Here is a 57,671-nt window from a genome sequence, read left to right as displayed (position 1 = left end):
GCCGGGTCGTTCATCCATCGGGCGATGAGCCGCAGATCGCGCCCGACGCGGACCGGGACCAGCTGGAAGGTGCCCGCCGGGGTGCTCGTGGGGCCCCATTCGGCGATGCGGTCGAGCAGGTCGGGGCGACTGCCGAACTCCGGGCCGGTCAGCTGGCTCTCGGGAATTCGGGCGGTCTCGTCTTCCTGGCGCGTCCGCATGTCGAGGGTGTCGTCGGTGCTGGAGTCGGAGTGCGGCACGGGGACGCTCTCCTCTCATGGATCTCGGACGCGCCGTGAGGGGCGTGACCGGCGGGGTGGACGGAGGTCATGCCGTGGAAGCGGCGGACGTGACAAGGGGGTTGGCGATGGTGACGTAGACGGACTGGGTGTCGACCGGCCCCACGAGTTCGTCCAAGCCGCGCAGACGGGTGAACAGATTGGCCTTGCAGCGCAGGGTGGGCGCCTCCAGGAGGCGGGCGGGCAACCGCGAGCGGAGCTTGCCGGGGCCGGACGCGGCGTCGGCGAGGAAGCGGCGGAACGCGGCCAGCAGCACGCGCTCGTCGGCGAGCCGCTGCGACCCGAACGCTCCGATCACGCCGAGGACGTTGTTGACGCCGAGGTAGTAGGCGAAGCGCTCATCGGTGACCTCGTCGGATACGAAGGTGTCGCTGACCCCGCCGATGCCGGGCAGCCGCCGCTGGAGCTCGTCATACCGGGACTCGCGGAAGTAGTAGCCCTGGTTGTCCCGGTAGCGGCCCCCGACCGGCCAGCCGTCCGGGTCCAGCAGCACCAGGGTGTTCTGCTGGTGTGCCTCCAGGGCGATGCCCGCCTCTCCGTCCAGCCAGAGCACGGGGCGTACGACCGTGTGCAGATAGCGCAGGAACCACTCGGCGCTGACGGCCGCCGGGGAGCGACCGGTGCGGGCGGCGAGCCGAGCGACGAGACGGGCCAGGCGTGAGCGCATGGCGGGCTGCCCCGGCCAGGGGCGGAGCGAGAGGAGCCCTGCGACACAGACGGCGTCGTCGCCCGGGCCGAACGGGTTGTGCCGGATGACGACGTCGAGCCCGGCCAAGGGGTCACCGTCCGGCCCGTCCACCGCGAGCCAGGCCGGGTCACGGACGATGTCGAAGCCGGGGAATCCGGGGAAGGCGGCCCGCCACTGCTCGGCGAGCCCGCTGCGCAGCAGCCGGTGCACCTCGACGCCGCGGTGAAGCTCCTTGCGGAGGTTCTCGCGGCGGGAGTTGGTGATCCGCAGCCCGAGGGAGAGTTTGAGCATCGCTGCCGCGCCGGGCCGGTAGACGGTGCGGACCGAGGAGGTGGGGTACCAGCGTCCGCCGGCCGGGCCGAGGTCGTGCAGCAGGCCCGCGTCGAACAGCGCGGCGGCGGCCGGGCGGTGCCGGATCTCGTGGGCCTGCCACGGGTGCAGGGGCAAGGGCACGGATCCGGAGGGCAGTTGCAGACCGCTGCCCGCGAGGGAGAGGGCCAGACGTTCGGCCGGCACGGTTCTGCCGCGTTCGGTCCAGGCCGACTCGCAGGCGAGCACGGACCGGTCGACGGCGAGCCAGTGCAGGGGAAAGGAGCCACGCGCCTCGGGAGAGCACACAGGTGACGCGGCGTCGGAGAGACCTTCACGGCTCTTCGGCGTGGGATGAAGGGGGTGTCCGAGGAGGAGGGACTGTTCCGCGCTGAGGAAGGGGGTCCCGGCGTCGGGGTCGGCGGGCACGGCCCGGCGGTGGGCGAGGAATTGGCCGGTGCGTCGTACGGAGTCCGCGACCCGGCCGATGAGTTCGGAGGCCTCCGCGTCGGTCTCCTCCTGCCGGGCCGCGTACGCCGCCTCCCGGGTGAGCAGCGCCGCGAGGGCCACCGCGCCGACGGCGGGGGCGTCCCAGGGGCCGTGTTCCAGCACCGGTTCACCGAAGCGGTGCCAGCCGGTGGCCGACCAGTAGCGCACGGGCACCTGGAGGGAGGTGCCGCTCGCGGCGAGGGGGATGCGCAGGATGTCCCTGTCCGGGGGCCCTGCGGCGGTCTCCCGTACCCAGCAGCGCAGCAGGTTCTCGACCCCCGCGGCGTCGGCGGCGAGCGGCGGATCGGGATGGTCGAGCGGGTCCTGCCCGGCGGGGGGCGCGGGGTCCTCGGATACGGCGTGGCCACTGTGGTCCTGCCGCGGTACCGGGGCCATCACGGTGACGGACGGCTCGGCAGGGGCTGCCGCCGGTGCGAGTGCCGTCGGCTGGGACGGCGTGGCCGGGGGCGGCGGGGTCGGGGACGCCGTGGCCGGGGAGGGTGCGGGCTGAGCTGGCGCGGCTTGGAGCGGCGTGGGCTGAGCTGGCATGGCCTGCGACGGAGCGGCCTTGGGCGGCGCGGGCTGAGGCGGCGCGGCCTTGGGCAGCGCGGGCGGGAGTCCGGGGGTCTCCCCCATGGACAGGGCCGTGGGGGGCCGGGGCACGAGCGGCTCCGCCGTGGGGGGCTCGGCGGTCGGTGGCCCGGCTGGGGGCACCGCCGACTCGGGCGGCAGGGCTGAGGGCTGGGGCAATACCGCCGTCGCGTCCGGCGCCCGGCGCTGTGGTTCCGTCAGCGCGGTCGCGGGCGGGAATCCCGTCGTCGTCTCCGCGGCCCCCCATGGCGGCGCGGAGGGCGCGGAGGACGGCGCTTCACCTCCGGCTCCGGAGTGCCCGGCGACGGGGGTGCGGGCCGTGCGGTCGCTCATGGCACCGTCCTCCGGGTCCGGCTGGGGATACAGGGGGGCTCGCCCAGGGGAGTGCGGCATGGTGGGTGCGGCGCTCGCGTCACGGCCTTCATGCCGGGAGCGTGGCGCCTGCCTCCTTCGATGGTGCGGTGGTGGTGCGGTCTTACGGCAGCGGGGCACGTCACCGGCGGCCTCCGGTGAAGGGCGGGGCAGGTGGCGGGAGTTCATGGGCGGCGCGGTCGCCGAGGGCGCGGATCGCGGCGTCCAGGGCATCGGCGAGCCGGTCCAGAACGGCTTCGGCCTGCTCGTCGGTGATGGTCAGTGGCGGAAGGAGGCGGATCACGGCGGAATGGCGGCCGCCGAGTTCGACGATCAGGCCGCGGTGCAGGCACTCCCGCTGTACGGCGGCCGCCAGCATCGGGGCGGCGGGGCGGGCGGCAGCGCCGGTGTCCGTACGGTCGGCAGCGCGGCCGTCCCTACCGGCGAAGGCACTGGTCGTCATGGCGGTGTCGGCCGTGGCAACAGGGTGCCCCCTGCCGGGATCCGGCTCCGCCGGATCGACCAGTTCGAGGCCGATCATGAGGCCGCGGCCCCGGACGTCCCCGATGTGGGGCCACCGCGCGGCGAGGGTGCGCAGCCGCGTCAGCATCCGCTCGCCGACGACCGCGGCCCGCTGCGCGAGACCGTTTTCGCGGACGTAGGCGAGAGTGGCCGCGCCTGCCGCCATCGCCAGCTGATTGCCCCGGAAGGTGCCCGCGTGGGCGCCGGGCCGCCAGGCGTCCAGCTCTTCCCGGTAGACCACGACGGCCAGCGGCAGGCTGCCGCCGATGGCCTTCGACAGCACCATCACATCGGGCACCACGCCGCTGTGCCCGACCGCCCAGAAGGAACCGGTGCGCCCCACGCCGGTCTGGACTTCGTCCGCGATGAGCGGGATGCCGCGGGCCGCGGTGATCTCCCGCATCCGGCGCAGCCAGCCGTCCGGCGCGGGGATCACCCCGCCCTCGCCCTGCACCGGTTCCAGGATCATCCCGGCCGGTGCACCCGCCCCGCCCTTCGGGTCGTCCAGCAGCCGCTCGGTCCAGCGTGCCGCGAGTTCCGCGCCAAGCTCACCGCCCACCCCGAACGGGCAGCGGTAGTCGTAGGGATAGGGCAGCCGGGTCACGCTCACCGCGGGGGCGCCGCCCGAGACGGCCAGCGCCCCGGCCGTCATGCCGTGGTAGGCCCCGGAGAAGGCCAGCAGGCCGTCCCGCCCCGTGGCGGTGCGGACCAGCTTGAGTGCGGCTTCGACGGCGTCAGTGCCCGCGGGCCCGCAGAACTGCACCCGGGCGCGCGCGGCCAGTTCGGGCGGCAGCGTGGCGAACAGCTCGTCCGTGAAGGCGTCCTTGACCGGCGTGGCCAGGTCCAGGATCTGGAGCGGGGCTCCCGAGTCCAGCACGGCGCGGATCGCTTCCAGCACCACCGGGTGGTTGTGCCCGAGCGCCAGCGCCCCGGCTCCGGAGAGGCAGTCGAGATAGCGGCGGCCGTCGGCGCCCTCGATCGTCAGCCCGCGGGCGCGCACCGGGACGATGGGCAGCGCCCGGGCGTAGGTGCGGGCGGCCGACTCCCGCAGCGACTGGCGCCGCAGGATGGCCGGAGCGTCCTCGGCTGCCCCTTCGCCGTCCGGTCCGGCGGGCGGCGAAGGGTCCGGCGTCATCGGCGGGAGCTGGGTCATGGCCACGGCTCACGGTCCTCTCGCTGCTGAACACCCTCCGGCAGTCCCCCGTACGTACCAACGACAGGTGGGGCCGGGGATCACGGGCTGACCGAAGATCCTTGCCGCCGGGAACCAGGGACCCGCCTGAAGTCGTCGTAGGCGGCACCGGCATAGTGGGGGATCACCCCACTGTCGGGGGGAGCATGACAAATCCAGACAGGCCGTGAGCAGTCAGGCCGTGAAGCAGTTCAGAACATCAGGGGGAGTTCCGCCCATGCCTTTCAAACGCCGGCCCGCCCTCGCCACGGCGGCTGTCGCCGCCGTGCTGGCGCTCACCGCCACCGCGTGTGGATCGTCGGACGACTCGGCCGACGCCAAGGCGTCCGCGTCGTCGGACCAGCAGGGCGCGGACGACATCAAGCTGCCCGACAATCTCAACGACAAGCTGCAGAACCTCGGCGTCGACCTGGACGAGTGGAAGAACGGCGCCTGGAACAAGTGGGACCGGGACGACTGGCTCCGCGAGGCGGGCGACTTCATCAACCCGATCATCAAGGGGCTGTGGAAGCCGGACCGGATGCGGGAGGCCCAGGAGCCGGACAAGCCGGTCGACGACAGCGACATCGCGGACGACCAGGGCGTGACCGACCCCGATCCGCAGCCGGTGGAGGCCAAGGAGGTCAACAGCCCGTACAGCTCCCGCGTCCCCTACGCGGGCAAGGTCTTCTTCGACGGCCCCGAGGGGTCGATGGTCTGCTCCGCGACCGTGGTCGAGGACCCCGCCCACCCCGGCAAGTCCAACATGGTCTGGACGGCGGGCCACTGCGTCCACGCGGGCAAGGGCGGCGGCTGGTACAAGAACCTGATGTTCGTGCCCTCGTACAACGACTCCGGCAAGTCGGCGGCCGAGCTGGAGAACGCCGCCAGGGAAGAACTCGCCCCCAAGGGCGTCTGGTGGGCCGACTGGGCGCAGACCTCCTCCCAGTGGATCGACAGCGGCGCGGCCACCGGCGGCAAGGGCGCTCCGTACGACTTCGCGGTCATGCATGTGAAGCCTGAGGTCAGCGGCGGCAAGTCGCTGGAGGAGACGGTCGGCGGCGCGCTGCCGGTCGACTTCAACGCACCGGCCGTGAAGTCCATCGACGAGATCACGGCCACCGGCTACCCGGCCGCCCCGCCGTTCGACGGCCAGAAGATGGACCAGTGCGCCGACAAGCCGGGCAGGCTCTCGCTGGATGCCAAGCAGCCGACCATGTACCGCATCGGCTGCACGATGACCGCCGGTTCATCCGGCGGCGGCTGGGTCGCGAACGGTGCGGACGGCAAGCCCGCGCTGGTGTCCAACACCTCGATAGGCCCGTCCGACGCCACCTGGCTGGCGGGCCCCCACTTGGGCCCCGAGGCCAAGGGCATCTACAACGCGGTCAGCAAGAAGTTCGCGGGCCAGTAGCCACCCGCGTTCAGCAGCGGCGAAGGCCCGCCCCCGATCCCGGGGGCGGGCCTTCGCCGTGAGTCCGTGAGCCGTTGGGGTGCTACTGCCGCACGCCTGCCGCGGCCGGTACGAACCGCCGCAGCTCGGCCGCCAGCTCCTCGTGCACCCGTGCGGTGAGCAGCGTGCCCTCCGGGGTGTGCTCCTCGGAGATCACCTCACCGTCGGCGTGCGCACGCGAGACCAGCTTGCCCTCGGTGTACGGCACCAGTGCCTCGATCTCGACCTGCGGCCGGGGCAGCTCGTCATCGATCACCGCGAGCAGCTCGTCGATGCCCTGCCCGGAGCGCGCCGAGACGGCCATCGCGCGCCGCTCCATGCGCAGCAGCCGCTGCAGCACGAGCGGGTCGGCCTTGTCCGCCTTGTTGATGATCACGATCTCGGGCACATCGACCGCGCCCACATCACGGATCACCTCGCGCACCGCGGCCAGCTGCTCCTCCGGCACCGGATGCGAGCCGTCCACCACATGGAGGATCAGATCGGCGTCGCCGACCTCCTCCATGGTGGAACGGAACGCCTCGACCAAGTGGTGCGGCAGATGGCGCACGAAGCCGACCGTGTCCGCCAGCGTGTACAGCCGCCCGCTGGGGGTCTCGGCCCGGCGCACGGTCGGGTCCAGGGTGGCGAACAGCGCGTTCTCCACCAGTACGCCCGCGCCGGTGAGCCGGTTGAGCAGCGAGGACTTGCCCGCGTTGGTGTACCCGGCGATGGCGACCGAGGGGACCTTGTGACGCCTGCGCTCCTGCCGCTTGATGTCGCGGCCGGTCTTCATCTCGGCGATCTCGCGGCGCATCTTCGCCATCTTCTCGCGAATGCGGCGCCGGTCCGTCTCGATCTTGGTCTCACCCGGACCACGGGTGGCCATACCGCCGCCCGACGATCCGGAACCACCGCCACCCATCTGCCGGGACAGCGACTGACCCCAGCCGCGCAGCCTCGGCAGCATGTACTGCATCTGGGCGAGCGAGACCTGCGCCTTACCCTCACGGGACTTGGCGTGCTGGGCGAAGATGTCGAGGATCAGGGCGGTGCGGTCGACCACCTTGACCTTGACGACGTCCTCAAGATGGATCAGCTGGCCGGGGCTCAGCTCACCGTCGCACACGACGGTGTCGGCACCGGACTCGATCACGACATCACGCAGTTCCTCGGCCTTGCCGGAGCCGATGTACGTCGCCGGGTCGGGTTTGTTACGGCGCTGGATGACGCCGTCGAGCACCGCGGCGCCCGCGGTCTCCGCGAGCGCGGCCAGCTCGGCGAGGGAGTTCTCCGCGTCCTGCACCGTGCCGGACGTCCAGACGCCGACCAGCACCACGCGCTCCAGGCGCAGCTGCCGGTACTCGACCTCGGTGACGTCCTCGAGTTCGGTGGAGAGCCCCGCCACACGCCGCAGCGCGGCACGGTCGGAGCGGTCGTACTGGTCGCCGTCACGCTCCTCGTCGATCTCGTGACTCCAGGCGACGTCCTCTTCCATCAGGGCGTCGGCCCGAAGGCTCTCGGCGGGGCGCTGCCGGTCCTGCGGAAGGGAAGAGGAGTGGGTCAAAGGAATCCTTACGTCGAGGGACATCGTCACTGTCGTCAACGCGCGACGGACCCGTGGGATTCCCCACCGCTCCGGCGGCGACGCCGACTCCCCGATGGTCGCACGCGGCGGCGGGGCCGTCACCCGTGTTTCGCGGCATGGCGCGCCGCCGGGCCGTGCGGGGCGGGGCGTGCCGCGGGCTCGGCCCCCGGCTTGGCCCCCTGCTTCGCGCCCAGCTTGGCCCCTGGCTTGGCGCCCGGCTTGTTGCCCGGCTTCGCACCTGGTTTGGCCCCCTGCTTCGCGCCCGGCCCCGCGTCCGGCACCGGGTCGGGCTTCCAGTCGGGGTGCCCGGGCATCTTCGGCGTCTTCTCCCCGTACAGCCACGCACGCAGGAAGCCGCTCAGGTCCCGGCCCGACACCTCCGAGGCGAGGCCGACGAAGTCGGCGGTCGAAGCCACGCCGTCACGGTGGCGGACCACCCACTGCCGCTCCAGCCGCTCGAAGTCCGCCCGGCCGATCCGCTGCCGCAGCGCGTAAAGGATCAGCGCGCTGCCGTCGTAGACGATCGGCCGGAACAGCCCGATCTGCTTGCCGGGCGCGGCGGGCCTGGGGGCGGCCGGTGGCCCTCCTTCGGCGCGCCAGGCGTCGGACTGCTCGTAGGCCAGCCGCATTCGCCGCTGCAGGTCCGACGTGCCGTACTGGTCCGCGTACAGCGCCTCGTACCAGGTGGCGTGGCCCTCGCTGAGCCACAGATCGGACCAGCGGCGCGGGCTGACGCTGTCGCCGAACCACTGGTGCGCCAGTTCGTGCAGCATGATCGACTCCACGTACCACCGCGGGAACTCGTCGCCGATGAAGAGGCCGCGTTCGAAGAGCGAGAGCGTCTGGGTCTCCAGCTCGAAGCCCGTGGTGGCCTGGGAGATCAGCACGCCGTAGGCCTCGAAGGGGTACGGTCCGACCCTCTTCTCCATCCAGGTCAGCTGTCCCGGAGTGCGCGCGAGCCACTTCGCGAGCTTCTCACGGTCCGCGACGGGCACCACGTCGCGCACCGGCAGCCCGTGCGGGCCGGTGCGGTGGAGCACGGCGGAACGGCCGATGGAGACCTGCGCCAGCTCGGTGGCCATGGGGTGGGCGAGGCGGTACGTCCAGGTGGTGCGCGCCCCCTCGCGGACGCGCCCGGCCCGAAGGCCGCCCGCGACGACCGTGAGGTCCTTCGGCGCGGTGATCCGGAAGATGAAGCGCGCCTTGTCGGACGGATGGTCGTTACACGGGAAGACCCGGTGGGCGGCGTCGGCCTGGTTGGCCATGGCCAGCCCGTCCCGGGTGCGGACCCAGCCACCCCCCGCGCCGTCCCCCGGGTCGCTGGTGTGCCGGACGGTGACGCGGAACCCGGCGCCCCGAGCGATCCTGGTGCGCGGGGTGATGACCAGGTCCTCGCGTGCGGTGGTGAACGCGGCGGGCGCGCCGTCGACGCTCACGGAGCGCACGGTGCCCCGGGTGAAGTCCAGGTTGAGGGTGCGTAATCCGGTGGTGGCGCGGGCGTCGATGGTGGTGACGGCGTTCAGCGGCCGGTCGGCGCGGCGGTAGTCCAGGGCGATGTCGTACGCCGTGACGTCATAGCCGGGGTTGCCCAGCCGCGGGTAGAGCGGGTCGCCGATGCCGAGCGCCCGCGGGCCCGTGGCACTCACCGGCCCGGCGGCGGAGGACGGGCCGACCGAGGCGAGGACGGCGGCCAGGGCGACGGCCACGAGGGCGGTCCTGCGGCGCCCCATCCGCGGAAGGGGACCGGGGCGGCGAGGGCCCGGAGAATGCGTCATGCCTTACGGCTATCAGCGCCCGGGCGCGGACGCAGTCCCACCCGGGCCCGATCCACCCGAAGGAGTTCAGGAACGGGCGGTCGCCACTCGGCGGCCCTCCCGGGTCACGTCGTAGACGCCGGGAACGTCGCGCATGGCCCGCATCAGCGTCGGCAGCCGGCCCGCGTCGGACAGCTGGAGCGTGTACGTATGGCGGACCCGCTGCTCACGCGGCGGTTCGACAGCGGCGGCGACCACCTCCGCCCCCTCCGCGGCGATAGCCTCGGTGAGATCCGCGAGCAGATGGGGCCTGCTGAACGCCTCCGCGAAGAGGGTGACCCGGTAGTCGCCCCCGTCCCCGTCGTCCTCCTCCGACCAGCGCACCCCGACCCGCTCCCGCCCGGCGGCGGTCATCCGCGCCACGGCGGGGCACCGCTCGCGGTGAACGGTGACGGCACCGCCGCGCACCGCGAAGCCGGTGACGGCGTCCGGCGGTACGGGGGTGCAGCACCGGGCCAGCCGTACGATCACGCCGGGCAGGTCGACGACGATGCCCGCCTCCGGACGGCCCGCGGGGACCCCGGGCAGCGCGGGGGCGCCCTCGTCCCCCGCCTCTTCCGGATCGGCCTCGTCCGGATCCTCGGGGCCGTGCAGATGCTCGGCGCCGGGCGCCTGGCCCTGCGGCGGCTCGTGCGCCGGATCGGCCGGGTGGGCGGCCAGCCAGCGGTTGATGGCGATGCGCGCGGCCGGGGTACGGGCGTGGTCGAGCCATTCCGGCGAGGGCCCGGACGAGGCCGCGTCCCCCGTCATCAGCAGCTGGAGCGTGTCACCGTCGCACAGCACGGTGCTGAGGGTCGCGATCCGCCCGTTGACCCGGGCCCCGATACAGGAGTGGGCGTCCTCGCCGTACTGGGCGTACGCGGCGTCCACGCAGCTCGCGCCCGCGGGCAGGCCCAGGGTGCCGCCGTCGGAGCGGAAGACCGTGATCTCCCGGTCCTGGGCGAGGTCGTCGCGCAGCGCGGTCCAGAAGATGTCGGGGTCGGGCGTGGCGCTCTGCCATTCGAGCAGCCGGGACAGCCAGCCGGGGCGGGTGGGGTCGGCCCGCTCGCCCTCGGGCGCGGCGGCCGTCTCGGTCGGGGCGTACGGATTGCCGAGCGCGATCACCCCTGCCTCGGCGACCCGGTGCATCTGGTGCGTACGGATGAGGACTTCGGCGACCTCGCCGGTGCGCCCGGCCACGGCCGTGTGCAGCGATTGGTACAGGTTGAACTTGGGGACGGCGATGAAGTCCTTGAACTCCGAGATCACCGGCGTGAAACAGGTGTGCAGCTCGCCGAGGACCGCGTAACAGTCCGCGTCCTCGGCGACGAGGACCAGAAGCCGCCCGAGGTCGGATCCGGTCAGCTCGCCGCGTTTGATCCCGGCGCGGTGGACGGAGACGAAGTGCCGTGGGCGCACCAGGACTTCGGCGGTGATGCCCGCCTCCTGCAGCACGGCCCGTACGTCCCCGGCGGCCTGGGCGAGCGGGTCGGGGCGTTCCGCGTGGGCCTGGAGCAGCTCCCGGGTGCGGGCGTACTCCTCGGGGTGGAGGATCGCGAAGACCAGGTCCTCCAGCTCGGTCTTGAGCGCCTGCACGCCGAGCCGTTCGGCCAGCGGGATCAGGACATCGCGGGTGACCTTGGCGATGCGGGCCTGCTTCTCGGGGCGCATCACGCCGAGGGTGCGCATGTTGTGCAGCCGGTCGGCGAGTTTGATCGACATCACCCGGACGTCGTTGCCGGTGGCCACGAGCATCTTGCGGAACGTCTCGGGCTCGGCCGCCGCCCCGTAGTCGACCTTCTCCAACTTGGTGACGCCGTCGACGAGATAGCGCACCTCCTCGCCGAACTGCTCCCCTACCTGGTCGAGCGTCACCTCGGTGTCCTCGACCGTGTCGTGGAGCAGGGACGCCGTCAACGTGGTGGTCTCGGCGCCCAGTTCGGCGAGGATGAGCGTGACGGCCAGCGGATGGGTGATGTACGGCTCACCGCTCTTGCGCATCTGGCCGCGGTGGGAGGACTCGGCGAGGACGTACGCCTGGCGCAGCACGTCCAGATCGGCGCCCGGGTGGTACGCACGGTGCACCTTCGCGACGTGTTCGATCGCGTCCGGCAGCCGGTCCCGCGATGCCGGTCCCTGCAGCGCGGCCCGGCCGAATCTGCGGATATTGCGCAGGTCGATGCGGGGGAGGCCGCGCCTGCGGCCGAGAGCGGCTTGATCTGGGGCCTCTGCGCTCATGGGCACCTCCGGCGGCGTCGAGCGTCAACCGGCGTGGGCACTCCCCCGGGGCCGGTGCTTGATGCTATCGAGCCCACCACGCACGGCTGACCGGCTCTCGCCCAGAGTGAAACGGATCACCCATGAGAGGGACGAGTTCAGTCGAGGGCCGCGTCCAGCCATACGGGGTCAAGCTCCCCCTCGGCAACGATCACGGCAGGGCCCGTCATCTCCACCGTACCGTCCGGCCGCTCGCTGATCACAAGTCGCCCACCCGGTACGTCCACCGTGTACGTGACGGGCCGCCCGGTGACGCCCGGATCGGCCCCGTCGCGGCGCGCGGCGGCCACCATGACGGCGCAGGCGCCGGTGCCGCAGGAACGCGTCTCGCCGGAGCCGCGCTCGTGCACGCGCATCGCGACGTGCCGCGGGCCGCGGTCGACGACGAACTCGACGTTGGTGCCGTCCGGGTACGCGGCGGCGGGGTGCACGGCGGGGGCCGTGAACAGGTTCCCGGCCTGGTCGAGGTCGTCGACGAAGGCGACCGCGTGCGGGTTACCCATGTTCACGTTGCGGGCGGGCCAGGTCCGGTCGCCGACCGCGACGGTGATGCCGCCGTCGGGCTCTGGCAGCGCGGCCTTGCCCATGCCGACGGTGATCGCGCCGCCGTCCGGGGCGCCACCGGGCTCCCCGGCGGCCTCGGCATCCGCGGCGGCCTTGGCGATGTGGACATGCCGCAGCCCGGCCCGGGTCGCGATCGTCAGGTCGCCCTCCTCGGCGAGCCCCGCCCGCCGCAGGTACCGGGCGAACACACGGACGCCGTTCCCGCACATCTCGGCGATGCTGCCGTCGCCGTTGCGGTAGTCCATGAACCACTCGGCCTCGGCAGCCATGGCCCGCGCCTCGGGGTGCGCCGACGACCGTACGACGCGGATCAGCCCGTCGCCGCCGACTCCGGCGCGGCGGTCGCAGATCCGGGCGACGGCGGCCGCGGACAGCTCCAGGTGACCGTCCAGGTCGGGGACGATGACGAAGTCGTTCTCAGTGCCGTGGCCCTTCAGGAACCGCAGCCGGGGCGCGTTGCTCATTCCTCGATCCTACGGGGCGCCGCACGGGTCGTCGCTCCGTGCCGGGCGGGCCCGGGGACACCGGGGGACGGACCTAGCGCAGGCGGGCCACACGCCAGATGGTGAGGGCCGCGAGCAGCCCCACGATCACCACGTAGAGCACGACGAAGCGCCAGTCCGGGCGGCGGCCGGAGCCCCGGGGCGGCAGGCCGGGCCAGGTGTAGCCCACCCGGCGGGCGGCCATCAGGCCCCAGCCCGCCGCGCAGCAGCTGAGCAGCAGGCCGAGCATGGCCACGACAGCGCCTCCGTCGCCGAACTCGAAGGCGAGCGGGAAGGCGAACATCAGCGAGCCGAGGATGGCGAGGCCGACGATCGGCGCGATCTGCCAGATCCGCATCCGGCGGGGCGGGCGCAGTTCGCGGAAGGACTCCCCGGAGCCCGCCTCACCCGGCTCCCCCGCCTCGTCGAGAACCGGGTCCCCCAGCTCGGGGAGCGCGGGGGCATCGTCGGGGCCGTCCGGGGTCAGCGGCCCGGGATCGCCGTGCGGCGAGTTCCGTGCTGCTTGCTGCGATGCGTTGCGAGGGCCGGCCTCCATCGCCACACGCCCTCCCCACTCCAGACACACGCACGATCGGAGCTTGATGATGGCATGCTCGCGGGGGCCTCGATGACGAGCGGAGCGTCCCGATGCCATGACGTGATCAGGCTGTGACCGCCCGTTCAACCAACGCGAGCGCGCTCGCCAGGAGTTCTTCCCGGTCCGCGGCCGCTCCGCTGAGCCAGTGGACCCGCGGATCGCGGCGGAACCAGGAGTCCTGGCGGCGCGCGAACCGCTTGGTGGCGCGCACGGTCTCGGCGCGTGCCTCGTCCTCCGTGCACTCTCCGGCGAGGGCGGCGAGCACCTGCTGATAGCCGAGCGCCCGGGAGGCCGTACGCCCCTCCCGCAGCCCGGCCGCTTCGAGCCCCCTGACCTCGTCCACCAGCCCGGCCTCCCACATCCGGTCCACGCGCCCGGTGATCCGCTCGTCCAGCTCGGGCCGCTCGACGTCCACGCCGATCTGGAGGGTGTCGTAGACGGCCTCGTGACCGGGGAGGTTGGCGGTGAAGGGACGGCCGGTGATCTCTATGACCTCCAGCGCCCGCACCACCCGCCGGCCGTTGCTGGGCAGGATCGCCCGGCCCGCCTCGGGGTCGGCGGCCGCCAGCCGGGCGTGCAGGACTCCCGAACCCAGCTCCGTCAGCTCGGCTTCGAGCCTGGCCCGCACGGCGGGGTCGGTGCCCGGGAAGTCGAGCGCGTCGATCGCTCCGCGGATGTACAGGCCGGAGCCGCCGACCAGGACCGGCGTACGGCCCTCGGCGAGCAGCCGGTCCATCTCGGCGCGGGCCAGCCGCTGGTACTCGGCGACGCTGGCCGTCTGGGTGACGTCCCAGATGCCGAGCAGACGGTGCGGCACCCCCTTCCGCTCCTCCTCCGTCAGTTTGGCGGTGCCGATATCCATGCCCCGGTAGAGCTGCATGGAGTCGGCGTTGACGACCTCGCCGTCGAGGTGTCGGGCGAGCGCGACGCCCAAGTCGGACTTACCGGCCGCGGTGGGCCCGACGACGGCGATGACTCGCGGCGGATGGCCTGCTGTATTCACCCGCCCAGTCTCGCAAACCCCGGGGGCCTCCTCGAACGAGCGACGTGACGGGGGACGGCCGTGATCGTTGCCTGTTGCGAGGTTCCGAGGACCGGTTCGGGGGGCCGGTGCCCGCGAGCGGCGCAATGGGACGCTCCGAGCGGCAAGGGATTTCGCCCACACGAGTAGGCTATGGAGTAGATATGGGCGTGTTTTCCAGGTTTCGTCGTGCATCGAAGGAGACGAGCCGTTCGTTCGAAGCAGCGCCATCCGAGCAGTCCGCGGCCGACGCCGTGACCGCGGCACCGGCCCCCGGGGCCACCGCCGAGGCAGAGGCGGAGCCGGAGCGGAGCGAGGAGGGGGCCGCGACGGGCGAGGGGGCCGCGACGGGCGAGGGGGCGGCAGCCATCCCGAAGCAGCAGTCCGCGGCCGAGACGGCCGACAGCGAGGCCGGTGAGGGCGCCCGCACATAAGGGATCCGATGAGGGAAGGTGGCCCATGGGCCTGCTGGACAATCTCAAGGCCAAGGCCGGTGTCATGAAGGACCGGGCCGGCAGCTTCGCACAGCGGCACGAGGCCAGGATCGAGCAGGGTCTCGACAAGGCAGCCAAGAAGGTCGACACCAGGACCAAGGGCAAGTACAGCGCAAAGATCGAGACCGGCACGGACAAGGCGAAGGGCGCCCTCAACCGCCTCTCCCACCGGAACGAGGACCGAAGCGGGAGCGAGCGCAAGGACCAGAGCGGCGACAGCGCCTGACCCCCGCCGTTACGCGGCCGCGGAGCGGATGCATCGCGGCCGCGGCGGTCTTGTGCCCGGACCGCACCGCGCAGGTGGCCGGCGATGCCCGCGCTACGCCCAGCGGGCCACGAAATACCCCACGCCGTATGGCGCCTCGTCATACCGCAACTCCCCCTTCAGCCCCGCCCCTTCGGCCGCCCCCGCGAGCACCTGCAGCGGGGCGCGGCCAGCCGCCTTCAGCTCGCAGGCCAGCCGCTCGTCGAGCGCCGCGAGGGCCGCGGTGTCGGCCGCCGCCAGCGCACGCGCCAGCTCGGCGTCGAACGCGGCGGCGCGCTCGTCGAGATAGCCCGGTGCCTTCAGCGTCCGGCACGCGCTGCCGTCGCCCATCACCAGCAGCGCGACCCGCTCCGCCGACGCGGCGAGCTTCCTTCCGACATGGATACACCGCTCGGCCTCGAGAGGTTCCCCCACTCCCAGCCCCTCGACGGGAGAAACGTCCCACCCCGCGCGCTCCAGCAGCCAGGCGCCGACCGCCAGCGACGGCGGCAGCTGCCTGCCGGGCGCCCCGTCCCCGGCCACAGGCGCCCCGTCCCCGGCCACGGACGCCCCTTCCAGGGCCGCCCCGTCCCCGGTCTCGCCACCGTGTTCGGCACCTGTCGGCGCGGCGCCCCCGAGCCGTACCTCCACGTCCACGCCGAAGCCGCGGAACGATCCGGTCGCGCCCTGCGCGTGGGCCCCGCGTCCGGCCTGCTCCGCCGGTCCGGCCACGATCAGCCGCTCGGGCCGGGCCGCCGCGAGCGCCGCCACCGCGTCCAGGCAGGCCGCGCGCAGCGCGTCCAGCTCGGGGGCCGCTCCGGCGGCCACCTCGGGCACCAGCAGTGGCGGACACGGACAGACGGCGGCGGCGATCAGCATGATCGCCAGCCTATCCGGCGGGCTCGGGGCGGGGTGCCGAGTCCCACAGCAGCTCGGCCACCCTGAACCGGTAGCAGTAGTTGCCGGTCGCGGCCTCCAGGACCATCAGGAAGACGTCCCCGTCCCGGTACACCAGCGTCCGGTACGGGTTCACCGGGTGCCGGGGCTCGTACCGCAGCGCGCGCTCGCGCAGAGCCTCCAGCGCCTCCTCACGGCTCCCCCGGACATGGCCCAGCGCCGTGATCGAGTGGTTGCGGGCCCCCGGGCCCATGATCTGGAGGTAGTCCTCGACCAGCAGGCCCCACCATGTCGTCATTCCGTTCCCCCGTCGGTTCCGTGTGCCGCCGCGCCCGTCGCTCGGCGGTCGCGGCCGCAGCCCGTCAGTCGCAGCCGCAGCCCGTCGCGGGCGCCGGGGCAGGGGCGGGCACGCCGATGGTCGGCAGCCCCAGCATCACGCCCGCGGGCTTCTTCTCCCCGGCCGCGTTCCGCCGCTCCCAGGCGTCGCCCGCGCGCGTGCGCCGGACACCCCGGGCCGGGCCCTCGGCCAGCAGGTGGTGCGGCGCGGCGTAGGTGATGTCGACGGTGACGACGTCACCGGGGCGCACCGGCTCCTCGGGCCGGGAGAAGTGCACCAGGCGGTTGTCGGGGGCGCGGCCGGACAGCCGCCGGGTGGCGTCGTCCTTGCGGCCCTCGCCCTCGGCGACGAGCACCTCCAGGGTCCGGCCCACCTGCTTCTTGTTCTCCTCCCAGGAGATCTCCTCCTGGAGGGCGACCAGCCGCTCGTACCGCTCCTGGACGACCGCCTTCGGCAGCTGCCCGTCCATCTCGGCGGCGGGCGTTCCGGGCCGCTTGGAGTACTGGAAGGTGAACGCCTGGGCGAACCGCGCCTCGCGCACCACGTGCAGGGTCTGCTCGAAGTCCTCGTCCGTCTCGCCGGGGAAGCCGACGATGATGTCGGTCGAGATGGCGGCGTCCGGCATCGCGGCGCGCACCTTCTCGATGATGCCGAGGTAGCGCTCCTGCCGGTACGAGCGGCGCATCGCCTTCAGCACGGTGTCCGAGCCGGACTGCAGCGGCATGTGCAGCTGCGGCATCACGTTCTCGGTCTCCGCCATGGCGGCGATGACGTCGTCCGTGAAGTCGCGCGGATGCGGCGAGGTGAACCGGACCCGCTCCAGTCCCTCCACGTTCCCGCAGGCGCGCAGCAGCTTGCTGAACGCCTCACGGTCGCCGATGTCCGAGCCGTACGCGTTCACGTTCTGGCCGAGCAGGGTGATCTCGGTGACGCCCTCGGCGACCAGCGCCTCCACCTCGGCGAGGATGTCGCCCGGGCGGCGGTCCTTCTCCTTGCCGCGCAGCGCCGGGACGATGCAGAACGTGCAGGTGTTGTTGCAGCCGACGGAGATGGAGACCCACGCGGCGTACGCGGACTCGCGCCGGGTCGGAAGGGTGGAGGGGAAGGCTTCCAGCGACTCGGCGATCTCGACCTGGGCCTCTTCCTGGACCCGGGCGCGCTCCAGCAGCACCGGCAGGCTGCCGATGTTGTGGGTGCCGAAGACGACGTCGACCCAGGGGGCCTTCTTGACGATGGTGTCCCGGTCCTTCTGGGCCAGGCATCCGCCCACGGCGATCTGCATGCCCGGGCGCCGCGCCTTGATCGGTGCGAGCCTGCCGAGATTGCCGTACAGCCGGTTGTCGGCGTTCTCCCGCACCGCGCAGGTGTTGAAGACGACGATGTCGGCCTCGCCCTCACCAGTACTTTCGGGCGCGCGGACATAACCGGCGCCTTCCAGCAGGCCGGACAGGCGCTCGGAGTCGTGGACGTTCATCTGGCACCCGTAGGTGCGCACCTCGTAAGTCTTCGCACTCATCTCAATCGACCAGGGTACGTGCTCGTCCCGCTCCCCCGCCCCTCCCTTCCCGGGGCCCCTCCCTTCCTGGGACCGGGCCTGGCAGGATCCTGTCCATGGCCGTCAGTCTTCCGCGCCCGGACCGGCGCCGCGCCCTGCAGTCCGCCGCGGCGGGCGTCGTCGTCCTCGCACTGCTGCTCTGGTGGCTCCTGCCGGTCGGCGGCGGGGAGAAGCCCCGGGGGAAGGTGACCTTCGCGACGGGGGTCTCCACCGGCGTCTACCAGACCTACGGCGAAATGCTGAAGCGGGACCTGTCCCGGGACCTCCCCGATGTGGACGTCACGCTTCAGGAGACCCGGGGGTCGCCCGACAACGTGGAGCGGCTGGCGCGGGGCCGGGCCACCTTCGCCATCGCCGCCACCGACGCCGTCGCCGCCTACCACGGCAAGGACGCCGGGCGGCTGCGCGCCTGCGCGCGGCTGTACGACGACTACATGCAGCTGATCGTGCCGCGCGGCTCGAAGGTGCGCTCGGCGCGGGATCTGCGCGGCCTGCGGGTCGGCGTCGGGGACGACGGCTCGGGCGTGCAGCTGATCACTCGGGGGCTGCTCAAGGCCGCCGGGCTCGGCTTCGACAAGGACATCACGGCCGTGCGCTCCGGTATCGACACGATGCCGGAGCTGCTGCGGAAGGGGAAGCTGGACGCCTTCTTCTGGTCCGGCGGGCTGCCGACCACCGCGGTGCGCACCCTGGCCCAGATGTATCCGATCCGGCTCGTCCAGCTCGGTGACCTGACCGGTCCGCTGCACCGGCAGGGCGGGGTGACGCGCTACTACCGGGCAGCGACCGTGCCCGCCGACGCGTACCAGGAGATACGCCAGCCAGATGACGTCAAGACGATCGCGGTACCGAATCTCCTGGTCACGACGGACCGGGTGGACCCGGAGCTGGCGAAGGGCGTCACCCGCACGGTGATAGAGAACCGGGACCGCATCGGGGCGAAGGTGCACGCCGCGCAGAAGGTGGACCTGCGGACGGCCGTCTTCACCGACCCGCTGCCGCTGCACAAGGGCGCCGCGCGCTACTACCGCTCGGAGAAGCCGTAAGGCCCCGGGTCAGCAACGCGCCTCACTGCGGCTTGCTGCGCGGCACAGTGATGGTGACGCGCAGCCCGCGGGGCTCGTTGGGCGCGTAGTCCATGGTGGCGCCGCCCGCCGTGAGCAGCGCGCGGGAGATGGACAGGCCCAGCCCGGACCCCGAGACGTTCTGGTGCCGGTTGCTGCGCCAGAAGCGGTCGCCGACCCGGGACAGCTCGTCCTCGGTGAGGCCGGGGCCGCCGTCGGCGACGGTCAGGGCGATGGTCTCGCCGTCGGCCCGCGCCGAGACCTCGACGTGCGACCCCTGGGGCGTGAACTTCAGCGCGTTGTCGACGATCGCGTCCAGAGCGCTGGACAGCGCCACCGGATCGGCCCAGCCGGTGATGGCCGACGGGCCTGTATAGGCGAGGCCGACCTCCTCGCGCCCGGCGACCGGAAGCCAGGCGTCCACCCGGTCGGCGGCCAGTTCGGCGATATCGGTGAGCCGCAGGTCGGCCGCGGTGTGCTCGGCCAGCGCCAGGTCGAGGAGGTCGTCCAGGACGCGGGCCAGGCGCTTGCCCTCGGTGCGCACCGAGGCGATCTCCTCATGGCCGTCCGGCAGTTCCAGCGCCAGCAGCTCGATGCGCAGCAGCAGCGCGGAGAGCGGGTTGCGCAGCTGGTGGGAGGCGTCCGCGACGAAGGCCCGCTGCTGTTCCAGGACTTCCTCGACGTTGTCGGCCATCTCGTTGAACGAGCGGGCCAGCCGACGCAGCTCCGGCGGGCCCGAGGCGGCCGCGACCCGCGACTGCATGCGCCCGGTCGCGATGTCGTGCGTGGCGGTGTCCAGGATGCGTACGGGCCGCAGCACCCAGCCGGTGAGCCGGAACGCGGCCCCCACCGCGAGCAGCATCGCGGCGCACTCCCCGCCCGCGATGACCAGCCAGCCGTGCAGGATGCGCGAGCGCATCCTGCCGGTGGGCGAGTCGGTCACGACGACGGCCACCACGTCCCCGTCCCGTACGACGGGGGACGCGACCGTGAGCCTGCCCTGCTGCCAGGGCCACACCTGCGGCGGATCGTGGCTGCGGCGCCCGGCCAGGGCCTCGTCGAAGGCCTCGGCGCCGTTTCCGTTCCGGGGCAGCCGCCAGTCGGCGGGCGCCTTGGCCATCCGCAGTCCGTCGCGGTAGAACACCCCGGCCCGTATGCCGTACAGATCGTGGTAGCGCACGAGTTCCGAACTCAGCGTATTGAGCCGTTCGTTGCCCCCCTCACCCTCCTCGCCCGCCACGCCCCCCGGCCCCGCGGTGACGAACTGGGCGAGCGCGGCGAAGCGGGCGGTGTCGTCGATCCGGTCGACGACCACGCGCTGCTGTTCACGGGCGGCCAGGCTCCCGGCGAGCGGGAAGCCGAGCGCCAGCAGGACGCCCGCCATGAGGACGATCAGCAGCGGGAGGAGGCGAGTGCGCACGCGTAATGCCCTGGCCGCTCAGCCGACCGGGGCGACGAGACGGTAGCCCACGCCGCGGACCGTCTCGATCAGGGCGGGCATGTGCAGCTTGGAGCGGAGCGAGGCGATGTGCACCTCCAGGGTGCGCCCGGTCCCCTCCCAGCTGGTGCGCCACACCTCGCTGATGATCTGCTCACGGCGGAAGACCACGCCGGGGCGCTGGGCGAGCAGCGCGAGCAGGTCGAACTCCTTGCGGGTGAGCGAGATCGTCGCGCCGTCGACCGAGACCTGCCGGGTGGGCAGTTCGATGGTGACCGGGCCGAGCCGCAGCGGCGGCTGCGGGCCTTCCCCGCCCTCTTCAGTACCCGCCCCGGCACCGGAGTCGGAGGGGAGGGTACGCCTGCTGACGGCGTGGATGCGGGCGAGCAGCTCCATGGTGTCGTACGGCTTGACCACGTAGTCATCCGCGCCGAGGTTGAGCCCGTGTATGCGGGACCGTACGTCGGAGCGCGCGGTCACCATGATCACGGGCGTCGCGGTGAGCTTGCGGATCCGTCCGCACACCTCGAAGCCGTCCTGGTCCGGCAGTCCGAGGTCGAGGAGCACAACGCCGAAGGGCGCGCCCGCGCCGGGCAGCAGCGCCTGCAGCGCCTCCTCACCGCTGCGGGCGTGGGTGACGTCGAAGCCATGCCGGGACAGCACCGCGGACAGGGCCGCGGCGACATGGTTGTCATCCTCGACGAGCAGCAGCCTCACCAGCCCCTCCTCCACCTTCCACCTCATGGGTTACGCGACTCAGGTGCGCGCGGCCCGAACGTGACCGAAGACACGGCCCCAAGGAATCCACTCCGATCCACGCGCCGGCGTCAAGACGCATACAGTCACGGGGAGGTTTCCGTTATGCAGCCGGTACGACGCCCTTAGGGCCCCTTACACAGTGTGCCGGGCCGAGGCCAGATCGTTATCCTCAATTTCCGCTCAGATGTAATGACGCTGATCGTGGCTGCTCATTAATGTCCTCCCAACCAAGGAGGACGGGAGCGGAAAGCCGAATGAGCGAAGTATCGGTGGCCAAGGACGCCGCACCAGTGGCGGACGCGTTGGTCGCGCTGTCCGGAGTCAATAAGCACTTTGGCGCGCTGCATGTCCTCCAGGACATCGACCTGACCATATCCCGCGGCGAGGTGGTCGTCGTCATCGGACCGTCGGGGTCCGGAAAGTCCACGCTGTGCCGCACGATCAACCGGCTGGAGACGATCGACGCCGGTTCCATCACGATCGACGGCAAGCCGCTGCCCCAGGAGGGCAGGGAGCTGGCCCGCCTGCGCGCGGACGTCGGCATGGTGTTCCAGTCCTTCAACCTCTTCGCGCACAAGACGGTGCTCGAGAACGTGATGCTGGGCCAGATCAAGGTCCGTAAGGCCGACAAGAAGGCCGCCGAGGACAAGGCCCGCAAGCTGCTCGACCGGGTGGGCGTAGGCGCCCAGGCCGACAAGTACCCCGCCCAGCTCTCCGGCGGCCAGCAGCAGCGCGTGGCGATCGCCCGGGCGCTGGCCATGGACCCGAAGGTGATGCTCTTCGACGAGCCGACCTCGGCGCTCGACCCGGAGATGATCAACGAGGTGCTGGAGGTCATGCAGCAGCTCGCCCGGGACGGCATGACGATGGTCGTCGTCACCCACGAGATGGGCTTCGCGCGCTCCGCCGCGAACCGCGTGGTCTTCATGTCGGACGGCCGGATCGTCGAAGAGGCCGAGCCGGACCAGTTCTTCAACAACCCGCGCAGCGACCGGGCCAAGGACTTCCTCTCGAAGATCCTCCACCACTGAGCCGCCGAGCCACTGAGCCGCCGAGCCAGTGAGTCAGTGAGCCCGCTACGGCGCACCAAGTTTGCGATGACGTCAAGTCCGCGAAGACGTACGGAACCAAGGATGGGGCAGCACCATGAGGATGCGTAACACGGCAGCGGCCGCAGCGGTGGCACTCGCTCTGGCGGCGACCGCGACCGCCTGTGGCGGCGAGAAGGGCACCGCCGGCGACAAGCCGAAGGGCGGCGAGGTCTACGACGGCTCGTACACGGTCGCCAAGGACGTGAAGCTGGACTCGCCGACCCTGGAGGCGGCGCAGAAGCGCGGCAAGATCGTCATCGGTGCCAAGGCCGACCAGCCCTTCCTGGGCTTCGTGGACACCGAGGGCAAGCGCACCGGCTTCGACATCGAGATCGCCAAGATGGTCGCCGCCGACCTCGGCTTCTCCGCGGACAAGATCACCTTCAAGACGGTCGACTCCAACGTCCGCGAGACCTCCATCTCCAAGGGTCAGGTCGACTACTACGTCGGCACCTACACGATCAACGACGAGCGCAAGAAGCAGGTCGGCTTCGCGGGCCCGTACTACAAGGCCGGCGCCGACCTGCTGGTCCGCAAGGACGAGAAGGGCATCACCGGCCCGGACAGCGTCAAGGGCAAGAAGATCTGCTCGATCGTCGGCTCCACTCCGCTCCAGGAGATCAAGAAGCCGAAGTACGGGGCCAAGACCACCGAGCTGAGCAAGTACTCGCTCTGCGTCAAGCAGCTCCTCGACGGCCAGGTCGACGCGGTCACCACCGACGACGCGATCCTCAAGGGCTACGCGGCCCAGCGGCCCAGCAAGCTCAAGCTGGTCGGCAAGCCGTTCACCGAGGAGCCGTACGGCATCGGGATGAACAAGAGCGACAAGGCGCTGCGCGACGCGATCACCGACTCGCTCGAGAAGCACATCAAGAACGGTGACTACAAGAAGGCGTACGAAGGCACGCTCGGCAAGTCCGGCTCCTCCTACGTCGCGCCGAAGACCCCGCTGCCCCGCTACTGAGCGGTCCGGCACCCGGTCCCCGGTCCCCCGTTCACCCGTGAAGCCGGTGCGCTCCGCACGCCGCTGACCCGACCGCTACCGCGGAGAATCGATGAACGTACTCCTCGATCATTTGCCCCAGTTCCGTGAAGGGTTCCTCGGAACCCTCGCCCTCACGGCGGCCAGTGCGGCGCTCGCCCTCGTCCTGGGCATCATCATGGCCGGCTTCCGGGTGTCCCCCATTCCGCCGCTGCGCGCCTTCGGCACGGCGTGGGTCACCCTGTTGCGCAACACCCCGCTGACCCTGCTGTTCCTGATCGCCTTCTTCGTGGTCCCGCAGATCTTCTTCCCGGGAACGAGTCCGTTCGTTCTCGCGATGATAGCGCTGGGCTGCTACACGTCGTCCTTCGTCTGCGAGGCCGTGCGGTCCGGTATCAACACCGTGCCGCTCGGCCAGGCGGAGGCCGCCCGCAGCCTGGGCATGACCTTCACCCAGACACTGCGGATGATCGTCCTTCCGCAGGCCACCCGGACCGTGATTCCTCCCATGAGCAGCATCTTCATCGCTCTGACGAAGAACTCGGCCATCGCGGGGGCCTTCAGCAACACCGAACTGTTCAACGTCTCGAAGCTGCTCAGTGACAAGGGCTTCGCGATCGGGTGGATCTTCCTGTGGATCGCCCTGTGCTACCTCGTCATCACCTTCACCATCAGCGGTGCCTTCCGACTGCTGGAGAGCCGTCTGGAGGTGGCCCGATGAGCGCGAGCGTCCTGTACGACGCGCCCGGCCCCAAGGCCCGTATCCGCAACCGCGTCTACTCGGTCATCGGCAGCCTCGCCGTCCTCGGACTGATCGTCTTCACCATTCTGCGGCTGAACGCCAAGGGCCAGTTCGCACCGGAGATGTGGGACATCTTCAACAACGCTGGTGTGCGGACCAGCATCCGCGACGGCGTGCTCACCACCCTCCAGGTGTTCGCCGTGGCGGCCGTGCTCTCACTGGTCCTGGGCGTCCTGCTCGCGGTCGCCCGGCTCTCGGACCACAAGCCGGTGCGCTGGCTCGCCACCGGGTTCATCGAGCTGTTCCGGGCCATCCCGCTGCTGATCACCATCTACGTGCTGTGGGTGCTCTTCCTCACCTACCGGACCGACCTCGGCCTCACCGGCGACAGCACCGGCTTCTGGGCGCTGGTCGTCGGGCTGACGGTCTACAACGGCTCGGTGCAGGCCGAGGTGTTGCGAGCGGGCATCAACTCGGTGCCCCGCGGGCAGCGTGAGGCCGCCTACGCCCTCGGTATGAGCAAGACCCAGGTCATGACGACGGTCCTGGTCCCGCAGGCCGTCCGGGCGATGCTGCCGACCATCATCAGCCAGCTCGTGGTGACCCTGAAGGACACCTCGCTCGGCTACGTCATCACCTACCAGGAGCTGCTGTTCCAGCTCCAGCAGCTCGCCGCGAACATCGTCGTCAACGACGACAACCCGTACGTCCCGGTGATCATCGTCGGGGGCACCATCTACATCGCGATGTGTCTGGCCCTCTCCGCCCTGGCCACCTGGATCGAACGGCGCGGCCGTCGCGCCAAGACCGGCATCCCGGTCGCGGACGCCGCCCAGCCGCTCGCTGCCGTCGACGCGCTCGACTCCGTGGACCAGCCCGCGCCGGAGCAGCCTGTGGGCAAGACCGACTGAGGCAAGCGGGTCCTGACGGGCGGTGGCGCGCGCGCCACCGCCCGTCGCCGCTTGACGCGGGCACTCGCAGTCGGTTGCATGCTTTCTGTGATCGCTCACCGGGTTTCAACTGCCAGTTTCCGTACGTCACGTACGCCCCACAGGGCCATGGGAACCGCGCCGTGGACCCGGTGATCGTCGCCGGGGCGGGCCCGGTCGGGCTCACCCTGGCCCTCGCACTCGCCCGTCTGGACGTCCCCGTCGTGCTGCTCGACGAGACGGCCGGGGGCGACGAGCCGCGCCTGGCCCGTACCGTCGTGCTGCGCCCGGACACCGCCGCCCTGCTGGAGCGGCTCGGCTGCCGGGCCACCGCCGGTGCGCGGCCGTGGACGGGGTGGCGCACGATGCGCCGGCGCCAGCTCGTCCGGCACGTGCCCCTGGAGCCCGGCCCGCTCTTCGGCGCCCCTCACCCGGCGGCGCACGCCCCCCAGAACAGCGACCGGCAGGACGGCGGCGCGCTGGACGGCCATGGTGGTGAGCCCGAGGCGCCGGTGTCCTCGCCGCTGCATCTGCCGCAGCACGAGCTGACCCGCGCACTGCGGGCGGCGCTGGCCGCCCTCGGTGACGAGGACCTCGTACGGATCGTCCCCGGCACCCGGATCGAGACCGTGGAGCAGGACGCGCGCGGGGTGAGCGTTCGGACCCGGGGCGCCCAGGCCACCTGGTGGCGCGGCAGCCATCTGGTCGGCTGCGACGGCCCCCGGTCCACCGTCCGCAAGCAGCTGGGCGTGCGCTTCCCCGGCCGTACGGCGGTGGAACGGCACGCCGTCGCCGCCCTGCGCGCCGAGCTGCCCTGGCCCGGCGAGGCCGTCCTGCACCGCTCGCCGCCGTGGCGCAGCATCGACGCCGAGGTGACCGCCCGGCCGCTGCCGCACGGCGTCTGGCGGATCGACTGGCTGCTCCCGCCGGGCCGTGACCTCGTCACCCCGGACGCCCTGATGGTCCGGGTGCGCGACACCCTCGCGGGGTGGTGCGAGGAGACCGCGATCCCCTACGAGCTTCTGGACACCGGCGTGCACACCGTGCACCACCGGCTCGCCCGGCGCTGGCGCGTGGGCCGCGCCTTCCTCGCCGGGGACGCCGCCCATCTGCACGGCGCCCTGGGCACCCAGGGGCTCGAAGAAGGGCTGCGGGACGTCGGCAACCTGGCCTGGAAGCTGTCCCTGGCCTGGCACCACGGCGCCTCCGACGCCCTGCTCGACAGCTACCAGGCGGAGCGGCGGACGGCCGTCGCCGCGCGGCTGCGCACCGCCGACCAGGCGCTGCCACTGGTCCGCGCGGCCGGGGGGTGGCGCGCGGTACGGCGCACGGTGCTGCCCGGCGGCACGCGCGGCCATGACGCGCTGCTCACCGACGGTCACCTCGGCCATGGCCCGCTGGGCGCGCCCCCCGTCTACAGCAGCTCCCCGCTGACCCCCGCGGCGCCCCCGGAGGGCTCCGTCACGGTGGGCACGCCGACCGGGGCGCCGGTGGCCGACGTCCGCGTGACCGCCCCGGACGGCGCGGTGGTGCGGCTGCGGGAGCGGCTGGGCCGGGAGCTGCTGGTGGTGCTGGTCGCCCCGGGTACCGGGGTGTGGGACCGCCGCCACTGGATGCGCGCCGGGCTGATGCCCCGGCTGGCGGCGGCCGTCTCGGCCCTGCCGATGCGTACGGAACTGCTGGTCGCCGAGGAGTACCCGGGGGCTCCGGCCCACACGGTGCTGCTGGTGCGGCCGGACGGTCATCTCGCCGCGGCACTCTCCGGCGTACGGCCCGCCGAGCTGTACGCGTGCGCGGACGCGGCGCGGGGCGGGGACACCGCCCGGGGCGCGGACGCGGAGCAGCGAGACCAGCGGGACACAGAGGCCACGGCGCGCCGGTAGTCACCTCGGTAGTGAGGCGTCTGTCACGCGCCCCCGTGCCCTTCATGGCGCTGACGTCGTACGCCGGTACATGAGCCGCCCGGGACCGCACCCGGGACGATTGACCTTCCCATCCGGCTCATGCTTCACTGCGGAGCGTGACTGACACCGGCCTGCCTCGCTTCTGGCGGAGGGTCCATCTGGACCTCCTCCGCTACGCGGGCTGCGTGTGTCGTCCGTCCTGTTGATTCGCCTTTCCTCCCGCGTGGCATGGCCACGCTCCTTTCGCGATCACCCAGGACGGTTCCCGTGTCCGACGTTTCCCTTTCTTCTCCGGTGCGCGTCTCCCCCGCCGACGCCTCGCCCCCCAGCGCGGCCGATCTGCTGGACTTCGTCTGCCGTACCGCCGCCGACGCCGAACTCGTCGCCTCGCTCCCGCTCGATCCGGAGGGCCGCACCTGGCTGCGGCTGGACGGGCCGGGCGGCAGCGAGGCGTGGCTGATCGCCTGGCCGCCCGGCACCGGCACCGGCTGGCACGACCACGGCGGTTCGCACGGGGCGTTCGTGACGGCAGCCGGTGAGCTGAACGAACAGTCACTGGCCGTCCGTCTGCCCACCGACGGCTGGAAGACCCTCGAACTGGCCGAGGGCGTGGACCGCGAACGGCGGCTGTCCGCCGGGCGGGGCCGGGCCTTCGGAACGCACCATGTCCACGAGGTCATCAACCCTTCGTCGGAGCGGCACGCGGTGTCGGTGCACGCCTACTATCCGCCGCTGCCGCTGATGCGGCGCTACAGCCGCACCGACCAGGTGCTGCGGCTGGAGCAGGTCGAGCGGCCGCAGGAATGGGAGTAGAGCGATGAGTGCGGCACACGCGAAGAACACGGCGCAGCGGAGCGTGGACGAGCTGCTGGCCGAGGCACGCCAGGGGCTGGACCGGATCGGCCCCGAGGAGGCCGCTGCCGTGCAGTCCGCGGGCGGGCTGCTGGTGGACATCCGGTACGCGGCGCTGCGGGAGCACGACGGCACCATCCCGGGGGCGCTGATCGTCGAGCGGAACGAGCTGGAGTGGCGGCTCGACCCGCAGTGCGACCACCGGCTGCCCGAGGCCACCCACCACGATCTGCCGGTCGTGGTGGTGTGCAACGAGGGCTACGCCTCCAGCTTCGCGGCGGTCTCGCTGCGCCAGCTGGGCCTGGTGCGGGCGACCGACCTCGTCGGCGGCTTCCAGGCCTGGCGGGCGGCCGGTCTCCCGGTGCGCTGACTTCCGGCCCGCTGGATCCCGCCCGGCGCGCGGCCCCCAGCGGCCGGACCGCCCCCGTGCGACCGGCCCCGCGACCGGCCCCCGTACCGGCTAGGGCCCTGCGGTCCGAAGGGTCAGAGGTCGGGCAGATGGTGCTCCAGCAGCTCCGGGTCCTCGCCCTCCTCCTCCAGCGCGCGCCGCACCACCCGGAGTGCCAGGCCCTCGGGATACCCCTTGCGGGCCAGCATTCCGGCGAGGCGGCGCAGCCGCTTCTCCCGGTCGAGGCCGCGCGTGGTGCGCAGCTTGCGCTCGACCAGCTCGCGGGCGGTCCGCTCCTCCTGGTCCGGATCGAGCTGCTCCACGGCATCGGCGATCAGCGTGGAGTCGACGCCCTTGGTGCGCAGCTCACGGGCGAGCGCGCGCCGGGCCAGACCCCGGCTGTGGTGCCGGGACTCCACCCAGGCGCCCGCGAACGCCGCGTCGTCGATCAGCCCGACGTCCTCGAAGCGGGACAGCACCTCCTGCGCCGCCTCGTCGGGGATGCCGCGGGTGCGCAGGGCGTCCGCGAGCTGCTTACGGGTCCGCGGGGTCCCGGTGAGCAGGCGCAGGCAGATCGCCCGCGCCTGCTCCTCCGGGCCGAGCGGCGTCCCCTGCTCGGCCCTCGACGAGGAGGGGGCGCCGCGATCCGGACGGTCCGGGGGCTCCGGACGGCCCGGGCCGTCCTGCCAGTCGGTCCGCCGTGTCATGGATCAGCTCTTCGCCGTGGCGGTCTTGGCCGCCTTCGCCCCGGACTTGGCCGCCGGAGCCGCCGCGGGCTTCGCCGGTGCGGCGTCGGGCGCGGCACCCGCCGCGTCCGGGCCGGGCTCGGCTGCCGGGTCCGCGGGCTTCACACCGATGCCGAGCTTCTCCTTGATCTTCTTCTCGATCTCATTGGCGAGATCGGGGTTGTCCTTCAGGAAGTTGCGGGCGTTCTCCTTGCCCTGGCCGAGCTGGTCGCCCTCGTAGGTGTACCAGGCACCGGACTTGCGGACGAAGCCGTGCTCGACGCCCATGTCGATCAGACCGCCCTCGCGGCTGATGCCCTGGCCGTAGAGGATGTCGAACTCGGCCTGCTTGAAGGGCGGCGCGACCTTGTTCTTGACGACCTTGCAACGGGTGCGGTTGCCGACCGCGTCCGTACCGTCCTTCAGGGTCTCGATACGACGGATGTCGATGCGGACCGAGGCGTAGAACTTCAGGGCCCGGCCACCGGTCGTCGTCTCCGGGGAGCCGAACATGACGCCGATCTTCTCGCGCAGCTGGTTGATGAAGATCGCGGTGGTCTTGGACTGGTTCAGCGCACTGGTGATCTTGCGGAGCGCCTGGCTCATCAGCCGGGCCTGGAGACCGACGTGGGAGTCGCCCATCTCACCCTCGATCTCCGCGCGCGGCACCAGAGCGGCGACGGAGTCGATGACGATGAGGTCGAGCGCGCCGGAGCGGACCAGCATGTCGGTGATCTCGAGCGCCTGCTCGCCGTTGTCCGGCTGGGACAGGATCAGCGAGTCGGTGTCCACGCCCAGCTTCTGCGCGTAGTCGGGGTCGAGCGCGTGCTCCGCGTCCACGAAGGCCACGGCGCCGCCCGCCCGCTGGGCGTTGGCCACCGCGTGCAGGGTCAGGGTCGTCTTACCGGAGGACTCCGGGCCGTAGACCTCCACCACGCGGCCACGCGGAATCCCGCCCACGCCGAGGGCGACGTCAAGAGCGGTCGACCCGGTGGGGATGACCTCGATGGGGTCGTTCGGCCGGTCGCCCATGCGCATCACGGCGCCTTTGCCGAACTGCCGTTCAATCTGTGCGAGCGCGGCGTCGAGCGCCTTCTCGCGGTCGTTTCCTGCCATGGGTTCCACCCGGTTTGCTTGAGTCGATCGCTTCACGTCCATGACGCTAGCGCCTGCCACTGACAAGCGGCCCGGACATGCTCGGCCTGTGGATAACCGGGCCGGGCCTCCATGAGAATGGATGTTCGATTTTTGTGTCAACTGCGCCGCGACAGCGCGTGTCGCATGCGTGCCAGCGCGGAGGCACCGCGCCGCCGCGTCCGCCCGTGCATCCGCGGATCGTCCGTCACGTCGTAGCGCTTGATGTACGCGCCGAGGAACGCCTGCAGCGTCGCGGTCGCCGGGATCGCGATCAGCGCCCCCACCGCGCCGAGCAGCGCGGTGCCCGCGATCACCGATCCGAAGGAGACGGCGGGGTGGATGTCCACGGTCCGTGACGTGATCCTCGGCTGCAGCAGGTAGTTCTCGAACTGCTGGTAGACCACGACGAAGACCAGCACCCAGATCGCGTACCAGGGGTTGATGGTGAAGGCGATCAGCATCGGCAGGGCGCCCGCCAGATACGTGCCGATGGTCGGGATGAACTGCGAGATCAGCCCCACCCAGACGGCCAGCGCCGGGGCGTAGGGCACGCCCAGGCTCTCCAGCAGGATGTAGTGCGCGACACCGGAGATCAGTGCCATCAGACCCCGCGAGTAGATGTAGCCACCGGTCTTGGCGACCGCGATCTCCCAGGCCCGCAGCACCTCGGTCTGCCGGTTCGGCGGCAGGACGGAGCACAGCGCGCGGCGCAGCCGGGGGCCGTCGGCGGCGAAGTAGAAGGCGAACAGCGTCACCGTGAGGAGCCTGAACAGCCCGCCGAGCACCTGCGCGGAGACGTCGAGCACATTGTCGGCGCTGTTCTTCACGTAGCTCTGCAGCCAGTCCGAGTGGAGCATGCTGTCCTGGATCTCCAGCCGCGACAGCCGGGTGTGGAACGTGTCGTTGATCCAGCTGACCACCTGATCGAGGTACTTCGGGAAGTCCTCGACCATGGTCATGATCTGGTCGGCCAGCATCGAGCCGAGCAGGGTGAAGAAGCCCGCGGCGACGATGAGGATGCCGAGGAAGACGATTCCGGTGGCCAGGCCCCGGCGGACGCCGCGCGCGGCCATGCGGTCCACGGCCGGCTCGACCGCGAGCGCCAGGAAGAACGCGATCAGGACGTTGAGCAGCAGTCCGGTCAGCTGGTCGAAGGCCCAGGTGGCAAGCCGGTAACAGGCCACCAGGGCAAGGGCGAGCACCATGGCGCGGGGCAGCCAGCGCGGCATGCGCGCGGGCTCCGCGGGCGCGTCCTTGGGGGCCTGTGCTGTGGTCGGGACGCCGTCAGCGTCGGGGGAGAGGGTCTCTTCGGTCGGGGCCACCCGGCAAGTGTGGCGTACACCCGTCCAAAAAATCCGGCCACCCCGGGAGTCCGGCTTTCCTCACACCTCCCGGCCCGCGCCCAGCCCTGGTCAGCGCTTCTCGGAAGGGATCTCCATCGCGGTGCACACCCCGCGCCAGACGTCCTTGGCGTCCCATCCGGCGGCGAGCGCCTGGTGGACGGTCCGGCCGCCGAGCTGGGACATCACATGATCGCGCGCGAAGGAGTCGGCGTACGTCTCACCGAAGTAATCCGCCATCCGCTGCCAGAAGACCGTCAACCGCATGCGCCCAGTATCGCGCTCCCGGGGTGCACCGGGGCGTGAGCCCCCTTCCGCAGGCGTTTCCCGCCCTACGGTCTGTCCCATGGATCGATCCGCAGCAGTCCCCTCCTCCCAGCCGACCCCGCCCGCGCCCGCCGCGCCGCTCGCGCGCGCCGCGCGGTTCGTGTGGCTGACCGCACGCGTGCTCGAGCAGCGCCGGTTCGCGTATCACTTCCAGGACGCCGACGCCGAGCCGGTCGAGACCGCGCTCGCCGCGTACCTGGGCGCCGACGGGGGCTACGGCCACGCCCTGGAGCCGGATCTGCGCGGCCCGGTGAGCCAGCCGCAGCACGTCGTGCACGCCCTGCGGGTGCTCGACGGGATCGGACGCTGCGGCGGGCAGCGGGTGGAGCGGCTGTGCCGCTATCTGACCGCGATCTCCACCCGGGACGGCGCGCTGCCCGCGTGCCTCCCTTCGCCGCCCGACTATCCGGCCGCCCCCTGGATCCGGCCGCCGGACCATCCGCGCGGTGATCTGCTGACCACCGGGCCGGTGGTGGGACTGCTGCATCGCAACGAGGTGTGGCACGCCTGGCTGTTCCGGGCCACCGACTTCTGCTGGGCCGCGGTGACGGCGCTGGAGGAGGGGGCCGTGGCGCGACCGTACGAGGTGGGGGCCGCCGTCGCCTTCCTGGACGGCGCGCCGGACCGGACGCGCGCCGAGGAGGTGGCCGAGCGGCTGGGCCGCCGGGTGCGGGAGCGGCGGCTGGTGGTGCTGGACCCCGAGCGCGCCGAGGACGGGCCCCTGCCGCCCGGCCACGGCCCCGGTGAGCACACCTTCGTGTACGACCTCGCCCGTACGCCCGGCTCGCTCGCCCGCCGCTGGTTCACCGACACCGAGGTGGAGCGCTCGCTGGACTTCCTGGCGGACGCGCAGCGGGAGGACGGCGGCTGGCCGGCCCGGCGGCGGACCTGGACCCCGGGGGCGGCGCTGGAGTGGCGGCCGGTGGTGACCGTGGAGGCGCTGCTCACCCTGCGCGCCTACGGCCGGGCGGTCTAGGAGATACCGCGCTGACCTGCGCGGACGGCCCGTTGTCAGTGGGGCGGTGCACGATGGGGGGCATGGCACGGTCGGCGCTGCACGCATTCTCCCCGGCCACCCGCGGGTGGTTCACCGGTGCCTTCTCCGCGCCCACGGCCGCGCAGGAGGGGGCGTGGCGGGCGATCGGCGAAGGCTCGGACGTGCTGGTGGTCGCCCCCACCGGCTCCGGCAAGACGCTGGCGGCGTTCCTCGCGGCGCTGGATCAGCTGGCCGCCGAGCCACCGCCCGCCGAGCCCCGCAAGCGCTGCCGGGTGCTGTACGTATCGCCGCTGAAGGCCCTGGCGGTGGATGTGGAGCGCAATCTGCGGAGTCCGCTCACCGGCATCCGGCAGGAGTCGGTGCGGCTCGGCCTGCCCGAGCCGGAGATCCGGGTGGGCATCCGCTCCGGTGACACCCCGGCCGCCGAGCGCCGCGCCCTGGCCAGCCGCCCGCCGGACATCCTCATCACCACGCCCGAGTCGCTGTTCCTGATGCTCACCTCCGCCACCCGGGAGGCGCTGCGCGGGGTGGAGACGGTGATCCTCGACGAGGTCCACGCCGTCGCGGGGACGAAGCGCGGTGCGCATCTCGCCCTCTCCCTGGAGCGGCTGGACGAGCTGCTGGACCGGCCCGCCCGGCGGATCGGTCTGTCCGCGACGGTGCGCCCGGTGGACGAGGTGGCACGCTTCCTGTCACCGCGGCGCGCGGTGGAGATCGTCCAGCCGCCCTCGGGCAAGGAGTTCGACCTGTCGGTGGTCGTCCCCGTCGAGGATCTGGGGGAGCTGGGCGGCTCCCCGGCCCAGGACGGGAAGCCCGGCGAGAAGCCGTCGATCTGGCCGCATGTGGAGGAGCGGATCGCCGATCTCGTCCAGGCGCACCGGTCCACGATCGTCTTCGCCAACTCCCGCAGACTGGCCGAGCGGCTGTGCAACCGGCTCAACGAGATCGCCTACGAGCGGGCCACCGGTGAGGCGCTGCCCGAGGACCACTCCCCCGCCGAGCTGATGGCCGAGGCCGGTGCCGCCCGTGGGGCGCCCGCGCTGCTCGCCCGCGCGCACCACGGCTCGGTGTCCAAGGAGCAGCGAGCCCTGGTCGAGGAGGACTTGAAGGCGGGCCGGCTGCCCGCCGTCGTGGCCACCTCCAGCCTGGAGCTGGGCATCGACATGGGGGCGGTGGACCTGGTCGTGCAGGTCGAGTCGCCGCCCTCGGTGGCCTCCGGGCTGCAGCGGGTGGGCCGGGCAGGCCACCAGGTGGGCGCGGTCTCCACGGGTGTGGTGTTCCCCAAGTACCGCGGCGATCTGGTGCAGGCGGCGGTGGTCACCGAGCGGATGCGGGAGGGGGCCATCGAGTCGCTGCGGGTGCCCGCGAACCCGCTGGACGTGCTCGCCCAGCAGCTCATCGCCATGACGGCCATGGACAGCTGGGACGTGGAGGAGCTGCTGGCCCTGGTCCGCCGTGCCGCCCCGTTCGCCTCGCTTCCGGAGTCGGCGTACACCTCGGTCCTCGACATGCTCGCGGGCCGCTATCCCTCCGACGCCTTCGCCGAGCTGCGGCCGCGCCTGGTGTGGGACCGGGTCGCCCAGACGGTCACGGGGCGGCCGGGGGCGCAGCGGCTCGCGGTGACCTCCGGCGGCACCATCCCCGACCGCGGGCTGTTCGGCGTCTTCCTGGCGGGCGCGGACCCGAAGAAGGGCGGTGGCAGGGTCGGGGAGCTGGACGAGGAGATGGTCTACGAGTCGCGGGTGGGCGATGTGTTCACCCTGGGCACCACGTCCTGGCGGATCGAGGACATCACCCGCGACCGCGTCCTGGTCTCCCCCGCTCCCGGTGTCCCCGGGCGGCTCCCCTTCTGGAAGGGCGACCAGCTCGGCCGCCCGCTCGAACTGGGCCGGGCGCTGGGCGCGTTCCTGCGGGAGGTCGGCGCGCTCACCCCCGAGAAGGCCCGCGCGCGGCTGCTGGCCGCCGGGCTCGACGCCTGGGCCGCCGACAACGTGATCGCGTACCTCGGCGAGCAGCGCGAGGCCTGCGGCCATGTGCCGGACGACCGGACGATCGTGGTGGAGCGCTTCCGTGACGAGCTGGGCGACTGGCGCGTGGTGATCCACTCCCCCTTCGGAGCGCAGGTCCACGCCCCGTGGGCGCTCGCGCTCGGCGCGCGGCTGTCCGAGCGGTACGGCATGGACACCCAGGTGATGCACGCGGACGACGGCATCGTGCTGCGGCTGCCCGACGCGGACCTCATGGGCCTTGACCTGCTCGACGCGGATCCGATGCGGCAGGGCACCGAGTACGACGGCGAGCAGTCCCCCGTCGGGGCGGCCGATGTCGCCTTCGACCAGGGCGAGGTGTCCCAGATCGTCACCGACCAGGTCGGCGGCTCGGCCCTGTTCGCCTCCCGGTTCCGCGAATGCGCCGCCCGCGCCCTGCTGTTGCCCCGCCGCGACCCCGGCAAGCGCACCCCGCTGTGGCAGCAGCGTCAGCGCGCCGCCCAGCTCCTCCAGGTGGCGAGCGAGTTCGGTTCGTTCCCGATCGTCCTGGAGGCCGTCCGCGAATGCCTCCAGGACGTCTTCGACGTGCCCGGCCTCACCGAGCTGATGGGCGACCTCGAGGCCCGGCGGGTGCGGCTGGTGGAGGTGACCACCCCGGAGCCCTCCCCCTTCGCCCGCTCGCTGCTCTTCGGCTACGTGGCGCAGTTCCTGTACGAGGGCGACTCGCCGCTGGCCGAGCGCCGCGCCGCGGCCCTCTCCCTGGACTCCCGGCTGCTGGCCGAACTGCTGGGCCAGGCCGAGCTGCGCGAGCTGCTGGACGCCGACGTCCTGGACGAGCTGGAGCGCGAACTGCAGTGGCTCACCGAGGACCGCCGGGTCAAGGACGCCGAGGGCGTCGCCGATCTGCTGCGGCTGCTCGGCCCGCTCACCGGCGCCGAGCTGACCGCGCGCGGCGCCGACCCGGCGTGGGCGGCCGAGCTGGAGCGGGCCCGGCGCGCCATCCGGGTCCGTATCGCGGGCGCGGAGCACTGGGCCGCCGTCGAGGACGCGGGGCGGCTGCGCGACGCGCTGGGCACGGCGCTGCCGGTCGGCGTCCCCGAGGCGTTCACCGAGCCCGTGAGCGACCCGCTCGGCGATCTGCTGGCCCGCTACGCCCGCACCCACGGCCCGTTCACCTCCGCCGAGGCGGCCACCCGGCTGGGGCTGGGCACGGCCGTCACGGATGGCGCGCTGCAGCGCCTGGCCGCGAGCGGCCGCGTCGTCCAAGGCGAATTCCATCCGGCGGGCACCGCACACGAATGGTGCGACGCCACCGTGCTGCGCAGGCTGCGGCGGCGCTCGCTGGCCGCGCTGCGCCAGGAGCTGGAGCCCGTACCGCCTCCGGCGCTCGCCGCCTTCCTCCCCCAGTGGCAGCATCTGGGCACCCACAGCCTGCGGGGCATCGACGGGCTGGTGCGCGCCGTCGAGCAGCTCCAGGGCGCACCGGTCCCGGCCTCCGCCCTGGAGAAGCTCGTCCTGCCCTCCCGGGTCGGCGACTACAGCCCGACGATGCTCGACGAGCTGACCGCCGCCGGTGAGGTCGTCTGGGCCGGGGCGGGCGCGCTGCCCGGCAAGGACGGCTGGGTCAGCCTCCACCTCGCCGAGACCGCGCCGCTGCTCCTGCACACCCCGCACCCCTTCGAGGCGGGCCCGCTCCACCAGGCCGTGCTGGACGCGCTGGACGGGGGCTTCGGCCTGTTCTTCCGGCAGATCGCCGAACAGGTCCGGGCCGCCGGTCATGAGTTCCAGGACGCCCAGCTCGCCGAGGCCATATGGGATCTGGCCTGGTCCGGGCGGCTCACCGGCGACACCCTGGCACCGTTGCGCTCCCTGCTGGGCTCGGGCCGCACCGCGGGCGCCACCGCCCACCGCGCCAAGCGCTCGGTCCCCCGGGGCCGGTACGGCACGCTGACGGGGCGCACCGGCCGCCCCACCGCCTCGCGCAGCGGGCCGCCGACCGTCGCCGGGCGCTGGTCCCTGCTGCCGGAGCGCGAGGCCGATCCCACCCACCGCGCGCACGCCCTGGCGCGCACCCTGCTGGACCGGCACGGCGTGGTCACCCGCGGGGCGGTCGCCGCCGAGGGCGTCGAGGGCGGCTTCTCCGCCGCGTACCGGGTGCTGTCCGCCTTCGAGGAGACCGGCCAGGCGCGCCGCGGCTATGTGGTGGAGGGTCTGGGTGCCGCGCAGTTCGCGATGGACGGCGCGGTCGACCGGCTGCGCGCGGTCAGCACGGCGCGCGACCGGGCGGCGGGCGCGGCCTTCGGCGGCGGTCCGCCGGGGCAGTCGTCCCCGCGCACCGCCGTCCTCGCCGCCGCCGACCCCGCGAACGCGTACGGCGCGGCCCTCCCCTGGCCGGATCCGCCCGCGGGCGCGAACCACCGGCCGGGCCGCAAGGCGGGCGCGCTGGTGGTACTGGCCGACGGCGAACTGACCCTCTACATGGAGCGTGGCGGCAAGACCCTGCTCGCCTGGCCTACGGGCGAGGCCGAGGCGGCGTCCCCGGAGGACGACGCCCGGCTGCGTACCGCGGTGGAGGCCCTGGCCCAGTCCGCCCGCGCGGGCACCCTCGGCTCGGTGACCGTCGAGCGGGTCAACGGCGCCGCGGCGCTGTCCTCGCCGATCGGCCGCGTCCTGGAGGCCGCGGGCTTCCACGCGACCCCGCGCGGCCTGCGGCTGCGCCCCTGAGGGGGCGGAGATGCCCGAGGGAGACACCGTCTGGCAGACGGCCCGGCGCCTCGACGACGCACTGGCGGGCCCGCCGCTCACCGGCTGCGATCTGCGGGTGCCCAAGCTGGCGACCGTCGACCTCACCGGCCGCCGGGTCCTGCAGGTGGTCGCGCGCGGCAAGCATCTGCTGACCCGGGTGGAGGGCGGGCTGACCCTCCACTCCCATCTGCGGATGGACGGCGCGTGGCTGGTGTACGGCCACGGCGAGCGCTGGCGCGGCGGTCCGCACCACCAGATCCGTGCCGTCCTGGCCACGGCCGAGCGCACCGCCGTGGGCTACCGCCTCCCGGTCCTGGAGCTGATGCGCACCGCGGACGAGGACCGTGCGGTGGGCCACCTCGGGCCCGACCTCCTCGGCCCGGACTGGGACCCGGACGAGGCGCTGAGGCGGCTGCTCGCCGACCCGTCCCGCCCGGTGGGCGAGGCGCTGCTGGACCAGCGCAACCTGGCCGGGATCGGCAATGTGTACAAGTGCGAGCTGTGCTTCGTGCTACGGATCTCTCCCTGGCTGCCGATCGGCCGCATCCCCTCCCCCGAGCGCCTGGTGGCCCTCGCCCAGCGGCTGCTGGAGGCCAACCGGACGCGCCGGGCACGGGTCACCACGGCGCACGACCGCCCCGACCGGCGGCTGTGGGTGTACGGCCGCGCTGGGCGGCCCTGCATGCGCTGCGGTACACCGGTGCGCGCCACGGACCAGGAGCGTGCGGGACAGGGACATGCGGGGCAGAAGCGTATGACCTTCTGGTGCCCGGTGTGCCAGCCGGAGCCGCCCCCGCCAGAGTAATTGACGGGCCGTCAGATCTAGCCGTACCGTCGCCCCATGGCCCTCACGGCGTACGACCTCACCGGCCGCACGGCACTGGTCACCGGCGCCGCGAGCGGTATCGGCCGGGCCACCGCCGCCCTGCTAGCGGCGGCCGGGGCGACCGTACACTGCGCCGACCTGGACGAGAAGGGCACCCGGCGCACCGCGGAGCGCATCACCGCCGACGGCGGCAGCGCCCACGCCCACCTCCTCGACGTCACCGACCGCGCCCAGGTCGCGGCCGTCGTGACCGGCGCCGCCACGGCGGCCGTCCGCGCCGGGGGCCACCTCGCCGTGATGGCCGCCGTCGCCGGGATCATGCACCGAAGCCCGGTCCTGGAGACGGCGGAGGCCGATCTGGACCGGGTACTGGCGGTCAACTTCAAGGGCGTGCTGTACGGCTGCCAGGAAGCAGCCCGTGCCATGATCGACCATGGCGCCGGAGGGTCCATCGTCACCATGGCGTCCGGCGCGATCGACTCCGGCACCCCCGGGCTGCTGTGCTACGGCGTCGCCAAGGCCGCCGTGGTCCAGCTGACCCGGACCCTCGCCGCCGAGGTGGGACACCACGGCATCCGCGTCAACGCGGTCGCCCCCGGCTGGGTCCGTACGCCCATGACGCGGCGCGGCACCGCCGAGGAGCAGCGACGCGCCGAGGCACCCATGATCCGTCACGCACCGCTGGGGCGGGTGGGCGAGCCGGAAGACGTCGCCCACGCGGTCCTGTACCTGGCGTCGGACGCCTCCGCGTTCACGACCGGCCAGATCCTGCGCCCGAATGGCGGAGTCGCGATGCCCTGGTGAGCCGCTCGCGCACGCTTACGCGCCGGGGCGAGGGACCGCAGTGCACGGGCAGCAGGCTCAGCCCCCAGCCGCCGATGGCGAACGCGCCCTCGACCGGTCCGGTCCCGTCCGGCTGCACCGCGAGCCGGAGCACGGACCACCACCACAGGCCGCCGAGGACGAGCGCGATCACCCATCGAACCGGCCTTCGGCGCAGGGTGCCGGCCCCTCCCACGGCTGCCATGCTGCCTCCTTCGGGCGACGCTAGACGCCTGTTCGCGCGCGGCGGGAGGGCGCACAGAAGGTCCGGCAGCGCGTGTCGGACCCCCGCGCTCCCCCAGTGTGCCCAGCCGCACCGCGGGGCGCACCCAGAGCGGGGCACACCCACGGCGGACCCATGAGCCGACGTCCGTCAGCTCGCAGACTGTGCGGCCATCGCCGGAGGCCGGGGCCCTGCCCGTCGATGACCACACAGGGTGCGAGCGGAAGTACCGCTCCCGCCTGTCTCGTCGCTCAGTGTCCGTTGACGTTCTCCGCCTGGAACATCCAGTGGTGCTTCTCCAGGTCCCGGGTGAGCCCGATGAGAATGTCCTGGGTCACCGGGTCCGGTTCGTCTGTCGCGGCGATGCGCTCACGCATGCGCGAGATCACGGACCCCAGTGCGTCCACGAGCGTCCTCACGGCGTCCGTGTCCTGGGTCCAGCCCTCCTTGGCGTTGCCGATGGCGCTCTGCTTGGCCACCGTCTCGGCCCGTCCATCCGGCGCTATCCCGAGCGCCGAGGCGCGCTCCGCGACGGTGTCGGCGTGCGTCCTGGCCGTCGACACCACATCGTCAAGCTGGAAGTGAACCGTGCGGAAACGCGGTCCGATGACTGTCCAGTGGATCTGCTTGCCCACCAGAGCGAGGTCGACGAGGTCGACGAGGGCGCCCTGCAGAGCGTCGCTGACGACCTTCAGGTTCTCCTCGGCGAGCGGGCTCTTGACCACAGACATCCACTTCCTCCTGTTCGACCGTTTAGCCCCCCTTGATTACCTCTCCACCAGTCAGGTGACCGGAAAGGCGCCGGTCAAACATCGAGCCCCGGCCGGTATCGCTACCGGCCGGGGCTCGAAGAGCTTCCGCGCTGACGTGAGGGCCGTCAGGCCGCCACGACGTCCACGGCCTCCTTCGGCGACTTGATGGTCACCCGCTCGTCCGGGACGCCCGTCACAGAGGTGACGGACACCGAATTGAGCATGGGCCGCATCGGTGCGGGCACCTTCTCGCTCGCCGTGGCCGACTCCGCCAGCTCCGCGAGCGACAGCTCGTCGCTGACCTCGCGCATGACCTGTGACATCCGTACGTCCAGGGCGTCGCAGATCGCCGACAGCAGCTCGGACGAGGCTTCCTTCTGCCCGCGCTCGACCTCTGACAGATAGCCGAGCGACACCCGGGCGGAGGAGGAAACCTCGCGCAGAGTACGGCCCTGGCGCTGGCGCTGCCGGCGCAGCACGTCACCCAGCAGGCGACGGAGCAGAATCATCGCTGGCTCCCTCCTCGGACCTCGGATCCGGATCCTTCTCGCCCCACCGTACCGCCTCTGGCTGTGCACGTGCGGGGAGCGATGTCGTGTTCACTCAGGGCTGCAAACATCAAAATTCGTCGTGTTGTTCCGTATCCTGTGCCCCCGCTGTCGCGATCAATTCGCTGAACAGCAGCTTGACCACGGCTCGGACGCTCTGTGCGCGGATTCCGGCGCGGTCCCCCTCCAGCCGCAGGGCCGCGGCCGCCGGGCTGTTCGAGGGCCCGGCGACTGCCACGTGGACGGTGCCCACCGGCTGGCCGTCCTGTGGTGTGGGACCCGCCACACCGGTGGTCGCCACCCCCCAGTCGGCGCCCAGGGCGCGCCGTACGCCCCGGGCCATCTGCCGGGCGACCTCCGCGTCCACCGCCCCGCGCTCGGCCAGCAGGGCGCCGTCCACACCCAGCAGGTCGCGCTTGAGATCGGTGGCGTACGCGGTCACCGAGCCGCGGAAGGCGCGGGAGGCCCCGTCCACGGCGGTCAGCTCGGCGGCCACCAGGCCGCCGGTCAGGGACTCGGCGACGGCCACGGTCTGCCCGCGCCGCCGCAGCAGCGCCAGCACGTCGGCCGCGCTGACCTCGGCTGGAACCCCGGCCGCCGCGCCGCCGCCCGCCGCCGTCTCGTCGCCGCTCACCGGGCCGGTTCCTGCCCGGGCTCCTCCCCGGCGGCGGCGATCTCCGCCGCGCGGCCGACCCGGCGCAGCACGAGCGCCTGCCGTACGTAGTCGAGGCCGGTGAGGACGGTCAGGGCGACGGCCACGGCCATCACCCAGAACCGCAGCGTGGCCAGCGGCCCGGTGAGCACGAGGATGTACATCCCCACGGCCACGCCCTGGGCGAGGGTCTTCATCTTCCCGCCGCGGCTGGCCGGGATGACCCCGATCCGGATCACCCAGAACCGCATCAGGGTGATCCCCAGCTCACGGAGGAGGATCACGCCCGTCACCCACCACGGCAGATCGCCGAGGGCCGACAGACAGATCAGCGCCGCCCCCATGATCGCCTTGTCCGCGATGGGGTCCGCGATCTTGCCGAAGTCGGTGACCAGGTTGTACCGGCGGGCCAGATGCCCGTCGAACAGGTCGGTGATCATGGCGATGGCGAAGGCGGCCCAGGCATAGGCGCGCCAGGTCGGGTCGTAGCCGCCGTTGTGGAGCATCAACAAAACCAGGCCGGGCACCAGGACCAGGCGCGCCATGGTGAGGATGTTGGCGATGTTCCACAAACCGGCGGGCCGGGTGGCCGCGGCGGCCCGGTGGTGGCTCCCCGCAGCGGAGGCCGGGACGCCTGTCATCTGGCCGCCTCCTCGGTAGACACGCCGCCGCCCCGCTGCTCCAGCGGTTCCAGCGGCTCCGCGACGAGGTCCACTCCCTCCGCCGCGATCACCTTCGCTTCGACCATACGTCCGGCGGCGGGCCGCGCCGACGTGCGGAGCACGGTCTGCCCGTCGGTCTCGGGCGCCTGGTGGGCGGCCCGGCCCAGCACGGCACCGGTGTCGTCGATCTCGTCCACCAGCACCGCGACGGTCTCGCCGAGCCGCTCGTCCGCCCGCTGGGCGGTCAGCTCCTCCGCGAGCCGCGAGATGTGCTCCAGCCGGTCCGCGACCTCGTCCGGGTCGAGCTTCTCCTCGTAGCCCGCGGCCTCGGTGCCGTCCTCGTCCGAGTACCCGAAGACGCCGATCGCGTCGAGCCGCGCCTCGCTGATGAAACGCTCCAGCTCGGCCACATCGTCCTCGGTCTCGCCGGGGAATCCCACGATGAAGTTCGAGCGGGCGCCTGCCTGCGGCGCCTTGCCTCTGATCTGTTCCAGCAGCTCCAGGAAGCGGTCTGTGTCGCCGAAGCGGCGCATCCGGCGCAGCACCGTGGGCGAGGAGTGCTGGAAGGACAGGTCGAAGTACGGGGCGACCTTCTCCGTGGAGGTCAGCACGTCGATCAGCCCGGGCCGCATCTCGGCGGGCTGGAGGTAGCTGACCCGGATCCGCTCGATCCCGTCCACCGCGGCCAGCTCGGGCAGCAGCGTCTCCAGCAGGCGGATGTCGCCCAGGTCCTTGCCGTACGAGGTGTTGTTCTCGGAGACCAGCATGACCTCCTTCACACCCTGCTCGGCCAGCCACCGGGTCTCCCCCAGCACATCGGAGGGACGGCGGGAGATGAACGAGCCACGGAAGGACGGGATGGCGCAGAAGGAGCACCGCCGGTCGCACCCGGAGGCCAGCTTCACGGAGGCGACGGGGCTGTTCCCGAGTCTGCGGCGCAGCGGGGCACGCGGGCCGGAGGCCGGGGCGACACCGTCGGGCAGGTCCGCGGGCGGGGTGTCCTGGGCGTGGCCGGGCAGCGCCACGGCGGAGCTGTCCTGCCGCTCGGCGGGGCTGATCGGCAGCAGCTTGCGCCGGTCGCGCGGGGTGTGGGCGGCGTGGATGCCACCGGAGAGGATGGTCTGCAGGCGGCCGGAGATGTCGGTGTAGTCGTCGAAGCCGAGCACCCCGTCGGCCTCGGGCAGCGCCTCGGCCAGTTCGTTGCCGTACCGCTCGGCCATGCAGCCGACGGCCACGACCGCCTGAGTGCGGCCGTGGTCCTTCAGATCGTTCGCCTCCAGCAGGGCGTCGACCGAGTCCTTCTTGGCGGCCTCGACGAAGCCACAGGTGTTGACGACGGCGACGTCGGCGTCGGCGGCTTGCTCGACGAGCTCCCAACCGTCCGCCGCCAAGCGGCCTGCGAGCTCCTCCGAGTCCACCTCGTTACGGGCGCAGCCAAGAGTGACAAGGGCGACAGTGCGGCGTTCGGGCATGGGCTCAGACTACTTTGTCCCAGCCCCGCCCTCCGCTGCCAGGTCTCCCACCCCGCCGCGGGGCTGGTCAGCCCGCTTCGGGATCGCCCTTGGTGTAGCTCAGTCGCTGAACCGTGCCGCTGTCGCTCAGGTTCTTGACTTCCTTGCCGTTCACGAAGAGCTTGATCGCCCCGGCGTTGCCCAGCACCAGGTCGATGCGCTTGCTGTCGCTGAAGGTCTTGGACTGGCCCTGCCGCAGCACGCCCTCTTCCATCAGCCGCCCGTTGTGGTCCTGGGCGGAGATCCAGCTCTGTCCGTCCTCGGCGGTCAGCTTGACGGTGACCTTGTCCGCGGGGACACCCGCGATGGCACTCTCGGACGGCTCGGGCTTGCGCTCGCCGGACTTGCTGGGGGCCGCGCTGGGGCTGCTGGAGGCGGACGCGGTCGGCTTGGCCGAGCCGGTCTCCTCGGCGACCGAGGAGCCGTCGTTCTTGTCGTTGCCGCTGAAAAGCGTGAAGCCGACGAATCCGACGACGGCGACGATCGCGGCGACCATCGCGGCCGTCCAGTTCGGCCGGCGGGGTTCGGGGCGGATGCGTTCGGCGTCGAACAGCGGCGCCGCCGGGGTCGGCTCGGGCCGGCCGCCGTGCTCGGCGTCGAATTGGTTGATCAAGGCCTCCGGGTCGAGCCGGACGGCGCGCGCGAGCACACGAATGTGCCCCCGGGCGTACACATCCCCGCCGCAGCGGGAGAAGTCGTCCTGCTCGATCCCCTGCACTATGGGCACGCGCACCCGGGTGGCGGAACTGACCTCGTCGACGGTCAGCCCCGCGGCGATGCGGGCCTGCTGGAGGGCGCGACCGACGGAAGGCCGGTCTTCTTCGGGGGAGTTACCGTCTTCGAGAGCGTTGCCGATGGACACGGGGGCGCCTTTCGAGCGTGTAGCCACCTGCTGGAGGTTCAGTCTAGGGGTGGGGCGAAAGGGTCGGGCAAGCGGGAGGACGGAGTTTGTCCGCCATCGGGATTGTCCTGTGACCTGCGGTCTGGGACCTCACTCCGCCACCTCCCTCAACTTGACGTCTCGGCAGGGGAAACGGTTGCCCGCCATACCCTTATGAGTGAGCCTCCCCGCGGATCACCGCGAGCACGCCATCCAATTCGTCCGGCTTGACAAGCACATCGCGCGCCTTGGAGCCCTCGCTGGGGCCGACCACGTTGCGTGACTCCATGAGATCCATCAGTCGCCCCGCCTTGGCGAAGCCCACCCGCAGCTTGCGCTGGAGCATCGACGTCGACCCGAATTGCGTGGAAACCACCAGCTCAGCGGCCTGGCACAGCAGATCGAGATCATCGCCGATGTCCTCGTCGATCTCCTTCTTCTTCGACGTGCCGACGGTGACGTCGTCCCGGAAGACCGGTGCCATCTGCTCCTTGCAGTGCGCGACGATCGCCTGGACCTCGGCCTCGGTCACGAACGCGCCCTGCATCCGGACCGGCTTGTTCGCGCCCATCGGCAGGAACAGTCCGTCACCCTTGCCGATCAGCTTCTCGGCGCCCGGCTGGTCCAGGATGACCCGGCTGTCGGCCAGCGAGGAGGTGGCGAAGGCGAGCCGCGAGGGCACGTTCGCCTTGATCAGACCGGTGACGACGTCCACCGACGGCCGCTGGGTGGCCAGCACCAGGTGGATGCCCGCCGCGCGGGCCAGCTGTGTGATCCGCACGATCGAGTCCTCGACGTCCCGCGGCGCGACCATCATCAGGTCCGCCAGCTCGTCGACGATCACCAGCAGATACGGATAGGGCTTGAGTTCCCGCTCGCTGCCCTCGGGCTGCTTCACCTTTCCGGAGCGCACCGCCGCGTTGAAGTCGTCGATGTGGCGGAAGCCGAACGCGGCGAGGTCGTCGTAACGGAGATCCATTTCGCGGACGACCCACTGCAGGGCCTCGGCCGCGCGCTTGGGGTTGGTGATGATCGGTGTGATCAGATGCGGAATGCCCTCGTACGCGGTCAGCTCCACGCGCTTGGGGTCGACCAGCACCATGCGCACGTCGTCCGGGGTGGCGCGCACCATGACCGACGTGATCAGGCAGTTGATGCACGACGACTTTCCGGAACCGGTCGCGCCGGCCACCAGCACATGCGGCATCGTGGCCAGGTTGTGCGCCACGTAGCCGCCTTCGACGTCCTTGCCGAGCCCGACGACCATCGGGTGCGTCTCGCCCGTCGAGTCCGCCGAGCGCAGCACGTCCCCGAGGTTGACCATCTCGCGGTCGCTGTTGGGAATTTCGATGCCGACCGCCGACTTGCCGGGGATCGGGCTGATGATCCGCACATCGGGGCTGGCGACGGCGTAGGCGATGTTCTTGGTCAGCGCCGTGATCCGCTCGACCTTGACGGCCGGGCCCAGCTCCACCTCGTAGCGGGTGACCGTGGGACCGCGGGTGAAGCCGGTGACCGCGGCGTCCACCTTGAACTCGGAAAACACCTTGGACAGCGAGTCCACCACGGCGTCGTTGGCGGCGCTGCGGGTCTTGCCGGGGCCGCCGCGCTCCAGGAGGTCGAACGAGGGCAGTGAATAGGTGATGTCGCCGGAGAGCTGCAGCTGCTCGGCGCGCGGCGGCAGCGGTTCGCTCGGCTCGACGGCACGCCGGGTGCGGTCGGGGACCTCGGTCCGCTCCGCCGCGGCGGGCTCGTCCCCGCGGCCCTTCTTGCCCTTGACCGGCGCGGCCTTGCCGGAGTCGCGCGTGCCCGGCACGTCGCCGGTGCCGGACTCGTCGTCGCGCTCGACCGAGATGCCGCTGCTGAGCCCGGCGACGAGCGGTGAGGGCTGGACGCCGTGCAGCACCGCGCCGTCCAGCGAGGCGGCCGCGGCGGCCGCCACGTCCACGGCGTCCATGGGACGGTCCAGCGGGGGCTGTCCGGACGGCTGCCGGCGCGACCGCCGGCGCGTGCCCAGAGCCTCCTCCTCGGCCTGCTCAGCGCCGCTCGCGCCGTCCGGGCGTTCCTTGTCCAGCGAGGTCCTGCGAGGCCGCCTGGCGGGCTTCTCGCGCCATTCATCGGCGTACTCGTCGGCGTCGGGGTGATCGGCGTACGCCGACTCCTCGTCCCGCACCAGGCCGAGCCGGACGCCGAGCGCCCGCAGCCGCTGCGGAATCGCGGCAACCGGGGTCGCGGTGACGACCAGCAGCCCGAAGACGGTGAGCAGCACCAGCAGCGGTACGGCCAGCACATCGCCCATCGCGTAGATCAGCGGCCGGGAGACGGCCCAGCCGATCAGCCCGCCCGCGTCCTGGATCGCCGCGTCGCCCTGGCCGCGCCCGGGGGCGCCGCAGGCGATGTGGACCTGTCCCAGGACGCCGATCACCAGCGCGGACAGCCCGATGACGATCCGCCCGTTGGCCTCGGGGCGTTCGGGGTGGAGGAACAGCCGCCCGGCGATGGCGCCCAGCAGTATCGGCACCACCAGGTCCAGGCGTCCGAAGGCGCCGGTGACGAGCATCTCGACCAGATCGCCGACCGGGCCCTGGAGGCTGGACCACGTACCGGCCGCGACGATCAGGGCCAGGGCGAGCAGCAGCAGCGCGCTGCCGTCCTTGCGGTGGGCCGGGTCGAGCCCCTTCGCGCCGCGCCCTATGGAACGGAACATCGCCGCGACGGCGCGCGCGAGGCCCATCCAGACGGCGCGCGCGGCGCGGTACACACCACTGGTGGGGCTGGGCGCGGGCGGCGGCGGGGCCTTGGCGGCCGCCTTCTTCTTCGGTGCCGCCTTCTTCACGGGCGCGGTGGACTTCTTGGCGGGCGCCTTCTTGGCCGCCGCCTTCTTCGCGGGCGCCTTCTTCACAGCGCCTCCGGACTGCCCGGCGCGCTTCTTCGAGGTGCCCGCCGTGCTCTGGGAACCCTTGCCGGACGTACGAGAGGCCATGGGTGCGAGATTACCCGCGTCCGCCGTACGGAGCACGTATGGCATGGGTATCCGGCGCCACTGAGGTCACACCCGTGTCGCATCCGGGCGCGACACCGGCCGGTCGGTGAAGGGAGCGTGACAGGACGTCAACGGCCGGGTGGCCACGCGGTGGTGCGGGCCGCAGCTCCGCGAGGCTTCAGTTCTGCGAGGGGACCTGGCCCGCGCCGCTGCCCGCGCCGGGTTCCAGCGCGTCCAGGGCCCGGCGCAGACCGGTGAGCTTGCGCTCCAGATGGGCCGCGGTGGCCACCGCGGCCGCGTCGGCCGACTCGTCCAGCTGCTTGGACAGCGCCTCGGCCTGCTCCTCCACGGCGGCGAGCCGGGCGGACAGCTCGGCCAGCAGCCCCGCCGACTCCTTGTCACCGGCGGCCGGCTGACCGCCCTCCAACTGGAGCCGCAGCAGGGAGGCCTGCTCCCGCAGCTGGCAGTTCTTCATGTACAGATCGACGAAGACCGAGACCTTCGCTCTGAGCACCCACGGGTCGAAGGGTTTGGAGATGTAGTCGACCGCACCCGCCGCATACCCGCGGAAGGTGTGGTGCGGCCCGTGGTTGATCGCGGTGAGGAAGATGATCGGGATGTCCCGGGTCCGCTCCCGCCGCTTGATGTGCGCCGCGGTCTCGAAACCGTCCATGCCCGGCATCTGGACGTCCAGCAGGATCACCGCGAAGTCGTCTGTCAGCAGCGCCTTGAGCGCTTCCTCCCCTGACGATGCCCGCACCAGGGTCTGATCGAGCGCGGAGAGAATGGCCTCCAGCGCCAGCAGATTCTCCGGCCGGTCATCGACCAGGAGGATCTTGGCCTTCTGCACCATGCCCCGTCCTCCTCGTCCCGGCTTGGGGTCTCCCCAGCTCGATGCGCTGGGGGAAGCACCGGGCGCCGCCCCAGGGGACGACTCCCTTGCGTCGCCCGTCCTTGTGCCGGTCATGGTAGCCGCACCCCGCTGTTCGCCACACCCTGTCACCGCGATGTCACTGTGCACGTAGCAGAAACGCGGCGGGAGACCAGAAGGTTCCCCGATTCCCGCGTTCCCACACGTGTTCGGCGACAGTCAGTCAACACCACGATGGCACCCGGTGTCCCATCGGACACTCCCCTGCCTTTCACCTGGTCACTCATCCGACATCCACTGCTCCATCACCGTCAGGAGATGATCGGTGTCGACAGGCTTGGTGACATAGTCCGACGCGCCCGCCTCGATGCTCTTCTCCCGGTCGCCCTTCATCGCCTTCGCGGTGAGCGCGATGATGGGCAGCCCGGCGAACTGCGGCATCCTGCGGATCGCCGCCGTCGTGGCGTAACCGTCCATCTCCGGCATCATGATGTCCATCAGGACGAGCACCACATCGTCGTGCTGCTCCAGGACTTCGATGCCCTCCCGCCCGTTCTCGGCGTACAGCACCTGCAGGCCGTGCTGCTCCAGCACGCTGGTGAGCGCGAAGACGTTACGGATGTCGTCGTCGACGATGAGTACCTTCTCACCGTGGAAGCCGCCCGCGGGCTCCGGTGCCACCAGATCCTGGCCGCCCAGCATCCACGGCTCGGAGGCCTGCGGCTGCCGGCTGCCGCTACGGCCACCGGCCCGGCTACCGTCCCAGCGGGTTTCCGGGGCGGCGGGCTGCGGTTCGGAGGCCTGTGACGACTCCTGCTCGGTCCGCTGACGCCGCCGGAAGAGCCCGGCGGCCCCGCGGGTCCGCTGCGCCGTGGCGTCGGCGGTGACGTCGTGCTCGACCTCCTGCTCCGCCACGGCGCCCGGCTCGTCGTCCTCCGCCTCCTCGGACGGGTCGTACGCCTCCAGCGCGGGCGGAGCCATGCTGCCCGGCGTGAGCTGCGGGAAGCCCTGCGGCGGCAGCTCGCTGGGGTGCAGCGGCAGGTACAGCGTGAAGGTCGAGCCGCGGCCCGGCTCACTGGCCGCGTGGATCTCACCGCCGAGCAGCCGGGCGATCTCCCGGCTGATGGACAGGCCGAGGCCGGTGCCGCCGTACTTCCTGCTGGTGGTCCCGTCGGCCTGCTTGAACGCCTCGAAGATGACCCGCATCTTGCTCGCGGCGATGCCGATACCGGTGTCGGTGACCGAGAAGGCGATCATGTCGGCATCCGGGTCCCGCAACGCGCCGTGTTCCAGCAGCTGTTCCCGGATGGCGTTGGGCACGTCCACCCCGGCGGGCCGGATGACCAGCTCCACCGCGCCGCCGTCGGTGAACTTCACCGCGTTGGACAGCAGGTTACGGAGCACCTGCAGCAGCCGCTGCTCGTCGGTGTGCAGCGTCGCCGGAAGCTCCGGCGAGACCCGGACGGAGAAGTCGAGGCCCTTCTCGGCGGTCAGCGGCCGGAACGTCGCCTCCACGTAGTCGACGAGCTGGACCAGGGCGATCCGCGTCGGGCTGACGTCCATCTTGCCCGCCTCGACCTTGGACAGGTCGAGGATGTCGTTGATCAGCTGCAGCAGGTCAGAACCGGCGCCGTGGATCGTCTCGGCGAACTCCACTTGCTTCGGCGACAGGTTGCCCTCGGCGTTGTCCGCGAGCAGCTTGGCGAGGATCAGCAGCGAGTTGAGCGGTGTACGCAGCTCGTGCGACATGTTCGCCAGGAACTCGCTCTTGTAGCGCATCGAGACCGCGAGCTGCTCGGCGCGCTCCTCCAGGACCTGCCGGGCCTCCTCGATCTCGGTGTTCTTGACCTCGATGTCGCGGTTCTGCCGGGCCAGCCGCTCGGACTTCTCCTCCAGCTCCGCGTTGGACGACTGGAGCGCCTTCTGCCGGTTCTCCAGCTCGGCTGACCGCTCCCGCAGCTGCTCGGTCAGCTCCTGGGACTGCTTGAGCAGCACCTCGGTCTTGGTGTTGACGCTGATGGTGTTGACGCTGGTGCCGATCATCTCGGCGATCTGGTTGAGGAAGTCCTTCTGGATCTGCGCGAAGGGCTGGAACGAGGCCAGCTCGATCACGCCGAGCAGCTGGCCCTCGAAGAGCACCGGCAGCACGATCACATGGGCCGGGGCCGCCTCGCCGAGGCCCGAGGCGATCTTGAGGTAGCCCGGCGGCACGTTCTCCACCAGGATCGCGCGCTTCTCCTCGGCGACCGTGCCGATCAGCGTCTCGCCGGGCCGGAAGGACGTGGGCATCGAGCCGATGGAGTAGCCGTACGAGCCGACCAACCGCAGCTCGTAGCCCTCCTCGGCGGTGCTGTCCGCGACCACCTCGGTGCCGTCGCCGACCGGGACCGCCAGGAAGAACGCGCCGTGCTGGGCGGAGACCACCGGGGTCAGCTCGCTCATGATCAGCCGGGCGACGTCCTCCAGATCGCGCCGTCCCTGCATCAGACCGGAGATCCGGGCGAGGTTGCCCTTCAGCCAGTCCTGCTCCTTGTTGGCGAGCGTGGTCTCACGCAGGTTGGCGATCATGGTGTTGATGTGGTCCTGGAGGACCTGGATCTCGCCGGAGGCGTCCACGTCGATCTTGAGGTTGAGGTCGCCGCGGGTCACCGCTGTCGCGACCTCGGCGATGGCGCGCACCTGACGGGTCAGGTTCCCCGCCATCTCGTTCACCGACTCGGTGAGGTCCTTCCAGGTGCCGGCCACGTCCCGCACCCGGGCCTGACCGCCCAACTGGCCCTCGGTGCCCACCTCGCGGGCCACCCGGGTCACCTGGTCGGCGAAGGACGACAGCTGGTCCACCATCGTGTTGATCGTGGTCTTGAGTTCGAGGATCTCGCCCCGCGCCTCGATGTCGATCTTCTTGGTCAGGTCACCCTGGGCGATCGCCGTGGTGACCATCGCGATGTTGCGCACCTGTCCGGTCAGGTTGGACGCCATCGAGTTCACGGACTCGGTGAGGTCCTTCCACGTACCCGAGACGCCCGGCACCCTCGCCTGACCGCCCAGGATGCCGTCCGTGCCCACCTCGCGCGCCACACGGGTGACCTCGTCCGCGAACGAGGACAGCGTCGTCACCATCGTGTTGACGGTGTCGGCCAGCGCCGCGACCTCGCCGCGCGCCTCGACCGTGACCTTCTTCGTCAGATCGCCGTTGGCGACCGCCGCCGAGACCTGCGAGATGTTGCGCACCTGGATGGTCAGGTTATTGGCCATCAGGTTCACGTTGTTGCTGAGGTCCTTCCAGATGCCGGTCACGCCCGGCACCCGCGCCTGACCGCCCAACTGGCCCTCGGTACCCACCTCACGGGCCACCCGGGTGACCTGCTCGGCGAACGACGACAGCTGGTCCACCATCGTGTTCACGGTGGTGACCAGTTCGAGGATCTCGCCCTTGGCGTCCACCGTGATCTTCTTCGACAGGTCGCCCTTGGCGACCGCCGTCGTCACCTCGGCGATGGAACGCACCTGGGACGTCAGATTGTTGGCCATGCCGTTGACGGACTGGGTCAGGTCCTTCCAGGTACCGGAGACCCCCTGCACCTCGGCCTGACCGCCCAACTGGCCCTCGGTGCCCACCTCGCGGGCGACCCGGGTGACCTCCTCCGCGAAGGACGACAGCTGGTCGACCATCGTGTTGAGGGTGTTCTTCAGCTCCAGGATCTCGCCCCGGGCGTCGACGTCGATCTTCTGCGAGAGGTCACCGCGCGCGACCGCCGTGGCGACCTGCGCGATGTTACGGACCTGGGCGGTCAGGTTGCCCGCCATGCCGTTCACCGAGTCGGTCAGATCGCGCCAGACGCCCGCGACGCCGGGCACCTGCGCCTGACCGCCCAGCCGGCCGTCCGTACCCACCTCACGGGCGACCCGGGTCACCTGCTCGGCGAAGTCGGACAGCTGGTCGACCATCGTGTTGATGGTGTTCTTCAGCTCCAGGATCTCGCCGCGCGCGTCCACCTCGATCTTCTGCGACAGATCGCCACGGGCGACCGCCGTGGTCACCTGGGCGATACCGCGCACCTGCGAGGTCAGGTTGCCCGCCATCGAGTTGACGGAGTCGGTCAGGTCCTTCCAGGTGCCGCTGACGCCGTCCACCCGGGCCTGGCCGCCCAGCCGCCCTTCGGTGCCCACGTCCCGCGCCATGCGGGTGACCTGGTCGGCGAACGAGGAGAGCTGATCCACCATCGTGTTCACGGTGTTCTTCAGCTTGAGCATCTCGCCGGAGACGTCGACGGTGACCTTCTGCGACAGATCGCCGTTCGCGACCGCGGTCGTCACCTGCGCGATGTTGCGCACCTGTCCGGTGAGGTTGCGGAAGGCGGTGTTCACCGAATCGGTCAGGTCCTTCCACGTACCCGCCGCACCCGGCACCTGCGCCTGACCGCCCAGCTCACCCTCGACACCGATCTCCCGGGCCACCCGGGTCACCTCGGCACCGAAGGACTGCAGCTGGTCCACCATCGTGTTGACGGTGTTCTTCAGCTCCAGCATCTCGCCGGCCACGTCCACGGTGACCTTCTGCGACAGATCACCGTTCGCCACCGCGGTCGTCACCTGCGCGATGTCCCGCACCTGCGCCGTGAGGTTACGGAACGCGGTGTTCACCGAATCGGTGAGATCCTTCCACGTACCCGCCGCACCCGGCACCTGCGCCTGACCGCCCAGCAGCCCCTCGGCGCCGACCTCGCTGGCCACCCGCGTGACCTCGTCCGCGAAGGTGCGCAGGGTCTCCGTCATCGTGTTGATCGTGTCGGCCAGCTGCGCGACCTCGCCGCGTGCGCTCACCGTCACCTTCTGCGACAGATCGCCGTTGGCGACCGCCGTCGTGACCTGGGCGATCCCGCGCACCTGGGCGGTGAGGTTCCCGGCCATCAGGTTGACCGAGTCGGTCAGGTCCTTCCAGACGCCCGCGACGCCCGGCACCTTGGCCTGGCCCCCGAGTTCACCCTCGGTGCCCACCTCCCGGGCGACCCGTGTCACCTCGGCGGCGAACGAGGAGAGCTGGTCCACCATCGTGTTGACGGTTTCCTTCAGCTCGAGCATCTCCCCGGACACGTGAACCGTGACCTTCCGGGACAGATCGCCCTTCGCCACCGCCGTCGTCACCAGGGCGATATCCCGCACCTGAGCGGTGAGCCGGGAGGCCATCGTGTTGACGGACTCCGTGAGGTCCTTCCACGAACCCGACATACCGCGCACCCGGGCCTGACCGCCCAGCTTGCCCTCGGTGCCGACCTCACTCGCGACTCTCGTCACCTCGTCGGTGAACGCCGAGAGCTGATCCACCAGCCCGTTGACGGTGCGCCCCACCTTGAGGAACTCACCGCGCAGCGGATGCGCCGACCCGTCGGCACCCTGTGCCCGCAGGTCCATGCGCTGCTCCAGGTCGCCCTCGGCGACCGCGGACAGCACACGGCCTACCTCGGACACCGGACGCACAAGATCGTCCACCAAGGCGTTGGACGCGTCAATAGCCGCCGCCCACTGGCCCTCACAGGCTCCGGTCTCCAGCCGCTCCGTGAGCTTTCCCTCACGGCCGACCACCCGTCGCACCCGGGTCAGCTCGCCCGTGAGCTGCAGATTCCGCTCCGCGACCTCGTTGAAGACCGCGGCGATTTCGGACATGACGCCCTCGCCCGAGACCGTCAGTCGCTTGCGGAAGTTGCCGTCCCGCATCGCCGTCATCGCGGTCAGCAGCCGATTCAGGGCCGCCGTATCCACTTCAGTCGTCCCATTGCTCCGGGACCGTCCGCCTTTCGCGCGCGTATTCGTGCCCCGCGCCGCTGCGCCAGACTCCACCGTGTCCCTCCCGCAGGGTTGACCGTCCTCGTCGGGTTCTTCTTCCAGCTTGCCCAGTGTTTCACCATGGCCCAACCAGGCCATAACAGTTCGGCAGCATCGCACACCGGCGCCAGCCCCCTCCGAGTGGAATCACGGCGGACCGGCATTCGCGGGGGCGGTTGAGGTAAGTAACCTGGCATCCGGCCAGGCATCGGAGGGGCACTGCGTCATGGGTGAGCAGTTCGCCGAGACACATATGAGGAGATCTGTGATCACCGCGCGGGCAGCCGCCACCTTCGAGCCGGTGGGACGATCGGTCGCCGCCGCCCGCACCTTTGTCCGGGACACCCTGCAGGGCTGGGGCCTGACCGACATCGTGGACGACGCGGTCGTCCTCACCAGCGAACTCGTCACCAACGCGGTGGTGCACGCCGGCACCACCGCCGATGTCGTGTGCATCCGCGCGGACGCCGGCGTCCGCGTCGAGGTCGCCGATCGTTATCCCGAACGAGAAGTTCCGCTGCAGAGCAACGGCGGCCACCATTTCGGCAGCCCCGATCGCGAAGGCGGCCGCGGTCTGCTACTGTGCGCCGCACTGGCCGCCCGCTGGGGTGTCGAGTACACGGCCACCCACAAGCAGGTCTGGTTCCAGCTCGACTTTCCCGAACGGCCGGCCGGCACCCGCGCCGCCGGGCCCGCGCTGCCTTCCAGCGCCCTGCCGATCGCCGACTCCCGAGTCCGGGTCGCGGTCGTCCAGGTCGACAGCGACGGCCTCATCAGCGCCTGGAACGATGACGCTCAGGAACTGTTCGGCTACAACCCGGAACAGATCGTCGGCAAGCCCCTCACCGACCTCGCGGCCTGGCCGCACACCCCCGGCACCAGCACCGGCGTCGCCGAGGCGCTCCGGCTCTCCCGCTGGGAGGGCTCGTACGGCATCCGCGGCGCCGACGGCCGGGTCTCCCCCGTCTACGCCTCCCATCTGCGCATCCGCGACGCCGACGGCGACCCCTCCACCGTCTGTCTCCTGGTCCGCGACCGCGAGCGCGCCGTGCTGCAGAGCCCGATGCGCGGCGCCGCGGCCGACACCTCCGACTCCTCCGAGCGCGGTCCGGCCAGCGACGCCTTCGAGGTCTTCATCGGCTCCCCCGCCCCCGACGACCTCGACGGACTCCTCCAGCGCACCGTCGAACGCGCCCGTGACATGCTCGACGGGGACGCCGCCTATCTGCTGCTCGCCACCGACGACGAGACCGAGCTGGAGGTGCGCGCCTCCACCGGACTGCCGTCCGCCCGGCAGCGCTTCGCCCGCGTCCCCGTCGAGGCCGGCACCGGGCGCTACGGGTCGGCCCGGATGCCCGCCGTCCACGAGGATCTGTCCGCCGTGCCGGGCGCCGTCCCCCTGCTGATCAACACCGGTATGCGCTCGGTCGTCACCGTCCCCCTCAAGGTCGAGGGCCGGCTCACCGGCTCGCTGGGGGTCGCCGCCGAGGCCCCCAGCCGGTACAGCAACGAGGAGGCGCTGCGGCTCCAGTTCGCCGCCGATCGCATCGCCCTCGCCGTCGAACGTGCCCGTCTCACCGAGCTGGAGAAGCTGCGCCGCGGCTCCCTGTCGTTCCTCGTCGAGGCGTCCGATCTCCTCGCGGGCACGCTCGACCGTGACCAGACACTGGCGCTCATGGCACAGATGACGGTGCCCACCCTGGCCAGCTGGTGCGCCGTCTATACGGTCGCCGACCAGGCCTCCGACCCGGAGCTGTCGTACGTCCTGCATGAGGACGAGGACCGGATCGACGGCCTCAAGGCCCTGCTCACCAAGATCGACCCACCGGAGCAGGTGCCCACCGGCGGCGCCCGCGGCTGGACCGGCCCCTACGAGGCGGCCCACGCGGCCGCGCTGCGCACCTCGCTGCGCAGCCTGAGCCTCGGCGACTCCGCCCGGCCCTCCTCGGGCCCGGGCGCCTCGCTCGCGACGGCGTCCGCCGTTGGCGGTGAGACGGTCGTGCTGCCGCTGGTGGCCCGTAACCGCGTCATCGGCATGCTCACCCTCGGCAAGCCCACCGACGAGCACTTCCGCCAGGAGAACCTGGAGCTGGCCGAGGACCTGTCCCGCCGGGCGGCGCTCGCCCTCGACAACGCGCGGCTCTACTCGGAGCGCACCGCCATCAGCCAGTCGCTCCAGCGCAGCCTGCTGCCGCCCGAGCAGCCGGAGGTCCCCGGCGTCGAGGTCGAGGTCATCTACCGGGCGGCGGGCGAGGGCAACGAGGTCGGCGGTGACTTCTACGACCTCTTCCCGATCCGCGACGGCGCGTACGGCTTCGCCATCGGCGATGTCTGCGGCACCGGGCCGGAGGCCGCCGCGGTCACCGGTCTCGCCCGGCACGCGCTGCGGCTGCTCGCCCGCGAGGGCTTCGGCGGCCCGGCGGTCCTGGAGCGGCTCAACGCGGCGATCCTCGACGAGGGCGCCCGCAGCCGTTTCCTCACCCTTCTCTACGGGGAGCTGTGGCCGCAACAGGACGGCGGCGCGGTACTCAAGGTCGTCTGTGCGGGCCATCCGCTGCCGCTCCGGCTGCGCCAGGACGGCTCCATCGAGGCGGCCGCCGAACCGCAGCCCCTGCTCGGCGTCATGGACGACCTGGAGCTGTACGAGCAGACGGTGACCCTCGATCCGGGCGATGTCCTGCTGTGCGTCACCGACGGGGTGACCGAGCGGCGCGAGGGCACCAGGATGCTCGGCGACGACGGCCTGGTCGACGTGCTCACCACCTGCACCGGACTCACCGCGGGAGCGGTGGCCGCCCGGGTGCTGCGCGCGGTCGAGCGCTTCGCGGCCGAGCCGCCGTCCGACGACATGGCGATCCTCGCGATGCGCGTCCCCGAGAAGCAGGACGCCTGATCACGGCGGCCGGGGCACCATCGGTGCCCCGGCCCTTTTCACCATGAAGAGCCCTTTGAACATGACGAAGGCCCCCGCCGGTTGGCGGGGGCCTTTCGCAGGAGAGCCCCAATACGGAATCGAACCGTAGACCTTCTCCTTACCATGGAGACGCTCTGCCGACTGAGCTATTGGGGCGCGGCAACGGGATAGATCATACCCGAACTCGAGTGCGCTCTCGACCACCCGCCCCTTCAACCGCTCAGGCCGCTGACTGCAACAGGCCTCCCAGTGCGTTGCAGGCCGAGACCACGCGCTGCAACTCCCGCCGGGACATGGCCGGGTCGACGGGAAGGGCGAGGCATTCGTCGGCCGCCCGCTCCGTCTCCGCGAGCCACAGATCGCGCCGGAAGCGTGCTGTGCGATGTGCCGGGGTCTGAATGGGTACGTGGCACACGACGCCGCGAGAACGCAGCGTACGGGCGAACGCGTCCCGGTCCGGGCGCCCATTGCCCGGGACCCTCACGACGTACTGCTGATAGGTGTGTTCCATGCCGGGCTTGGCCGCGGGAGTGACGACCCCGCGCAGCTTGCCGTTCAGATAGGCGGCGTTGGCCTGTCGGCGCAGGATCTCGCCGACCGGCTCGCACACCGCGCCGTGTCCGATCACCAGCACACCGTGGCGCTGGCCCAGCTCGGTGAGACGCGCCATGTCGGCCGGGTGTCCGAAGGTGTGTATGGCCACGATGGCCGCGGTCCGGGGCGTGAGCGCCGCGGCGACCGCGTCTGGATGTATGCAGAAGGTCTGGGCGTCGATGTCCGCGAACACCGGCCGTGCGCCGGCGAGGAGCACCGCTTCCGCCGCTTCGGGTGTGCCGTAGGACGGCACGATCACCTCGTCGCCCGGCCGTACGCCCGCCCGGGTCAACTCACGCCACAGCTCATCCGTTGGAGTCCCCATGAACGGCATGTTGCCCAGGCAACATGAACACCGAGTGGCTCGCAACACAACAAAAAGAGAGGCCTGTCGGGAACCAAAGTTCCGACAGGCCTCTCTCTAATGATTGTTCGGCGGCGTCCTACTCTCCCACAGGGTCCCCCCTGCAGTACCATCGGCGCTGAAAGGCTTAGCTTCCGGGTTCGGAATGTAACCGGGC

At 71.8% G+C, this 57,671-nt stretch carries 45 protein-coding genes, 1 tRNA gene and 1 rRNA gene (1 of these 47 running past the window's edge); 17 read left to right on the top strand and 30 right to left on the bottom strand.

Going from position 1 to position 57,671, the window contains the following annotated elements; all coding sequences use genetic code 11:
- The 3 genes from ACZ6CL_RS26100 to ACZ6CL_RS26090 form a co-directional block, all read right to left on the bottom strand.
- Window positions 1–239: the start of a GNAT family N-acetyltransferase gene (locus ACZ6CL_RS26100; protein WP_468939422.1), read on the bottom strand. 448 nt of this gene lie to the left of the window's left edge; 239 of the gene's 687 nt are visible here — the first part of the coding sequence; its start codon is at window positions 237–239; the stop codon falls past the left edge of the window.
- Window positions 240–306: 67 nt separating this feature from the next.
- Window positions 307–2,313 (bottom strand): IucA/IucC family protein, encoded by a 2,007-nt coding sequence (locus ACZ6CL_RS26095; RefSeq protein ID WP_468939726.1) that lies wholly within the window; start codon window positions 2,311–2,313, stop codon window positions 307–309.
- 535 nt (window positions 2,314–2,848) lie between these two features.
- The gene (locus ACZ6CL_RS26090; RefSeq protein WP_468939723.1) at window positions 2,849–4,363 is read right to left on the bottom strand and encodes a diaminobutyrate--2-oxoglutarate transaminase family protein; all 1,515 of its coding nucleotides are present in this window, start codon (window positions 4,361–4,363) and stop codon (window positions 2,849–2,851) included.
- A gap of 274 nt (window positions 4,364–4,637) precedes the next feature.
- On the opposite strand from ACZ6CL_RS26090, the gene ACZ6CL_RS26085 reads away from it, so the two are divergent.
- Window positions 4,638–5,813, top strand: a complete 1,176-nt coding sequence (locus ACZ6CL_RS26085; protein ID WP_468939420.1) for a trypsin-like serine peptidase — start codon at window positions 4,638–4,640, stop codon at window positions 5,811–5,813.
- An 82-nt stretch (window positions 5,814–5,895) separates the two neighbouring features.
- Here the strand turns inward: ACZ6CL_RS26085 and hflX are convergent, their stop codons facing one another.
- The 6 genes from hflX to miaA all read right to left on the bottom strand — a co-directional run bounded on the left by hflX (window position 5,896) and on the right by miaA (window position 14,136).
- Window positions 5,896–7,398: a GTPase HflX gene (hflX, locus tag ACZ6CL_RS26080; RefSeq protein ID WP_468939418.1), complete on the bottom strand. Its 1,503-nt coding sequence runs from the start codon at window positions 7,396–7,398 to the stop codon at window positions 5,896–5,898.
- 119 nt (window positions 7,399–7,517) lie between these two features.
- Window positions 7,518–9,149 carry a M1 family metallopeptidase gene (locus tag ACZ6CL_RS26075; RefSeq protein ID WP_468939415.1) on the bottom strand — a complete coding sequence of 544 codons (1,632 nt, stop codon included), beginning with the start codon at window positions 9,147–9,149 and terminating at the stop codon, window positions 7,518–7,520.
- Between the two features lie 111 nt (window positions 9,150–9,260).
- Window positions 9,261–11,450, bottom strand: coding sequence for a RelA/SpoT family protein (locus tag ACZ6CL_RS26070; RefSeq protein WP_468939413.1), 2,190 nt, complete (start codon window positions 11,448–11,450; stop codon window positions 9,261–9,263).
- Between the two features lie 137 nt (window positions 11,451–11,587).
- Complete coding sequence (gene dapF, locus ACZ6CL_RS26065) at window positions 11,588–12,517, bottom strand: diaminopimelate epimerase (RefSeq protein ID WP_468939412.1); 930 nt, start codon at window positions 12,515–12,517, stop codon at window positions 11,588–11,590.
- Window positions 12,518–12,590: 73 nt separating this feature from the next.
- Window positions 12,591–13,091, bottom strand: coding sequence for a hypothetical protein (locus ACZ6CL_RS26060; RefSeq protein WP_468939410.1), 501 nt, complete (start codon window positions 13,089–13,091; stop codon window positions 12,591–12,593).
- Between the two features lie 106 nt (window positions 13,092–13,197).
- Window positions 13,198–14,136, bottom strand: a complete 939-nt coding sequence (miaA, locus tag ACZ6CL_RS26055) for a tRNA (adenosine(37)-N6)-dimethylallyltransferase MiaA (RefSeq protein ID WP_468939408.1) — start codon at window positions 14,134–14,136, stop codon at window positions 13,198–13,200.
- 272 nt (window positions 14,137–14,408) lie between these two features.
- On the opposite strand from miaA, the gene ACZ6CL_RS26050 reads away from it, so the two are divergent.
- Complete coding sequence (locus tag ACZ6CL_RS26050; protein WP_468939406.1) at window positions 14,409–14,588, top strand: gliding motility protein; 180 nt, start codon at window positions 14,409–14,411, stop codon at window positions 14,586–14,588.
- A 25-nt stretch (window positions 14,589–14,613) separates the two neighbouring features.
- Window positions 14,614–14,874 (top strand): antitoxin, encoded by a 261-nt coding sequence (locus ACZ6CL_RS26045; RefSeq protein WP_468939404.1) that lies wholly within the window; start codon window positions 14,614–14,616, stop codon window positions 14,872–14,874.
- A 93-nt stretch (window positions 14,875–14,967) separates the two neighbouring features.
- Here ACZ6CL_RS26045 and ACZ6CL_RS26040 read toward each other — a convergent pair whose 3' ends face one another.
- From ACZ6CL_RS26040 to miaB, 3 genes are all read right to left on the bottom strand, one after another.
- A complete protein-coding gene (locus ACZ6CL_RS26040; protein ID WP_468939402.1) occupies window positions 14,968–15,771 on the bottom strand; it encodes a class III extradiol dioxygenase subunit B-like domain-containing protein in 804 nt (267 codons plus the stop codon).
- A 10-nt stretch (window positions 15,772–15,781) separates the two neighbouring features.
- Entirely contained in the window at window positions 15,782–16,087 is a 306-nt protein-coding gene (locus tag ACZ6CL_RS26035; protein WP_468939401.1) for a hypothetical protein, read from the bottom strand.
- 64 nt (window positions 16,088–16,151) lie between these two features.
- Window positions 16,152–17,642: a tRNA (N6-isopentenyl adenosine(37)-C2)-methylthiotransferase MiaB gene (gene miaB, locus ACZ6CL_RS26030; RefSeq protein ID WP_468939400.1), complete on the bottom strand. Its 1,491-nt coding sequence runs from the start codon at window positions 17,640–17,642 to the stop codon at window positions 16,152–16,154.
- A 95-nt stretch (window positions 17,643–17,737) separates the two neighbouring features.
- On the opposite strand from miaB, the gene ACZ6CL_RS26025 reads away from it, so the two are divergent.
- A complete protein-coding gene (locus ACZ6CL_RS26025) occupies window positions 17,738–18,727 on the top strand; it encodes a TAXI family TRAP transporter solute-binding subunit (protein ID WP_468939398.1) in 990 nt (329 codons plus the stop codon).
- A gap of 22 nt (window positions 18,728–18,749) precedes the next feature.
- Here ACZ6CL_RS26025 and ACZ6CL_RS26020 read toward each other — a convergent pair whose 3' ends face one another.
- Together ACZ6CL_RS26020 and ACZ6CL_RS26015 are read right to left on the bottom strand one after the other, a co-directional pair.
- A complete protein-coding gene (locus tag ACZ6CL_RS26020; RefSeq protein ID WP_468939396.1) occupies window positions 18,750–20,165 on the bottom strand; it encodes a sensor histidine kinase in 1,416 nt (471 codons plus the stop codon).
- Window positions 20,166–20,183: 18 nt separating this feature from the next.
- A complete protein-coding gene (locus ACZ6CL_RS26015; RefSeq protein ID WP_468939394.1) occupies window positions 20,184–20,900 on the bottom strand; it encodes a response regulator transcription factor in 717 nt (238 codons plus the stop codon).
- A gap of 296 nt (window positions 20,901–21,196) precedes the next feature.
- On the opposite strand from ACZ6CL_RS26015, the gene ACZ6CL_RS26010 reads away from it, so the two are divergent.
- The 8 genes from ACZ6CL_RS26010 (at window position 21,197) to ACZ6CL_RS25975 (ending at window position 27,812) form a co-directional block, all read left to right on the top strand.
- A complete protein-coding gene (locus tag ACZ6CL_RS26010) occupies window positions 21,197–21,973 on the top strand; it encodes an amino acid ABC transporter ATP-binding protein (protein ID WP_468939392.1) in 777 nt (258 codons plus the stop codon).
- Between the two features lie 115 nt (window positions 21,974–22,088).
- Window positions 22,089–22,997, top strand: coding sequence for a glutamate ABC transporter substrate-binding protein (locus ACZ6CL_RS26005; RefSeq protein WP_468939390.1), 909 nt, complete (start codon window positions 22,089–22,091; stop codon window positions 22,995–22,997).
- A 91-nt stretch (window positions 22,998–23,088) separates the two neighbouring features.
- Window positions 23,089–23,736, top strand: a complete 648-nt coding sequence (locus ACZ6CL_RS26000) for an amino acid ABC transporter permease (protein WP_468939388.1) — start codon at window positions 23,089–23,091, stop codon at window positions 23,734–23,736.
- Window positions 23,733–24,668: an amino acid ABC transporter permease gene (locus ACZ6CL_RS25995; protein ID WP_468939386.1), complete on the top strand. Its 936-nt coding sequence runs from the start codon at window positions 23,733–23,735 to the stop codon at window positions 24,666–24,668. The genes ACZ6CL_RS26000 and ACZ6CL_RS25995 overlap by 4 nt, the downstream gene beginning before the upstream one ends.
- Before the next feature lie 161 nt (window positions 24,669–24,829).
- Window positions 24,830–26,569: an FAD-dependent monooxygenase gene (locus ACZ6CL_RS25990; RefSeq protein WP_468939383.1), complete on the top strand. Its 1,740-nt coding sequence runs from the start codon at window positions 24,830–24,832 to the stop codon at window positions 26,567–26,569.
- Between the two features lie 137 nt (window positions 26,570–26,706).
- Window positions 26,707–26,796 (top strand): putative leader peptide, encoded by a 90-nt coding sequence (locus tag ACZ6CL_RS25985; protein ID WP_324618140.1) that lies wholly within the window; start codon window positions 26,707–26,709, stop codon window positions 26,794–26,796.
- A 22-nt stretch (window positions 26,797–26,818) separates the two neighbouring features.
- Entirely contained in the window at window positions 26,819–27,403 is a 585-nt protein-coding gene (locus ACZ6CL_RS25980) for a cupin domain-containing protein (protein ID WP_468939381.1), read from the top strand.
- Between the two features lie 4 nt (window positions 27,404–27,407).
- Window positions 27,408–27,812, top strand: coding sequence for a rhodanese-like domain-containing protein (locus ACZ6CL_RS25975; protein ID WP_468939379.1), 405 nt, complete (start codon window positions 27,408–27,410; stop codon window positions 27,810–27,812).
- 113 nt (window positions 27,813–27,925) lie between these two features.
- Here ACZ6CL_RS25975 and recX read toward each other — a convergent pair whose 3' ends face one another.
- From recX to ACZ6CL_RS25955, 4 genes are all read right to left on the bottom strand, one after another.
- The gene (recX, locus tag ACZ6CL_RS25970; RefSeq protein WP_468939376.1) at window positions 27,926–28,537 is read right to left on the bottom strand and encodes a recombination regulator RecX; all 612 of its coding nucleotides are present in this window, start codon (window positions 28,535–28,537) and stop codon (window positions 27,926–27,928) included.
- A gap of 3 nt (window positions 28,538–28,540) precedes the next feature.
- Window positions 28,541–29,671: a recombinase RecA gene (gene recA / locus ACZ6CL_RS25965; RefSeq protein WP_468939374.1), complete on the bottom strand. Its 1,131-nt coding sequence runs from the start codon at window positions 29,669–29,671 to the stop codon at window positions 28,541–28,543.
- A gap of 137 nt (window positions 29,672–29,808) precedes the next feature.
- Window positions 29,809–31,014: an AI-2E family transporter gene (locus ACZ6CL_RS25960; RefSeq protein ID WP_468939371.1), complete on the bottom strand. Its 1,206-nt coding sequence runs from the start codon at window positions 31,012–31,014 to the stop codon at window positions 29,809–29,811.
- A 90-nt stretch (window positions 31,015–31,104) separates the two neighbouring features.
- Window positions 31,105–31,299 (bottom strand): DUF3046 domain-containing protein, encoded by a 195-nt coding sequence (locus tag ACZ6CL_RS25955; RefSeq protein ID WP_468939368.1) that lies wholly within the window; start codon window positions 31,297–31,299, stop codon window positions 31,105–31,107.
- Window positions 31,300–31,378: 79 nt separating this feature from the next.
- Between ACZ6CL_RS25955 and ACZ6CL_RS25950 the strand changes: the two genes are divergently transcribed.
- From ACZ6CL_RS25950 to ACZ6CL_RS25935, 4 genes are all read left to right on the top strand, one after another.
- Entirely contained in the window at window positions 31,379–32,335 is a 957-nt protein-coding gene (locus ACZ6CL_RS25950) for a hypothetical protein (protein WP_468939366.1), read from the top strand.
- A gap of 62 nt (window positions 32,336–32,397) precedes the next feature.
- Window positions 32,398–37,068, top strand: coding sequence for an ATP-dependent helicase (locus ACZ6CL_RS25945; RefSeq protein WP_468939365.1), 4,671 nt, complete (start codon window positions 32,398–32,400; stop codon window positions 37,066–37,068).
- Between the two features lie 10 nt (window positions 37,069–37,078).
- Window positions 37,079–37,894: an Fpg/Nei family DNA glycosylase gene (locus tag ACZ6CL_RS25940; protein WP_468939362.1), complete on the top strand. Its 816-nt coding sequence runs from the start codon at window positions 37,079–37,081 to the stop codon at window positions 37,892–37,894.
- A 36-nt stretch (window positions 37,895–37,930) separates the two neighbouring features.
- The gene (locus tag ACZ6CL_RS25935; RefSeq protein WP_468939360.1) at window positions 37,931–38,719 is read left to right on the top strand and encodes an SDR family NAD(P)-dependent oxidoreductase; all 789 of its coding nucleotides are present in this window, start codon (window positions 37,931–37,933) and stop codon (window positions 38,717–38,719) included.
- A 492-nt stretch (window positions 38,720–39,211) separates the two neighbouring features.
- On the opposite strand, the gene ACZ6CL_RS25930 is transcribed toward ACZ6CL_RS25935, so the two are convergent.
- The 9 genes from ACZ6CL_RS25930 to ACZ6CL_RS25890 all read right to left on the bottom strand — a co-directional run bounded on the left by ACZ6CL_RS25930 (window position 39,212) and on the right by ACZ6CL_RS25890 (window position 53,657).
- On the bottom strand, window positions 39,212–39,691 hold the full coding sequence (locus tag ACZ6CL_RS25930; protein WP_468939357.1) for a Dps family protein: 480 nt from the start codon (window positions 39,689–39,691) through the stop codon (window positions 39,212–39,214).
- Between the two features lie 146 nt (window positions 39,692–39,837).
- A complete protein-coding gene (locus ACZ6CL_RS25925) occupies window positions 39,838–40,221 on the bottom strand; it encodes a helix-turn-helix domain-containing protein (RefSeq protein WP_055549938.1) in 384 nt (127 codons plus the stop codon).
- A 109-nt stretch (window positions 40,222–40,330) separates the two neighbouring features.
- The gene (locus ACZ6CL_RS25920) at window positions 40,331–40,894 is read right to left on the bottom strand and encodes a CinA family protein (RefSeq protein ID WP_468939354.1); all 564 of its coding nucleotides are present in this window, start codon (window positions 40,892–40,894) and stop codon (window positions 40,331–40,333) included.
- Window positions 40,891–41,553: a CDP-diacylglycerol--glycerol-3-phosphate 3-phosphatidyltransferase gene (pgsA, locus tag ACZ6CL_RS25915; RefSeq protein ID WP_468939352.1), complete on the bottom strand. Its 663-nt coding sequence runs from the start codon at window positions 41,551–41,553 to the stop codon at window positions 40,891–40,893. The genes ACZ6CL_RS25920 and pgsA overlap by 4 nt, the downstream gene beginning before the upstream one ends.
- Entirely contained in the window at window positions 41,550–43,046 is a 1,497-nt protein-coding gene (gene rimO, locus ACZ6CL_RS25910) for a 30S ribosomal protein S12 methylthiotransferase RimO (protein ID WP_468939349.1), read from the bottom strand. The genes pgsA and rimO overlap by 4 nt, the downstream gene beginning before the upstream one ends.
- A 67-nt stretch (window positions 43,047–43,113) precedes the next feature.
- Window positions 43,114–43,947 carry a helix-turn-helix domain-containing protein gene (locus tag ACZ6CL_RS25905; RefSeq protein ID WP_468939347.1) on the bottom strand — a complete coding sequence of 278 codons (834 nt, stop codon included), beginning with the start codon at window positions 43,945–43,947 and terminating at the stop codon, window positions 43,114–43,116.
- 190 nt (window positions 43,948–44,137) lie between these two features.
- Window positions 44,138–46,948, bottom strand: coding sequence for a DNA translocase FtsK (locus ACZ6CL_RS25900; RefSeq protein WP_468939345.1), 2,811 nt, complete (start codon window positions 46,946–46,948; stop codon window positions 44,138–44,140).
- Window positions 46,949–47,126: 178 nt separating this feature from the next.
- Window positions 47,127–47,801, bottom strand: coding sequence for a response regulator (locus tag ACZ6CL_RS25895; protein WP_009714629.1), 675 nt, complete (start codon window positions 47,799–47,801; stop codon window positions 47,127–47,129).
- Window positions 47,802–48,098: 297 nt separating this feature from the next.
- Window positions 48,099–53,657 (bottom strand): HAMP domain-containing protein, encoded by a 5,559-nt coding sequence (locus tag ACZ6CL_RS25890; RefSeq protein ID WP_468939343.1) that lies wholly within the window; start codon window positions 53,655–53,657, stop codon window positions 48,099–48,101.
- A 250-nt stretch (window positions 53,658–53,907) separates the two neighbouring features.
- On the opposite strand from ACZ6CL_RS25890, the gene ACZ6CL_RS25885 reads away from it, so the two are divergent.
- A complete protein-coding gene (locus ACZ6CL_RS25885) occupies window positions 53,908–56,535 on the top strand; it encodes a SpoIIE family protein phosphatase (RefSeq protein WP_468939720.1) in 2,628 nt (875 codons plus the stop codon).
- Between the two features lie 104 nt (window positions 56,536–56,639).
- On the opposite strand, the gene ACZ6CL_RS25880 is transcribed toward ACZ6CL_RS25885, so the two are convergent.
- The 3 genes from ACZ6CL_RS25880 to rrf all read right to left on the bottom strand — a co-directional run.
- A tRNA-Thr gene (locus ACZ6CL_RS25880) sits at window positions 56,640–56,712 on the bottom strand.
- 64 nt (window positions 56,713–56,776) lie between these two features.
- On the bottom strand, window positions 56,777–57,475 hold the full coding sequence (locus ACZ6CL_RS25875) for a DegT/DnrJ/EryC1/StrS family aminotransferase (protein WP_468939340.1): 699 nt from the start codon (window positions 57,473–57,475) through the stop codon (window positions 56,777–56,779).
- A gap of 105 nt (window positions 57,476–57,580) precedes the next feature.
- Window positions 57,581–57,671: ribosomal RNA gene (gene rrf, locus ACZ6CL_RS25870) — 5S ribosomal RNA — on the bottom strand; the annotation flags it as partial.

The sequence above is a fragment of the Streptomyces sp. NPDC041200 genome (assembly GCF_055591805.1).
The sequence above is the reverse complement of the archived record's forward strand: the minus strand, read 5'-3'. Positions and strand labels throughout refer to the sequence as shown.

Bases quoted from the DNA above. Each gene is read 5' to 3' on its own strand.
- ACZ6CL_RS26095 (WP_468939726.1), bottom strand. From the start codon at position 2,313: ATGCCAGCTCAGCCCACGCCGCTCCAAGCCGCGCCAGCTCAGCCCGCA.
- ACZ6CL_RS26090 (WP_468939723.1), bottom strand. From the start codon at position 4,363: ATGACGCCGGACCCTTCGCCGCCCGCCGGACCGGACGGCGAAGGGGCA.
- ACZ6CL_RS26085 (WP_468939420.1), top strand. From the start codon at position 4,638: ATGCCTTTCAAACGCCGGCCCGCCCTCGCCACGGCGGCTGTCGCCGCC.
- ACZ6CL_RS26075 (WP_468939415.1), bottom strand. From the start codon at position 9,149: ATGGGGCGCCGCAGGACCGCCCTCGTGGCCGTCGCCCTGGCCGCCGTC.
- ACZ6CL_RS26070 (WP_468939413.1), bottom strand. From the start codon at position 11,450: ATGAGCGCAGAGGCCCCAGATCAAGCCGCTCTCGGCCGCAGGCGCGGC.
- dapF (WP_468939412.1), bottom strand. From the start codon at position 12,517: ATGAGCAACGCGCCCCGGCTGCGGTTCCTGAAGGGCCACGGCACTGAG.
- ACZ6CL_RS26060 (WP_468939410.1), bottom strand. From the start codon at position 13,091: ATGGAGGCCGGCCCTCGCAACGCATCGCAGCAAGCAGCACGGAACTCG.
- ACZ6CL_RS26045 (WP_468939404.1), top strand. From the start codon at position 14,614: ATGGGCCTGCTGGACAATCTCAAGGCCAAGGCCGGTGTCATGAAGGAC.
- ACZ6CL_RS26040 (WP_468939402.1), bottom strand. From the start codon at position 15,771: ATGCTGATCGCCGCCGCCGTCTGTCCGTGTCCGCCACTGCTGGTGCCC.
- ACZ6CL_RS26035 (WP_468939401.1), bottom strand. From the start codon at position 16,087: ATGACGACATGGTGGGGCCTGCTGGTCGAGGACTACCTCCAGATCATG.
- miaB (WP_468939400.1), bottom strand. From the start codon at position 17,642: ATGAGTGCGAAGACTTACGAGGTGCGCACCTACGGGTGCCAGATGAAC.
- ACZ6CL_RS26025 (WP_468939398.1), top strand. From the start codon at position 17,738: ATGGCCGTCAGTCTTCCGCGCCCGGACCGGCGCCGCGCCCTGCAGTCC.
- ACZ6CL_RS26010 (WP_468939392.1), top strand. From the start codon at position 21,197: ATGAGCGAAGTATCGGTGGCCAAGGACGCCGCACCAGTGGCGGACGCG.
- ACZ6CL_RS26005 (WP_468939390.1), top strand. From the start codon at position 22,089: ATGAGGATGCGTAACACGGCAGCGGCCGCAGCGGTGGCACTCGCTCTG.
- ACZ6CL_RS26000 (WP_468939388.1), top strand. From the start codon at position 23,089: ATGAACGTACTCCTCGATCATTTGCCCCAGTTCCGTGAAGGGTTCCTC.
- ACZ6CL_RS25995 (WP_468939386.1), top strand. From the start codon at position 23,733: ATGAGCGCGAGCGTCCTGTACGACGCGCCCGGCCCCAAGGCCCGTATC.
- ACZ6CL_RS25980 (WP_468939381.1), top strand. From the start codon at position 26,819: ATGGCCACGCTCCTTTCGCGATCACCCAGGACGGTTCCCGTGTCCGAC.
- ACZ6CL_RS25975 (WP_468939379.1), top strand. From the start codon at position 27,408: ATGAGTGCGGCACACGCGAAGAACACGGCGCAGCGGAGCGTGGACGAG.
- recX (WP_468939376.1), bottom strand. From the start codon at position 28,537: ATGACACGGCGGACCGACTGGCAGGACGGCCCGGGCCGTCCGGAGCCC.
- recA (WP_468939374.1), bottom strand. From the start codon at position 29,671: ATGGCAGGAAACGACCGCGAGAAGGCGCTCGACGCCGCGCTCGCACAG.
- ACZ6CL_RS25955 (WP_468939368.1), bottom strand. From the start codon at position 31,299: ATGCGGTTGACGGTCTTCTGGCAGCGGATGGCGGATTACTTCGGTGAG.
- ACZ6CL_RS25950 (WP_468939366.1), top strand. From the start codon at position 31,379: ATGGATCGATCCGCAGCAGTCCCCTCCTCCCAGCCGACCCCGCCCGCG.
- ACZ6CL_RS25945 (WP_468939365.1), top strand. From the start codon at position 32,398: ATGGCACGGTCGGCGCTGCACGCATTCTCCCCGGCCACCCGCGGGTGG.
- ACZ6CL_RS25940 (WP_468939362.1), top strand. From the start codon at position 37,079: ATGCCCGAGGGAGACACCGTCTGGCAGACGGCCCGGCGCCTCGACGAC.
- ACZ6CL_RS25935 (WP_468939360.1), top strand. From the start codon at position 37,931: ATGGCCCTCACGGCGTACGACCTCACCGGCCGCACGGCACTGGTCACC.
- ACZ6CL_RS25930 (WP_468939357.1), bottom strand. From the start codon at position 39,691: ATGTCTGTGGTCAAGAGCCCGCTCGCCGAGGAGAACCTGAAGGTCGTC.
- ACZ6CL_RS25925 (WP_055549938.1), bottom strand. From the start codon at position 40,221: ATGATTCTGCTCCGTCGCCTGCTGGGTGACGTGCTGCGCCGGCAGCGC.
- pgsA (WP_468939352.1), bottom strand. From the start codon at position 41,553: ATGACAGGCGTCCCGGCCTCCGCTGCGGGGAGCCACCACCGGGCCGCC.
- rimO (WP_468939349.1), bottom strand. From the start codon at position 43,046: ATGCCCGAACGCCGCACTGTCGCCCTTGTCACTCTTGGCTGCGCCCGT.
- ACZ6CL_RS25900 (WP_468939345.1), bottom strand. From the start codon at position 46,948: ATGGCCTCTCGTACGTCCGGCAAGGGTTCCCAGAGCACGGCGGGCACC.
- ACZ6CL_RS25895 (WP_009714629.1), bottom strand. From the start codon at position 47,801: ATGGTGCAGAAGGCCAAGATCCTCCTGGTCGATGACCGGCCGGAGAAT.
- ACZ6CL_RS25875 (WP_468939340.1), bottom strand. From the start codon at position 57,475: ATGGGGACTCCAACGGATGAGCTGTGGCGTGAGTTGACCCGGGCGGGC.